Here is a 50,785-nt window from a genome sequence, read left to right on the forward strand (position 1 = left end):
ACGAAGTGAAAGATGTCTACGCTAAAATTGAAGAAGAGTACAAGGAGGTTCAGCAAGCAACTCCAGAGGAACGAACAGGTGAATTAGGGGATTTGCTGTTCGCTGTAATCAATCTAGCTCGCTTCATGAAGATTGATCCTGAACAGGCTTTGGCGCTTACCAATCTGAAATTTAAGCGTAGATTTCACTATATTGAACAAAAGCTGCAAGAAAAGAATAAGCAGTTTGCCGATATGACTTTAGAAGAGCTTGATCATTTTTGGAATGAGGCCAAAGCTCAAGAGTAGCCACAGCTACATAGAGGAGGAATACTATGCGTCTTGATAAATTTCTAAAGGTGTCTCGTTTAATTAAACGACGTACGTTAGCTAAGGATGTATGTGATCAAGGACGTGTCGAAATTAATGAACGTGCTGCAAAAGCTTCCAGCAATGTAAAAGTCGGCGATTCTATCTCCATTCGTTTTGGACAAAAGATCGTTACAGTAAAAGTTGAAGAGATCAAAGAAAATGCGCGTAAGGATGAGGCTGCTTCCCTTTACACAGTAATTGGTGAGGTACCAGTACCGCGCGATGAAAAAGAAGAAGATGAATACCTAAGAGCATAAGCAACAGTTCTAAAAGGACATCCCCCTCCATATCTTGGTACAAAGAGGAACATTTTGTTCCCGGCGTTTTGGATCGTACTCCAGACCACCAAGATAGGGAGGGTTTTTATATGCTCGAACCAAATAAACGACCTCGCCATGAAATTGTCATGATCAATCGGCGTAGTTTGGCTATATCCGGGGTAAAAAAGGTGGAAAGCTTTGATAGTGAAGAATTCCTGTTAGAAACAGAAGGCGGTTTTCTTACTATACGCGGCCAGAATCTTCATATGAAAAACCTGAGTCTTGAAACCGGAGAAGTGGCCATTGAGGGTTTCGTTCATGACATGGGGTATATAGAACAGGGGCAGGCCGGAGATCGATCGAAAGGATTTTTCGGCAAATTATTTAAGTGAGTATCAGTATTCAGTTTCAGACCATGGCTTTCATGTCCCTGTGCGGAATTTTTATGGGGATGGGGTTTGATACGTACCATGTCATAAAAGGCAAGGGCCGCTTCCCACTTTGGGCCGTTTTCATATTAGATTTGTTATTTTGGTTAAGTAGTGTGGGAATTGTTTTTTATGTGCTGGTATGGGTTAACGATGGAATAGTGAGATTTCCAATCTATCTAGGGATTATTATAGGAGCATGGCTCTATTTCCTTATAGGTAGTAAGGTTTATATCAGATTTTTGTTAACTGTGCTAGAATGGAGTATATGGGTATTTCAGATCAGTGTTAAATTTATTGACTTTCTATTGATTAAACCGATAGAGATAATTTTTCATTTTATCTGGATTATTCTCGGGTTCCTTTTTACTGTGCTGGCAAAGATAGGATTGTTCATTTGGCGAATCATTTCTTGGCCATTGTCACCATTTGTTCCATGGGGTCGTAACTTGTGGAAAAGTATTAGGGGCAAAATGGCAGGAGCAAAGGAAAAACTGAAGAAATGGTTTACCAAGGAAAACAAAGAGTAAAAAGGTAGCAAAGGTGGAGAGCAGACATGGCCAAAGAACGTCCCTCTCAATCGAATAATCTAGGTCGTAAGCGCAGACTTCGTTTTATTATGTTCTTCGTATTCTGCTTCCTTATCTGGACGTGCTATACAGCATATCTTCAAAGCTCTGTCATTGCGGAGACGGAAGAACAAGTAGAAGCACTACAGAAAGAGGCAGGGGAAGTGAAAGAGCAACAGGAAGAGCTAACCAATAAGATGAAACGATTAGATGATCCAGAATACATCGCAGAGCTTGCACGCAAAAATAATTTTATGTCCAAGCCGGGTGAGATCATCTTTTTGATCCCCGATAATTAAGCCAATTGGGTCTAGCTAAAATAAATTTACGAAAACGTACAATAGATTTTAAAAAGAGGAAGGTCATTTTAAACAAATGGCGAATATAATATAACAAGCCCGTTTCGCCGAGCGCGAATCACCTGATGGCCGACGTTGAACGCAAGACGTCGGTTTTTTTTATTTCCTTGCTTTAATGTTTTAAAGTGATAAAGAAATAAAGAAATAAAGAAATATCTTCTATTCAATCCTCGACAGGTACTTCAATCAAATCGTATTGCCTTGGGCATAAATCCATGAACCATCAAATAAATAAACGAGATACGTTTGAATTTGTCGGACGATTTTAGGAATATGCCTCTACCGTTTGACAAAATTTACAACTATCCATTCGTATAATTGGGTACACAAAACTCAAATGGGTGGTGCTAGTCCATGTTCAATAAAAGCCAAGTAGTTTCTCCGAATGCTAATCTTTTTACTCAACAACTATCTAATCAAGTATCACAAAGGCTGGGGAGCTTCGGTGATAAAGCTGCTGCTTTTCTAAAAAAATGGCATATTCTTTCACTTACTATGGGTTTTTTATTAGGAAGAGCTCTTATTCTTGATGAATTATCTCCTTTTGTTGTTCCTTACTTCATCGTGATGTACTTTCTCCGCCGAGATACGTTGCTAGTAAGTTCATTGGGCATGCTGGCAGGCTCATTAGCTCACTCAATACCTCTAGGCATGCAGACGTTGCTTAGTATCATACTTGCTGCTGTTGTTTGCCGTATTGCGGAGAAATGGAAACGAAAAGATTTTTCCTATACTCCATTTATGGTTGTAGGGACCGTATTTGCTAGCCATCTGTTAGGTAAGGTTATTCAGAGTCAGGTCAACACATACAGTGTGACTATGATTGCGGTTGAAGCCATTCTCAGCTTTGTCTTAACACTTATTTTTATTCAGTCTTTATCCATTATTCACATAAATAAACCATTTGAGCCATTAAAAACAGAAGAAATTATATGTCTGGTTATTCTATTAGCTTCTTTAATGACGGGAACAGTAGGCTGGGTCATACAAGGAATCTCCATGGAGCATATCCTGTCACGCTACTTTCTACTACTATTCGCTTTTGTTGGAGGAGGGACGGTCGGGGCCGCAGTGGGGGTGGTTACCGGGCTCATTCTCAGTTTAGCTGACGTGAGTGCCTTACAACAAATTAGTTTACTCGCTTTTGCCGGATTATTAGCTGGACTATTAAAAGAGGGAGGGAAAATTGGTGTAGTAGCTGGACTCTTAATTGGAACTTCAATTCTAGGCATCTATGGCGGTGCGCACAGTGGGTTGTATGTCTCTTTAGTAGAGACCTCGATCGCCTCTTTCCTATTTTTATTAACGCCGGCTTCTATTTGGAAAAGAGTAGCCAGCTTCATTCCGGGGACCTCAGAGCATACACAATCTCATCAGGAATACATGCGGCGAATACGTGACATGACAGCAGGTAAAATTCAACAGTTTTCCGATTTATTTACCGAGTTATCCCATTCATTTGCTCAAACAGCCGAAATCAAAAATGGGGTAGAAGAGGAGGAGGTAGACCTTTATTTGAGCAAAGTGGCGGAGAGGACATGTCAGCTTTGCTGGAAAAAGGAGCAGTGCTGGGAACGAGATACTCAAATGACCTACGATGCGATGAGTAGCATGCTGATTACGGTATTTGAGCATGGGACGATGGAAGGCGCAACTATACCAAAGGAGTGGGAAAAGAAATGCGTGAAAACAGAAAAAGTAATTCAAAATATGGAGCAAGAGTACCACCAGATGATTGAACATAATCAATTAAAAAAACAAATTCAGGATAGTCGTAAGCTGGTAGCTGATCAATTATCGGGGGTATCACGAGTCATGAGTGATTTTGCACGGGAAATCCAACGGGAAGGAGTTGCGCTAAGCCTGCAAGAGAAGCAGGTTTCAAAAGCGCTGGAGGGTTTAGGACTATCCGTAAGACGTGTAGATATTCATAGCTTAGAAGAAGGGAAGGTGGATATAGAAATCAGTCAGCCTAGTTGTTATGGGAGGGATGAATGCGCCAAGATTGTGGCTCCGATGCTTACCGAGGTTTTAGGAGAGAACATCATTGTGAAGGAGAGACACTGTGAAGCCTTTAAGGATCAGCATTGCAAAATGTGTCTGGCTTCAGCCAAAACCTATGAAATTGAAATTGGAGTGGCAGGAGCTGCTAAAGGCGGCAAATTACTGTCGGGAGATAGCTTTAAAACAATGGATTTAGGAAATGGAAAGGTGGCTGTGGCGATTAGTGATGGAATGGGAAATGGGGAACGCGCTTTTCTGGAAAGTCAATCAGCATTGGACATGCTGCAACAGCTCTTAAAATCGGGATTGGATGAAAAATTATCTATTAAAACAGTAAATTCGGTTTTGGCATTACGCTCATCTGATGAAATGTTTGCCACAGTCGATTTGGCAGTTATTGATTTACAAACGGCAATGACGCGGTTTATTAAAATTGGTTCCACCCCTTCATTTATTAAGCGAGGAAATGATGTGTTCATGGTATCGGCCAATAATTTGCCGGTTGGTATTTTAGAGGATATTGAAGTAGATATCGTAACAAGAAATCTAAAGGCAGGTGATCTATTAATCATGATGTCAGATGGGATTTTTGAGGCTCCCCGCCATATCGAAAATAGACCGATGTGGATGAAGCGATTAATCTCGCAACTTGAAACAGAAGACCCTCAAGAAATTTCTGACTTGCTGTTAGAAAAAGTGATTAGAGAGCATTGTGGTGAAATTGTAGATGACATGACGGTTCTAGTCGCTCGGATTGATCGATTTGTACCACAATGGTCGGCGATACAGGTCTCAGGAATGGAGAAAATGGAGCGGCCGCGTGTAGTAAGTTAAAGGTATGTTTTTTTCCTCCCTCGCCCATAATGGTAAAAAATGCTAACCAAGAAAGGGGAGGTATCTGTATGGCAAAGCCAGCGACGCTTCGTCAGATTTTGGTTGTGACAGATGGCTGCTCCAATGTAGGAATAAGCCCGATTGCTGCTGCAACCTTAGCCAGAGAACAAGGTATCACAGTAAATGTGATTGGAGTGGTAGATAAGCATGAAATGGGTGAGCAAGGGGAACAGGAAATCCGTGAAATGGCTCAAGCGGGGGGAGGACTAAGCGATATTGTTTATCCTGCCCAGCTAGCCCAAACTGTCCAAATGTTAACGCGAAAAGCGATGACTAGAACCATTCAACATGTGGTGAACAAAGAATTAAAGCATATTCTTGGCGGTGCTGAATTGGAAGGTCTTGCTCCTGAAAAGAGAATGCAGGTGGCAGGCATGGTAGATGAATTAGGCGAACAGAGTGCTTTGGAAGTGGTTATGATCGTTGATACATCTGCATCCATGAAAAATAAAATGTCAGCTGTACAGCAAGCTATCTATGATTTTAGCATTAGCCTACGTTCCCGCAGCGGGAGTAGCAGAATGGCCGTTTGTTCATTTCCTGGGAAAGAAAAGCACCTTGAAGTACGTATTCCCTGGACGGATCAAATCGAAAAGGCATACGAATTAACGGCTGGTTTAACGATGAGCGGAATTACTCCGACGGGTCCGGCCATTACGGAAGCAATTGCCTTGTTTGAACACGTGGAGCTACCTAAACCTTTAGCGGATCGCTACCGTACGAAGAAAAAAGCGAATGAAGAAGATGACGGTTATTTGCAAGACCATGTATTCTAATTCCTTGTTACCCGATGCTCCCCATTATTTTACGGGAAAATGGCACCATCAAACATATTCAGTGGTAAAGGAACTAGGTAGAGGAGCCAATGGTGTCGTCTACCTAGTTCTTCATGAAGGTAAAAAGGTAGCGATTAAACTAGGTGCCGATTCTATTGATTTATTAATGGAAGCAAACGTCCTCAAAAGTTTACAATCTCATAACCAAAAAATTGGGCCAAACATATATGATGTAGATGATATGATTGTAAAAGGCAAGGTGTATGCCTATTATGCTATGGAATACATTGAAGGGGAACGATTGGATCATAGCTTGAAGAGAGTAGGCAAAGAGTGGCTTATTTTGTTGTGCACGCAAATCCTGTCTCATTTACAAATCATTCATGAGCTTGGATATGTATTTGGTGATCTAAAGCCAGAGAATGTCATTGTTGTACAGGCTGGTAAGCAGGTATGTTTAATTGATTTTGGCGGGGTAACCAAGTCGGGTCATGCCGTACGTCAATTTACAGAAGAGTATGATCGGGCTACCTGGCAAGCGGGAGATCGAAAGGCTGATGCTACATATGATCTGTTTTCATTAGCCATCATGATGATTAAGCTTACTATTGAAAAAGAGAAATGGGCAACACTTCCGGTATCAGGGCGACATGTTCAAAAGCTTTATGATATAATACGGGACAACGAATTGTTAGCTCCTTACCGCCCCGTATTAGGTAAGGCATTGGATGGGAAATATCCAACAGCTCTTCACATGAAAGCTGAACTCTTGCAAGCGTTTCGACAAAAGTCAGAAACGAGGGGAGATGTACCCAACACCAAGAAGCCTGGGGAAGGAATAGGAAGCAAAATTATTGGGGGAATCTTTGTAGCCTCTATGCTTTTGCTTGCTGGCTCGTTGTATTATGTATGGATGTGAGGGATCATTCTGCATGACGTCCAATAATTATGTGATGGAGACGTGCCTTTTAGCTGGGGAGATTATGATTCGTAATGGAGCGGAAACGTATCGTGTAGAAGAGACGATGACTCATATTGCACATGCTGCAGGTATGAAAAGCGTCCATAGTTCCGTGACGACGACCAGTATTACTTTTTCCTTTAAAGATAATAATGGTGTGGATCGTACCCGAATGATTCGAATGCGTGACCGAACGATCAATTTGAACAAAGTAACGTTGGTCAATCAGGTATCTCGTCACTTTGTGTCGGGAGAGATTACCTTGGATGAAGCGCATATTCAATTAGAAGAGATTCAGAGAATGCGCTTTCAATTTTCAGATCGAGTGTTAAATCTAGCGGCTGGTATAGGCAGCGGCTCTTTTGCTGTTTTGATTGGTGGGACTTTTCTTGATTTTTTCCCCAGTGCTATTGCAGGGGCAATCGTCTTTGCCAGCGCTAATTATTTGTATCGCTTTCTTAAAATACCCTTTTTTGCCGAATTATCAGCCTCTTTTTTAGGAGGAATGTTTACGTTAATTGCTTCATGGCTTTTTCCCAATCATCTGCATCTTGGTGTTATGATTATAGGAGCGATGATTCCTTTGTTTCCAGGTGTAGCTTTGACGAACTCTGTGCGTGATTTAATGGCAGGCGATTTGGTTGCCGGAATGGCGAGAGGAGTTGAGGCAGGCCTAACCGCTTTAGCCGTAGCTGTTGCGGCCGCAGCTGTCTTGTCATTATAGGAGGGATTAGGCACATGTTGCTGGGAATGCTGTTAAGTTTTATTATTACCATTGCCTATGCTATGTTGTTTAATGCACCAAAACGCACCATTCTTTTTGCAGGTTTAATTGGACTGATGGGTTGGAATATCTATAAAATACTGCCGATGTTTGGAGCTGAGCTTACGCTTTCTTCTTTTGCAGCGGGAACATTTATCTCGCTGAGCAGCCGAATCCTTTCTGTAAAGATGCGTGTTCCTTCTACTAACTTTAGTATTGCGGGAATTATTCCATTAGTTCCAGGTTCGACTGCTTATAAATCGATGTTAGCGTTCATTAATGCTGACTACTTGGAAGGAATTACGCTTGGGGTCAAGACGATGATGCTGGCTGGGGCTATTGCTTCAGGTTTAATTCTTGGTCTCTCCATCTTCTCTCTATGGAAAGGAATCGAGGCACGTTATGTACGAAAAGGTACAAAAGCGAATGGAGCAGGATAGGCTGCTTTTGCCACATGAATCGATTGTGGTAGGCGTTTCTGGCGGAGTAGATTCTACAGCGCTGTTGCATATCTTAAGCAAAATGAATGAACAATATCAGTACGGTTGGAAGTTGTACGCTGTTCACTTGAATCACGGGTTTCGTGGAGACGAGTCTGACCAAGATGCCGCATACGTGGAGGACTTGTGTCATACATTAGGAGTTAAGTGCTACTCCTTCTATGAAAGCGTGCCTGAAATAATGAAGGAAACCGGTCAAGGACCGCAAGTGGCAAGTCGTGAATTACGCTATCAATACTACCGGCAAGTAGCAAAAGAAGTAGGGGCTACTAAAGTAGCGCTTGCCCATCATGCTGATGATCAGGTAGAGACTATTCTGTTTCGCATGATGAGAGGTACTAGTCTACATGGATTTACTGGCATGCCGCAACGCAGATGGCTTCATGCAGAGCAAATCGAGTTGGTTCGTCCGCTTCTGCATGTTTTTCGCGAGGAGCTAGAAGCTTACTGTGAGGCGAATAACCTGCAACCGCGACACGATAGCAGCAATGATTCGCGCAAATATAAACGCAACTTATTACGGCACGAGGTGACACCTCATTTACAACAAGTAAACCTAAGATACAGAGAACACGTGCTTCAGCTAGCAGAGATGGCCAGAGTGGATGACGACTACCTGCAAAAGCTGAGTCAAGAGGCGCTAAATAGGATAATTGTAAAGCAGGAATCTGGCAAAATTATCCTAGATAGGAAGTGCTTAAAAACTTTTGACCTTGCTTTACAAAGGAGAATGATTCCTCTAATATTAAGTTATCTCACAACTGAAACGGAGTGGTCTCTGCAGCATGTGGAGGCCGTTTTACGTATCATTTTCGAGGAAAATCCTTCTGCTGTACTACATCTACCCTCCCATATTTTTGTAGAGAGGGTCTATGAGCAGGTATGTTTTCGTAGGCAAAAAGCCACTGCTCATGATTTTTCCCAGCCGTATTCATACCCTATTACCATACCTGGTACGATATGGATAGAAGAGGCGGGAATGTTCATACATACAAAACGGTATGATTCATTGACTGATTTACCAGATCTGTTATCTTTATCTCCTTATAGTGCTGTATGTGACGCCGATGCCTTGGTAGGCGACTGCATCATTCGCAGTAGAATGCCGGGTGACCGTATTCAACTCGGTACGGCTGGGTATTGCTACAGTAAAAAATTGAAGGAGCTATTTATTGATGAAAAAGTACCAAAAAGCAGGCGTGATCGAATTCCTATCTTAGTAGTCGGGGATCGAATTATTTGGATACCTGGAGTAAAGCGATCGACGCATGCCATGATACATGAGAAATCCCGTGCATTTGTTATCATACAGGCGGATTTCAGAGAAGAGTAGCAGGAGGTTACATATGAATAATGATATAAAAGAAATTATGCTTTCGAAGGAAGAAATTGATCAGAAAGTCAAAGAACTGGGTAAAATCTTAGCAGATGAGTTTCGCGATAAAAATCCGTTGGTTATTTGTATCTTAAAAGGTGCCGTTGTTTTCATGGCTGATCTTTTGCGTGAGATGGATATTAAGTGCGAGATGGATTTTATGGCAGTATCTAGCTATGGCAACAGTACGGAGTCCTCTGGTGTTGTGCGTATTCTGAAAGATTTAGATACAACTGTTCAGAATCGTCATGTTCTAATTGTGGAAGACATCATGGACAGTGGTTTGACGTTAAGCCATTTGGTAGAGCTATTAAAGCAACGTCATGCTGCGTCCGTGAAAGTAGTAACGCTACTAAACAAACCGGAGCGTCGTAAGGTAGATATTTCTCCTGATTACAGTGGCTTTACTATTCCTGATGAGTTTGTTGTTGGTTACGGTCTGGATTATGCTGAGACCTATCGCAATCTTCCTTATATCGGTGTTCTAAAACCTGAAGTTTATTCGAAATAGACAAGAGCTAGCTAGGTTGTGAATGGGTTTTACTCTATGCTAAAATAATGGAAGTGTCTTTTTTCGTGAGAGGAGGTAAGCAATGAATCGTTTTTTTCGGAATACAGGTTTCTATTTACTGATTTTCCTTGTCACGGTAGGGATTGTGAATTTTGTCCTCTCCGGAACCGATAAGATGGCTCCAATTTCTTATCAGGAGCTACGTAATCACCTCAATCAAGACAACATTGCAGAGGCATCTCTTCGTGTTGAGGGAGGTACATATCGGGTAGAGGGTAAGCTCAAACCAACTCCAGCCGGTCAGGAATCATTCTATACCAATGCACCGATTTATGATGAACAACTAGTTAAACTGATCAATGATAAGATTGATGCTAAGAAGATTAATAAGGTGGAGTATAAACCAGCAGAGGGTAACAGCATCTGGCTAACATTCCTAACTTCTATCATTCCATTCGTGATCATCTTTATCTTGTTCTTCTTCCTGTTAAATCAGGCACAGGGCGGCGGAAGCCGAGTTATGAACTTCGGTAAGAGCAAGGCGAAGTTATATAACGACGAAAAGAAAAAAGTTACATTTGAAGATGTAGCTGGTGCTGATGAGGAAAAAGCAGAGCTTGTAGAGGTCGTAGAATTCTTAAAGGACCCACGCAAATTTGCTGCCGTAGGTGCCCGTATACCTAAAGGGGTACTTTTAGTAGGTCCTCCAGGTACAGGTAAAACATTGCTTGCACGTGCCGTTGCTGGTGAAGCAGGCGTGCCATTCTTTAGCATTTCAGGTTCTGACTTCGTAGAGATGTTTGTCGGGGTTGGGGCATCACGTGTACGTGATTTATTTGAAAATGCAAAGAAAAATGCTCCGTGTATCATATTCATTGATGAAATTGATGCCGTTGGTCGCCAACGTGGTGCTGGTCTTGGCGGTGGTCATGATGAACGTGAACAAACGTTAAACCAATTGCTCGTAGAGATGGACGGTTTCGGAGCAAATGAAGGAATTATCATGATTGCAGCAACCAACAGACCTGACATTCTTGACCCAGCTTTATTGCGTCCGGGACGTTTTGACCGTCAAGTTACGGTGGATCGTCCTGATGTACGTGGTCGTGAGGCAGTTCTGAAGGTGCATGCACGTAACAAACCATTAGGCGAGGACTTGAATTTGGATATCATTGCTCGCCGTACGCCGGGCTTCACAGGTGCTGATCTTGAGAACCTGTTGAATGAAGCTGCATTGCTTACAGCGCGTAAAAATAAGAAGCAAATCAACATGCTAGAAGTAGATGAAGCGATTGACCGCGTCATCGCTGGTCCTGCTAAGAAATCTCGTGTCGTAAGCGAAGACGAGCGTCGTCTAGTAGCTTATCACGAAGCAGGTCATACAATTGTTGGATACCATTTAAAACGTGCTGATATGGTACACAAAGTTACGATTATCCCACGTGGGCAAGCAGGCGGATATACCGTTATGCTGCCAAAAGAGGATCGCTTCTTTGCTACCAAAACAGATCTGGAAGATAAAATTGTGGGTCTGCTTGGTGGGCGTGTTGCGGAAGAATTGGTTCTGGGCGATATCTCTACTGGAGCGCATAATGACTTCCAACGTGCTACAGCAATTGCACGTAGCATGATTACCGAATATGGTATGAGTAATTTAGGACCAATGCAATTCGGTCAATCTCAAGGGCAAGTATTCTTGGGACGCGACATTGGACACGAGCGTAACTACTCTGAACAAATCGCTTACGAAATTGACCAAGAAATGCAACGGATCATTAATGAACAATATCAACGTTGTAAGGACTTGTTGATTCAATATGGAGATCAGTTAGAAGCGGTTGCACAAACCTTGCTTCGCGTGGAAACACTTGATGCTGAACAGATCAAACAGATCATTGAAAACGGCAAGCTGGATAAAGAACCTGGGGAGGATGTTGTAGTAAACATTCAATCCAAGCCTGAAGAGCCAGTTAATCAAGTAACCATTGATAAACTGAACCAAGAACCAAAACCAGAAGCTACAAAAACGGATGAAACAGTAGACCATCCTGATAACCAAGAACCGAAATAAGAGCGCCGGATGGTGCTCTTATTTTTTTCTCGATGATATTTTGTCAATGACAACAGTGGGGGGATCAGCATGAGTGTAGCAGATTGTAAAATCGTAGCGTTTGATATGGATGGAACCTTGTTAAATGGCGAAGCAAAAATTTCCCGAGAAACATGGAAGGCATGCGAAGAATTACAACAGCGAGGGGTAAAGCTTTTGCTATCTACAGGCAGACCGTTTGTATCAGCTCGTATTGCATCAGACTACTACCCTTTTGATGGTTATGTGTGCAGTAATGGGGCCGCTTTGTTTGCAGAGGATGGAACATTATTAAAATATGCTGAATTACCGAAAGAAGTTATTATTTCTCTTGTAGAAATAGGCAGACAAAAAGATCTTTATTATGAGGTTCATGACCAGAACAGCAATCGTTGGATGGTTGATGAAGACAAAGAACGTATTGGACAGATGCTCTTCTCAGAACCGTTCATTACAGAGGGGATTACCTTAGAGCACACAAAGCGTGAATATGCCAATCGTCAATTTTCCTATAATGAATTAGCGAAGTTTATGCCTAAAGATGAGCTTTTACATAACATTGCTTCAGGAGAGTTTGTGATTAGCAAAATGTTCTTTTGGCATAAGGATACGAGTGTACTGGAATGGCTGCGTGAACAGACGGCAGAGTTTATTGGAAAAGTGAGTTTAACTAGCTCTGGACCGTTTAATATGGAAGTGATTCCACTTGGGTTAAGTAAATGGATCGGCTTACAAACCTTTATGCAGAAATGGAATGTACCTGCAACGGAAATTGCAGCATTCGGGGATGCAATGAATGACTTTGAAATCCTGTCTCATGTGGGGCACCCAGTTGTAATGGAAAATGCCGAGGATGAGGTTAAAAAGCTAGCGAGATATATGGCAAAGCACCACTGTGAAGATGGGGTGGCATGCTTTATTCGTGAATATATGCTCCGGAATCAGTAATCATTTTACAGTTGGCCCACCCCTTGCTAATTGACAAATAGCTGACGGAGACAGTACAATAGCGCCGAATTCGTCTACATCACCTGGCAGGGGGTAAGGGTATGGAAGCTTTAGCTCTACAGAAGAAGGAGCAACGCAATGCCGAATTAAGAGAACGATTGTTTCAGCTAAAAAAAGAACGCAATGCCATTATTTTAGCTCATTTTTACCAACGTCCAGAGATTCAGGAAGTAGCTGATTTTATCGGAGATTCCTTTGGACTAGCACAAAAGGCAAAAGAAACAGAAGCAGACGTGATTTTATTTTGTGGTGTGCATTTTATGGGTGAAAGTGCAAAAATTCTCAATCCCAACAAAACGGTGATCATTCCTGATGAACGAGCTGGTTGCCCAATGGCTGATATGGTTAACGTGGAAGGATTGCGTAAAGTCAAAGCTCAACACCCCAATGCAAAAGTGGTCGCTTACATCAACACCTCGGCTGATGTGAAGGCAGAAACACACATCTGCTGTACATCCTCCAATGCACAAAGGGTTATCGAGTCGGTAGATAGTGACGAGATTATATGGGTTCCTGATAAAAATTTGGGGCACTATGTGTCACAATTCACAAACAAAAAAATGATTATTTGGGAAGGGTACTGTAACACACACGACCAGTTATCTGTGCAGGATATTATGCTGATGAAGGCAGAGCACCCAGAGGCGCTTGTCGTAGTACATCCTGAATGCCGTCCAGAGATTGTTGCATTGGCAGACTATGTAGGCTCCACTACTGGAATACTGAAGTTCTGTAAGGAATCGAACCAAAAAGAATTTATCATTGGAACGGAAGACGGAACAAGATATATGCTGGAAAAAGAGAGTCCAACGAAACAGTTTTATTTTGCCTCTAAATATTTGGTCTGTCCCAATATGAAGGTTAATACATTGAAAAAGTGTGTAGAAGCGTTAGAGACCTTAAAACCGCAAATTTATGTTCCCGAGCATGTGGCAAATGCGGCGCGAGCTTCGTTGGAACGTATGCTGGAGGTAGCACCTGGCTGATCCCAGAGGTAAGATAAATCATAGATGCTGAAAAAAGAAAAGTCTGCGCTAAAGAAGCGTAGACTTTTTTTGTATGATTGGGAAATATTGTTCAATTTACCTTTGATAGTGAGAATAATCTTGTAGAAAGCATTCATTTAGGATCGTAAACGTTTGATTGCTTATGCAGTCGGCATAGGAGTAGGTGTCGGGTCTGCATAGCCTTTGCTAAAGTTTTCATCAATATATGTACGGATATCCAACTTAGTTTTACCTTCCTGCATCATTTTTGCAGAAGTAATAGCTATGTCCATACATGCTTTGCAACGAGTGCCGTGATCGTCCCATGTGACAGAGCCGTCTTCCTTCACTTCTTTAATAAAGCAGTTTCCATTGTGTTGATGACCGGCAGATTCTCCACATCCGCAGTAACAGGGAATAGATTGAAGCAGGTCATTATGATCCGCTGCGATACGATAAACAGCTTTAATATTTGGGTCAACCGTATCCAAAAAAGTTGGGAGAGTGGAGATAGAATTGGTTACTTCCTGTAGATCGCCATTAGGTGCGTGTGACGTATGGGGTGCGTCAGGAGTCTGTTCTTGGTTTATAGCCTGAGAAGATGAAGAGGTTCCTACCGAACTGCCATTCGCGCATCCTGTGAGCAATACGATACCAAGGAGTGAGATAGACAATAGTTTTGCTATTTTCACGTAAATTCCCCCTTATTTTCCCTTGATTATACCATAATCCATTCTTTAGGCTGTAGATGATACTATTAAATCGTAATGGTTCTTGTTTACAAACTGCTCGCATATAAGTATAATGAGAGAGGCAAATAGGAATGATTACGAATTATAATAATATCGTAAGACATAAACAACAAATACAGACAGAGAAGAGAGCATGGAGGAGGACTATATGTTACGGTTCGTTAAAAAATGGGGAGTTATTTTAGGTGTTGCAAGTATGGCCTTGTTTGCAAGTGGATGTGGCAATACGAATATAGCAGGTTCAGTACAAGAGAGTGGAAAACTTTCTGTGTATACAACTATATATCCATTGTACTATGTAGCAGATCGAATTGGTGGGGAGTATGTTTCCATTAAAAATGTTGTTCCGGCTGGAGTCGAACCACATGATTATGAACCTACTGCTCAGGATATGGTGGCCATTTCTAAGGCTAATGTTCTCATTTATAATGGTGGCGGTTTAGAAGCATGGGTAGAGAAAGCTGTAAAGAGTCTAAATCAAGCTAATTTACTAGCTGTAAATACGACGGAAGGGCTTACTCTTCTAGCTTCAGAGGAACATGATCATCATCATGAAGGTGATAAAGGGCACGAAGGTGAATCGGCAGGACACGAGCATGAGCATGATCACGGGGAATTTGATCCCCATGTATGGCTTGATCCTACAATGCTAGAGAAGCAAGCTGCACAGGTGAAGGACGCATTTGTTAAGGCCGATCAAGCACATAAGGAGCAGTTTGAACAAAATTATAAAGCGCTAGTAAATGACTTGAACAAGCTAGACCAGGATTTTAAAACAATGGTAGAACAATCACCTAAAAAGGAAATTTTAGTTTCGCATAAGGCTTTTACTTATCTAGCTGCTCGTTATGGACTGGAGCAGATTGCGATTTCTGGTATTTCTCCTGATGATGAGCCATCGCCTTCTGAGCTAAAGAATCTAGTGGAGAAGGTAAAACAAAAAAATATTAAATATGTTATGTTCGAAACATTGACCTCTCCAAAAGTAGCGGAAGTAATCGCGCGTGAAACAAAAGCACAAACAGCGATACTAAATCCACTAGAAGGCTTGACTACGGAAGAACAGACAGCGGGCAAAGACTATATTTCCATTATGCGTGAAAACCTGGAAGTGTTACGTCAGGCCCTGCGATAAGCTTAAATAAAGATCGCCGCTCCTAGATTGGGGCGGCGGTTTCTTTTAGCAATACAATTATTTGTGTTCATTCGCATGTTCAACTCCTGCATGTATCAGCATACGAACATGATCATCATCCAAAGAATAGTACACCATTTTCCCTACCTTGCGATATTTAGCCAGGCCCATATTCCGTAATAGTCGAAGATGATGCGAAGCGGTCGCCATGCTAATCCCAATTACGGCTGCAACATCACATACACAGAGTTCATCTTCGAGGGAGAGGGCATAAATAATTTTGGAGCGTGTATCATCAGCTAAGGCCTTAAACAAAGGGGCTACTCCGTCTGCCTCTGTTATTCTCGGTTTTAATTGATTTACTTTCTCGACTTCAACGCATTCTATCTCACATACGTCTTTTTCCGTTTGATCTTCATAAGCCAAAGTGATCACCTCTTCCTTTCATTAATTATAGAAAACGAAAAGCTACTTCACAAGGATAGCAGAAAAGAGGCAAAGAGACTTGTGAAAGCCTTGAGTCCCTGCCCATTTCATAGTACCATGATAATATTAAATAAGAATAATTACGATTATGCCACAAAAGTTAGGAAGTTGATTATATGCACAATGCAAAAAAGCATGCGAGTGTTGTTTCTCTGAAATCCGTGTCTTTTCGTTACGAGGATGGAAAAACGGTTCTGGAAGATATAGACTTTTCAATGGAAAAGGGCGATTTTGTAGGTATTGTTGGCCCAAATGGTTCAGGAAAATCAACATTAATGAAATTAATTTTAGGGTTGATTTTACCTACCAAAGGCGAGATTAAGCTTTTTGGAGAGCCTATCCAAAAATTTAAGGATTGGACGAAGATCGGCTATGTTGCTCAGCAGGCAGCTCATGGGGCCAGTGGATTTCCGGCTACTGTACGTGAAGTAGTGGCTTCCGGACTGGTTGGCAAAGTAGGTTTATTTCGCCGCTTGTCTTCTGAACATCATCAGCAGGTCTCCGATGTAATTAAGCGTGTTGGTTTGTCTGCAAAGGAAAACGAGCGTATTAGCAACTTATCTGGTGGTCAGCTACAGCGGGTGTTTATCGCTCGTGCTTTGGTAGCAGAGCCAGAACTCTTGATACTAGATGAACCAACAGTAGGGGTAGATCAGGAATCTATCGAGCAGTTTTATCAGCTCTTACGTTCGCTTAAAGAGGATACGGGAATGACGATGATGATCGTAAGCCATGATGTTGGCGTCATGATTGAGTGGGTAAATAAAGTAGCCTGTCTACAACGTCGGTTACACTTTCATGGCACCGCAGAGGAGTTCGAGCATAAACAGGAGCAAATTTTTCAATCGATGTACGGTGAGAGCGTCAGGCTTTTAACCCATCATCATTAATCTGCCGCTGGGCGGAAGAAGGAAGGACAAAAAGGAATGCTAGCCGATTGGTGGAATTATGAGTTTTTACGATATACCTTGTTTTCAGGACTGCTGATCGGATTGGTTTGCCCGATCCTGGGGACATTTTTAATTGTTCGCCGTTTATCTATGATGGCGGATGGGCTTTCCCATGTGACGCTTTCAGGAGTAGCAGCAGGAATGCTTTTAGCGAAAAAGGTAGCTTTCTTTAGCGTAGTGAACCCCTTATTTTTTGGAATGCTATTTTCTGTGATTGGGTCACTGTTTATCGAGCGATTGCGTAAGGTATATCGTGCGTATCAGGATTTGGCGATACCGATCATTTTATCTACAGGCCTAGGCTTATTTACAGTTTTAGTGAGTATTGCTGATGGGTTTAACCAGGATTTATACTCATACTTGTTTGGGAAGATTGTAACAGTAACCATTGAGGATTTATTAGCCTTAATTGGGGTAGCTGTTGTAGTGATAGGAACAGTTATCCTGTTATACAAAGAATTATTTGCTGTGTCGTTTGATGAAGAATTCGCACGGGTATCAGGTGTGGCTAGACGCAGTATTAATCTATGGTTCATGGTACTAGTAGCTCTAACAATTGCGGCATCCATGCGAATTGTTGGTGTACTATTGATCTCTGCGTTGATTACGATTCCAGTAGCGGCCAGCTTGCAAATAGCTAAGAGCTTTCGACAAGCTATTTTCTACTCGATTTTGTTTGCCGAAATCTCTGTGTTAACAGGCTTGTACTTTGCTTATATGCTTGATTGGGCTTCTGGCGGTACGATTGTATTAGTAGCTGTCTTTATTTTAATGATTGTGTTGGGCTTCAAACGTTTACGAGCAATCTTACGTTGAAGTAAAGGAGGAGATTGCAGTTGAATTTGGAACAAGCGCTCCAGTTGTTAAAAGATAAAGGATATAAATACACAGGTAAGCGTGAAGAGATGCTGCGTATTTGTGCTGAGGAAAAGCGATATTTGTCCGCACGAGATATCATGGGGCGGATGAAGGATAATTATCCAAGCTTGAGCTTTGATACGGTATACCGGAATATTTCTACCTTCGTTAAATTGGGCATTTTAGAAGAGACCGAACTAGATGGCGAAGGAAAGTTCAGGCTCTCATGCTCTACGCATGGACATCATCATCATGTCATTTGTACAGTATGCGGTAAGACGAAATCATTGCCGAACTGTCCGATGAACGTAATTCCTGAGATTTCCGAGGAATTTGTCGTAACCGGCCATAAGTTCGAAGTGTATGGAACCTGTAAAGACTGTAATGAACATATAGCTATGTAAAAGATATGAGATAAAAAGCACCCGGTAAGGTGCTTTTTTATTTTGTTATTTGCCGAAAGAAGAGATTCAAAAGCTTATCCATGAGTTTATATTACAAAGAAACGCCAATGGCTCGATATGTAACGGAAGTAAACAAAGGCACGTCCCAATAAAAAATACCTGTTCTATTTGAGAAAAATAAAATGTAAACCTTTTGTAACTACTTAGCATTTTTTGGGGTGTATGATTAAAACAACAAGAAGACAACAGCTCAAAAAACAAATCACATTTATTCACTCAATTGATGGAGGTAATGATATATGAAAACATTAGTAAAAGTAGTAACAAGCGTAGCGCTTTGCGGTGGAGTATTTGCAGGAGTTGGAGCAGTAGCTAATGTACCAGTGTTTGCATTGGATACCCAAAAAGCACTGCAAGCCTTTGAAGAAGGAGCGCTTTTCTCACTGAAGGATTTGCAAGTAAAGCCAAACAGCTATGTACTTGATTACACACAAGCTGATCTTACTGGTGATGGTGTAGCGGACGGAGTAACCTTGATCGGTACAAAAGAAAAGAAAGATGATATTTTCGTAAGTAATATCATGGTTGTTATGCAAGATGGAAAAACAATGAAATTCACACAGGTACCAGTTGGAAAACAAAATAGCGGATATGAGCCAAAGCTAACAGTGGGCGATTTTAATAAAGATGGTGCACAGGACGTATTAGTAGAAATGGGAGATGGCGGAAGCGGCGGAACTTCTACATATAGCTTGGTATCCTTTAAAGATGGCAAAGGTGCCGCAATGGTTGACCAAGAGAAGCTGAACGCTGGCGTTGACTTCGACATTCAGTTCACAGAAGGCTTTAAAGCAGAAATTACAAACAAAGCTACAAAAGAAAAAACAACGGTAGATATCAGTGAAAATAAAGACAATTATATCAAAAACGGAATTTATGATGCTAAAGGAAAGCTATTGAAAGCAGTTAAGGGCGCTCAAGACGGATTTGGCTCCTTAGAAGTAGAGGAACAAGCAGACGGTGGACTTGCATTGGTTGGAACACAACACATTTGGGGCAGCTACCACGCTGACAGCATCGCTATTGCAACAAGCACATGGAAAATTGATAACGGCCAATTGAAGCTAGAAAAAACAGAAGTAACAGCATTTGACCATGATAATTTCTCCATTGCTCCGAACTATGCACCGGGCGACAAATTTACAGAAGCAGCTCTTTCTACAAAAGAAAATAACTATGTCATTGATTCTAAATATGCTGATGTAAATGGTGACGGTGTGCGTGACGAAGTGATTTTGATCGGTCATAAGGAAGAAGGGGAAAAGGATTTCTTCGCTAATGAGCTAACAGTGGCTGTAAAAGATGGTAAAACCAAAAAACTCACTATGGGTACAGTAGGAAAAGAAAAAGCTGGCTTTGAAGCTACGCTACATATTGGTGCATTTAAATCCGATAAACAGAAGGATATCCTGGTAAGTGCCCCAACAGGTGGCAGCGGTGGCCTATCTACCTTTAGCGTGTTGACTTTCTCTGATAACAAGATTGTTCCATTAGTTGATCAGGAGCTGTTAAATAAAGGTGTAGAATACGATGTCGTTTTTAAAGATGGCTTTAAAGTAGAGGTTTCTAGCAAAGCTACTGGCAAAAAGGAAACCATTGATGTAAGTAAGAACAAAAAAGAGTATGTAGAAACTAAGGTTTATGATAATAACGGAAAACTTTTGCAGGAGACAACTGGTTGGGCTGATGGGCTTTCTGTGTTGACCCCGGTTGATGTGGACAAAAATGGTGTACTAGAGCTTCAAGCTGTACAAAATATCTCCGGAGCATACCATGCTGACCATTTAGGTGTAGCAAAAACAACATGGACATTGAAAAATGGCAAGCTTGAGCTTACAAATGAAGCACTAGAATTAAATAAATAACATGCTGATTGTAAAGATGGTACTGGTATATAAACTGTAATGAAGAGCCCCCGTTATAAGTAAAGCTGATGATGAGTTTTGGTGTTGAAAAGTAAATAGATTGGACAAAAGAAGCGGCAGGAGCCTTTGGGCTTTTGCCGCTTTTCCGTATGCTCGCACCTGTATAGGCGTAAAGATTTTTCCCCAATGATTATCAGCTTCTGCTCATAAGAGGCATTTGCTATAATGATGAGGAAAAAAGTAGAGAATCACGGAGATGGTGATGTGTGATGTTCCCGAGACATGTACTGAACTACCAGACTGATCATTTACCAAACATGTATACCGATGTGATTGTAGTTGGTTGTGGAATTGCAGGCTTATATACAGCGTTAGAAGCAAGCAAAAAAGCAAAGGTAGTACTAATCAGTAAAAAGGGCTTGCAGGATAGCAATACTCGCTGGGCTCAAGGGGGCATCGCAGCGGTTACCGCCCAAAATGATTCTCCCGCATTACATCGTCAAGATACCATGCTGGCAGGCGCCGGAATTTGTACCTATGAAGCAGTAGATGTATTGGTGCATGAAGGGCCCAAGCGATTACAGGAGTTAATAACCTACGGGACTCAATTTGATAAAGATAGCAATGGTGAATATGAATTAACACGCGAGGGCGCACACAGCCAGCGGCGTATTCTGCATGCACAAGGAGATGCTACTGGTGCCGAGATCGTCCGAGCTTTAGCGAAAAAGGTGGCAGAAACAACGAACATTACCTTACTAGAGGAGCATTTCGCTATCGACATTCTTACGCATCAAGGAGAATGTGTGGGAGTGCTAGCTCTTAAACCATGCGGGGAGCTGTTTGCCATACAATCGCACGCTACTATTCTGGCAACAGGCGGTGCTGGTCAGCTATATCGCTACACCACCAATCCGGACATTGCGACAGCAGACGGCATTGCGATGGCTTATCGGGCTGGTGCAGAGGTAAAAGATATGGAATTCATTCAATTTCATCCTACGGCTCTGTGCTATCCAGATGCCCCGCGTTTTTTAATTTCCGAGGCTGTTCGCGGAGAAGGTGCTTATTTGCGCAATGTGCTGGGTGAGCGTTTTATGTACAAGTATCATCCTCAGCAGGAATTAGCTCCGAGAGACATCGTGGCACGAGCCATTGTATCGGAAATGGAAACAACAAAATCTACCTTTGTGTATCTTGATATTACACATGAGTCTGAAGAGCTGATTAAACATCGCTTTCCGACAATCTATGATTTCTGTTTGAGTTATGGGCTGGATATGGTAGCTGATTGGATACCGGTAGCACCTGCTTGCCATTATATGATGGGCGGCGTAAAGACTGATTTATATGGCGAAACGAATGTACCGAGATTATTTGCGTGTGGAGAAGTCTCTTGCACGGGAGTACATGGGGCTAACCGCTTAGCTAGTAATTCATTATCCGAAGCAATTGTGTTTGGACATCGCATCGTAGAACGTTTACAAACGCTACCGCCTGTGATGTCAACCATCTCGCTTAGTGAATCATCTCTACGCACTACCGGCAGAGTAGGGAATTGGAAAAAGATGCGGCTACAGCTACAAAAGATTATGCTGCGCCAAGTAGGGGTAAAGCGTGAGGAGCAGGGTCTGCGAGCAGCGTTGCAGGAACTTGAGAGCATGCAAACAATTCTATCGACTCATACAGTCAAACCTGAGGCCTTGGAACTGAAAAATCTGCTGACAACAGCCATCCTTACCACTAGAGCGGCCTTAGCTCGAACAGAAAGCCGCGGTGGCCATTATCGCGTTGATTATCCTGAGCAAAATGAAGAGAGATGGCTTAAGCATATTACGCAAGGTATCCATTCAGGGCTACAAGAGGAGAGTGAAATCCGTTATGCTATGGAATAAACGCGAATTACAACGAAAAATAGAGGAATGGCTATTCGAAGATGTTGGTCATGAGGATATCACAACTATGGCCACGATTCCAGCAGATGAGAAAGGTACGGGAATCTTGTATGCGAAAAAATCAGGTCTGATCGCGGGCTTAGATATTGCCGAGCAGGTCTTTCATACCGTGGATCATGAGCTTAGCTTTCAACGCTTTGTAACAGAAGGCAGTCAGGTGCAAAAAGGGAATGTAATAGCTGAAGTTACCGGCTCGGTACAGGCTATTTTAACCGGTGAGCGCTTAGCCCTTAATTTATTGCAGCGTCTCTCAGGGATTGCGACACGTACCCAATTATTTGTGAAGGAAATTTCGCATACACAGGCGAGGATAGTAGATACACGTAAAACAACTCCGGGTTTGCGATTATTAGAAAAATACGCAGTGCGTGTAGGTGGCGGACATAACCACCGGTTTGCTCTTTACGATGCAGTGATGATCAAAGACAATCATAGTAAAGGTGCAGGTGGCATAAAGGAAGCGGTAAGGAAAGCGCGTGAAGCCATTCCCCACACAATGAAAATAGAAGTAGAAGCTGAATCACTCATGCAGGTACAGGAAGCGTTGGAAGCAGGAGCAGATATTATCATGCTGGATAATATGTCCTGCGATCTGATGAGAGAAGCGGTCCAAATCATTTCTGGAAAGGCAATCATTGAAGCATCTGGTGGAGTTACATTGGAGACGGTAAGAGCTATTGCTGAGACTGGTGTCGATGTGATTTCAGTGGGCGGACTTACGCATTCCGTTGCTGCCTTAGATATTAGCTTAGATTTAAATCAACGGAAAAGATAGTCAGTGTTAGCCGACAAGATAGAGAAAAGAGGAACTACCCATGCTACTCGTAATGGATATAGGCAATACGAATATTGTGCTCGGGATGTATCAGGGAGATCGATTAGTGTACCATTGGCGTATTGCAAGTGACCGCAATAAGACTGAGGACGAGTACGGCATGCTCGTGCTCAATTTATTTCAAAACGCAAAGCTTACGCTCGAAGCTGTAACGGGAATTATCATTTCTTCGGTCGTCCCGCCTTTAAATAAAGCGGTAGAGAGTATGTGTGAAAAATATTTTTCCAAGAAGCCGCTATTGATTGGGCCAGGCATCAAAACTGGGCTAAATATAAAAGCAGAATATCCAAGAGAGGTGGGAGCAGATCGAATTGTCAACGCGGTTGCAGCGATTCATGAATATGGCGCTCCTTTATTGATTGTTGACTTCGGTACGGCTACGACCTTTTGCTATGTAGATGAAAAGAACCAATACTTAGGGGGTGCAATCGCGCCGGGTATCGGGATTTCGACCGAGGCGCTCTTTACCCGTGCCGCAAAGCTGCCGCGTATTGAGATTGCCCAGCCTGCGACTGTGATTGGCAGAAATACCATTGCTTCCATGCAGTCCGGTATTTTTTATGGTTTTATTGGTCAAGTTGAGGGTATTGTGAGCAGAATGAAGCAGGAGTGTAACAGCAAGCCAACGGTGGTTGCAACAGGGGGACTTGCCCCACTCATTGCGAAAGAGACTGATTGTATTGATGTGGTTGATCAGCATTTGACGTTGAAGGGCTTACGGTTGATTTATGAGCGAAATGTGTAAGATTGTTCTCGAAAGCCATGGGATTTGCTCCTGTGGCTTTTTTGTTAACACGTCGTTTTACCTAGAGGAATCGATTTAACAGGTAGGGTGTCATAATGATTGTATAGAAAAACTACACCTCCAATGTTAGATGTGTCTAACAATTAAGGTGTAGTTTACAGGAAGACAGAGTGGTTCGGTTTTATGAGTCCAAAGGGCAGAGATAAACCCCTTCAACATTACAAATTTTTTCTAGAAATTCCCTATTAGATTGGTCTGTTAAATAGGTAGGGCAAGCAAAGTCACCAGGCCATATAATGAGATTTAAATCTACAAAGTAAAGGCAAGTTGAAATATAATCACGAAGGTTTAATTTGAGGAGGAATTCAAGATCCTTCAATTCAGATACTTCCATGATTGATTCAAAGAGCTTCTCTTGGAGCTCTTTCAGTTTGTTCTGATCAATATCTTCAGGAAATATATCTTTATATGAAATGCTACTTTCCACGAAAGTGCGAGAGCAAGTCCATAAATTTCTAAAAACATTTAGAAATTTGCGCTCAAGCTCTAAATAGTCTTGTTGCTCTTTGATCTCCTTATCCGTATCATAAAAAATCTCTGCTTGATTATATTTATCCCAATTTTGAATTAAAGTAGGAAATCGGTTGATTCTATACATTTTATTCGTATATTGAATATCAAATTTATCCCACTTATCAACAAATAGAAAATCTTTATCCCAATCATCAGGTCGTTCACAACCCTTTTTTAGATAATCCATGTCGATGGCATAATGTGAAATGTAGTCTTGGAACGTTACAAAACTCTTATTTTCCAACAAATTTCCCCTCTTTCGATAAAGAAGCAATTCGCTTACCTTTTATTTTTTAATTTCCATACATCTTCTTTATGTCCCTCTTGATCGCCTCCAGTTCCTCTTGTTTTTTCAATCGTCCTGCCTGTTTTTTGATCCTTAAAAGTACCTCTTTCTCCTTTTGCTTTCTAAGTAAATTTATCTACATCTACGGAGTAATCGTCATTTTTCTTTTTTAATTTTTGGGGGATGTCATCAGCAGCATCTTCGATTTCTTGCTTTGTACGTAAATAAAAATCCCTATCTTTTTCCTTTGTTTATCCAACTCTTCCTCTACATAAAGACCAGCTTTAACAGTAGCAACACCACCAGCTACGTATGCGGCGATTTCAGTAGCTCCCCAAGCTAATGGAATTAGAAAGACCGCTCTTTTTTGTCGTCCAGTACTCTCTTTTTGTAATTGGGACATTACCTCGTCAGCAGAGCTATCTTTTAAATCAAGAAGTACCTCTTCGGTTTCTTTATCCACGACATTAATAGTATATGTCTGGGTTTGCTTATTGAACGTAATAGTTGTTACAACCTCATCTTTTTCAAATGCAATCGTTTCAAAATCTTCAGTTACTATTACCTGTTTAGCTTCTATAACTTGATTAGGTGATGCAAAGGTTCCCGTAACACCACTGGTTAACATGACAGCAACAATAAGAGAAGAAATAATTTTTTTATAGAAAAACACCCATTTGGAAATATTATGAAACGAACTTTTATTAGAATATAATTATTTAGCAAATATTTCAAGTTAATGCAAGTGAACTTTTTGTGTAAATTTGGAAGAAAATATAATTTTATTAAACATATGGATTAAAAAATGGTTAGATCATCAAAGATTAATTGTAGATGCTCCTTTAAGCATTCTATATTTCTTTAGGAAAAAACCATATGAACTTCCTATATTAGACATAGAAAAGGTAGGAATGAAAGAATGTTTTAACACCATGGGGATTTCTTCATGGCTTTTTTTGTCCCATAAAGCGTTAGTACACTTCTTTTACCGGATAGATATGGAAAAGGAGGGAGGCATTCCATGGGAGGCTATCGGTTTAGCTATATCCGTCTGCTAGTTATTACGCTGTTGGCCATTGCATGTGGTTTTCTAACCTATCAGACAGTACGGCCTGAGCTGTTTTATTACATCAGGGTAAGGGAGCAGAGCGAGCTAGAAATAGGGACCCCTCTGTCCCTTGATCATGTTGAAAAGGGAGTATTAGAAATGGGCAATCGTTTTTTTAGTAGCTCGGTTGAGGTACCCGGTTTTATTCCTTGGGAAGAGGTCAGTCATGTAATTGGAATACCAGTGATCCGTCACGTAAAGGCGGGTGTCCCATTACTAAAGGCTGATATTTCAACAAGCACGGAAGAAAATCAGCTACAAGGTAACCATCCCAATCAAACGGCGATGACAATACCAGTTGATAACATCAGTGGTGTATCAGCACAGCTACAGGAGAGAGATCGTGTTCATATATATGCTTCTTTTAAGGATGAGGAGGGGGCACATACTGGACTTTTGCTTAAGGCAATGCCGGTAGTCGGGGTACAGCGTGGTTTAGACGGGGAGGGGGCAATTCTAAAAGCAGTGACGATTTCCTTAACGCTTCATGAAGGGAGGTTACTCGCCCATGCCCTCCACTATGGCAAGCTACATCTAGGAAAAGCAGGGTATGGCAAAGACTTAACATCAGGAATTGGAGACGCTCATTTTGCTAAAGCATTGATGAAAGGTAATAAAAGCTGGACAGATATAGAAGGAGAAGGAGGAAGCTAGAATGCAGGATTGGCCTAAAAGATTGTTGCTTGTCGATGAGGATGAGAAATGCACAAGTGATTTAGTAGAACAACTAAAAGAGAGTCAGTATGTGAAGGTATGCGGAGTGGTAAGTGACTTTAAAGAGATTTTCCATACCTTACAAGCAATGCAACCAGATATAGTATTGGTTGGTTTTTTTCGTGAAACAGATTTAAGTCTTTTATGTCATCAAATTCGCTTTTACTCCCCAACTATTACCTGTATAGCTGCTTGCGATTTACAAACGATGCAGTGGGAAGCCTTAATAAGGAATCTCGGTGTGTTTGTATTACAAAAACCAATTTCCCCCTCAATGATTGAAATGGTTGTAAAGCAAGATACAACTCAAGGAAAATTACCCTCTACGACTCTACAATCGTTGGATACTATCAACCGCCAATTTGCGCAAGCCCCTGTAGTACCATCTCTTCATCTATCAGATGACGGTCAGTCTGTAGGACATCGCCAGCATTTGATCACTGTTTATGGACCAAAAGGAGGAGTAGGTAAAACATTTATATCGCGGGAATTAGCAATCTATTACTCGCGTCACCCCTTAGAAGGAGAAAAGAATAGAGTGCTTGCTATTGATTTTAATTTAGATTTGGGTACGTTTGCTACGTCATTAAATTTACCGCGTACCCCGAATCTGTTCACATGGGTTCAAGAAATACAAGACAGATTAATTCAAATAGTTCAAAGAGACGGACGAGATCCTGATTTTATTAGCCATGAGGAATGGCAGGAGTATGCCGCTTCGATGGCTCTTTATCCAGAGGAGATTGAGCGTTACATTGCGATACATCCTGAATCAGGGCTGCATGTTCTTACTTCCCCAAGAGATATACGGCAAAGCTTTCATATTAAGGATTACCACTTATACATCATTCTCGAAACCATTAAACGAAGTGCATACAATGTTGTTTTAATTGATACGGCGCCGGATACTACGGATGCAACCATTCAGGCATTATTTTTCGCTGAACGAGTGGTAATGGTAGGGAGTCCTGTGGTGGATGCAATTGAAAATATTCACAGAGTCTTAAAGCTACTGCGTGAAGCTGAGTATCCCGAACAAAAAATTCAAATCTGTATGAATCGGCTGCAAAAGCGAGAGATGTTTACTTTAGAAGAGATGAAAGCATACTTCCAGCTACACCCTAGTCAGACGCTACTAACCATTCCTGATGATGACGAGGTGAAAAGATCAATTAATACAGGAGTCCCACTGATGCTCACCACATCTAGGTCCCAGGCTAAGCTGGCTATCGAAAAATTGGGACAGGTACTCATTCCTCATACCGAAAAAGAAGGACAAATCTATGGTGATTCTACAAACAAAACGAAGAAGGCAAGTTTTTTTAAATGGTTTAGTAAAGGGGGCTGGGGACGATGAGTTTTTCACGCCAAAAGCTATTAGGAACAGAAAGACAGAAGCGGCTAGATATATCTGAATTAAAGAGGCAGGCTCATGATTTTTCAAACCTCCGCAGGAAAGTAGATCATGTTGTTCAGGAAAGTGCCAGTAAATATGTAGAAAGGGAATGGTTTTTATCCCAGGAAGAGGAGGCACATGTAAAGGGACAAATTGTTGAAGCCTTTGGAAAACGATTATGGGAAGAAAAAAGCTCACCTGCCTTGATAGAGGAAGTGAAGGAGGAATTGCGACGATTGGTTGACCGGCAAGCCCCACTGCCAACCCATCAATTGGAACTTGAGGTACACCGGATTTTGCACGAATTAATTGGCTGGGGGCATCTGGATGAATTGCTGGAAGACCAAGATATTACAGAGATCATCGTACAAAAATTTAGTGATGTAGTAGTGGAACGAAAAAGTACCGGTAGGCTGGAGCGTCTGACGGAGAAGTATTTCTTTGATGAGGAGCAGTTGTTACGTTTGATAGAGCAGATTGCGGCAACTATGGGACGAGAGTTTAACGAATCCAAAGCTGATTTGCATACTCAACTTCCCGATGGATCAAGGGTTACCGCGACGCATCGATCAATTTCACCAGATGGTCATATGCTCACAATTCGGAAGCATCGTGACCTTCTATCTCAAACGGATTACTTGCGGTATGGTTCCATCTGTAAACCGATGTTGTCATTTTTGAAATATGCCGTGGGGGTAGCGAGAGCCTCTGGAATTGTGAGTGGAGGTACAGGTTCAGGGAAAACTCACCTATTAAATCTTATCTCTCAATTTATCTCTCCACAAATTAGTATTATTACGATTGAAGATGTCTTGGAATTAAAGCTACAGCATCCGTTTGTTCGTAGATTCTTAACGAAGCCAACTAATCATGAGGGGAGAGGTGGATTTTCCATACGTGATTGCGTCAGGCTTTCTCTACGGAAGCGCCCAGATGTCATCATTGTAGGAGAGACTCGTGGAGGAGAGATTGTCGACATTATTTGGGCTATGAATACAGACCATCCAGGTAGCTGGAGCACGGCCCATGCCAATTCTCCACGTGCTTTGGTTGACTCCACTTTGCCAATTTTGTTTGGAAAGGCAGAAGAATCCTACAGTTCCTTAGAGAGAAACCTGATGATTGGTTCAGCTCTTAACTTAATTGTACAAGTTAAACGGTTTGAAGAGGATGGTAGCAGGAAGGTTGTCTCCATTACAGAGGTGATCGGTACTGGTGAGTCAGACGAGGACAAAATTAGAAGGATGCTGTCCGTCAAGCAGGTGATATCGAATCGAGTATACCTTCAAGATATTTACGTCTATGAGCCACTAGGTGTAAAAAAAGGCAAGGTTGTTGGTCAATATAGGTGGACGGGATATAGACCAGAGGGCCTGATAAAGTGTTGGAAAGCAAAGGGAATAAGTGAAGAGGAAATAGACGCGATGTTTTTTAGGGAGCCTATTAAGCTGTAACAAGGGAGGGTGAGCTAATGTTAGTTGAGTGGATCGCCCGTTGTGTGGCTGTACTTTCAGGTGGACTTATCCTGAGCATTTTGATACCCGCTGATTTTTTGAAACTAAAAGCCGAAAATAGCTCCACGCATATGATAATCTCAGAAATGCATCGAAATCGGAAAAGCTGGAACATGCGAATGGAGGATAAGCTCAAACAGGCCCGTCTAGATATCGGAATTCAAAGATATGTATTCTTCTGTTTTGTTACGGGCTTATTTTTTTATGCGCTCACTTTATATGTTTTAGACTCTTGGTGGCTTGCCTTACCCTTTTGGTTTATTGGAATTTTAGCTGTTCATCGTTGGCTGGCAGCTTGGCGAAATAAAAAAAGAGAGCGCTTTGAAGAGGAGAACCAGAAGGCACTTCGGATTATTTCCAGCTCTATTCGTGCGAATCCCTCTTATATTCATGCTTTTGAACAAGTGGCTACTAGTAAATTTATTGATAAAAGTATTGCACAGGAGTATGGAACGGTTGTTGAAAAATTGCGTGGACAGCTGTTACTAGAGGATGCAATGAAATGGTTGTATGTAAAAACAGGATCACCAGATATTCAATATCTAGCGACAATTATACAGGTTCAGCGGGAATTGGGCGGTGATATGGCTCAAACGTTAGATATTGCTGTTTCTTCTTTGATTCGTAGGAAGCAAGTAAGAAGAAGACAGGTATCCGCTTTGTCCCAAATTTTATCGCAGGTTAATTTACTCAGTGCGATGCCTTTCTTTTTTGTAGGTATTTTATATGTGAACAATCCTAATCATTTTGCTCCATTAACAGAGAGCTTGAGTGGTCGTTATGCCATGCTAGGGAGCTTTTTATTAATTATAGCTGGGGGAGAGATTATTCGTTATTTAGCCCTGTCAGTAGGAAGACATGATGGATAGGGAGGTAAGGCAATGGCTCTTTTAGCAAGTGTATGGATTAGCATTTTGATAATGGTGGTAGCCTTTCCTTTTTTTCATGTAGTTCATAAAGGAGAGAAACTAAGCTTATTTACAAGATTTTTTTCAGAAGAACCAGAAGAAAAGCGAGAGATAAGGCTGTTTTCAAGAGGTCAACGTATCATATTGTGGATGACAACGCCTAAACGCTTCGATGATTTGGCCAGAGGATTAGGATTTGATTTGTTTCGCGTAAAAAAACAGCTTCAGCGTTTGCGTTGGAAAACAAAAGTAGAGGAATGGTTCATTTTAAAAGCCCTAGGCGCATTATTTTTAGGGTGTGCAGTGATTCTTCTAGGCTACCAGTACCTGCGAGATGGAGAGATAGACATTTTTCATAAAATCGGACTAATCCTCTCCCTTCTGTTATATTTTTGCCCTAACCTTATTATCGATTGGTATGACAAACGTGCTCAAAGGGAGATAGAGGTGCAAATCCCTATCTTTTTTAGCATTGTATTGGCACTTGTGGAAGCGGGTATGCCCGTTCATGTGGCAATGAGTAGGGCTGCAAGTAGATATCCTAAACGACTTGGACAAGAAATAGCTCGTTTAGAACTAGAGCAAAAGAGGTATGGTAATTGGCGAAAAGCTTTAGAGGAACTGGCTCTGTGTTGGGAGTTGGCCTCTTTTTTATCAATTGTAACTGATATACAAGAGGCTTTGACTAAAGGAACTAATATTTCCCATTTATTGCGAATGCATATTGAGGAGCAATTACGAAAGGAAGAAGACCAAATGACAGATGAGGTAAATCGAATGAGTGTAAGGCTGTTACCCCTAGTAGTATTGTTTATGGGGGTCCCTCTGATGTTTTTAGTACTTGGGCCATCTCTTATTGGGATAAAAAATCAGCTGTAATAGTAAAAATTTATTTGCGACTGGTCTCTATCTTTTGTGAAAGTAAGATTATAAGAGGGAGGCTGGAAAATATGAATTATATTACGCATTATGCTAGACGATTTTGGAAAGAGGAGGATGCTGTGACGATCGTAGAGATGGTTATTATTGTAGCAGTAATATTAATTTTTTTAATCCCCACATTAGTTGAGCTACGTACAGCCGAAGATCAGAAACTAAAAGAACTGCAGGAAAAAATAAGCAAATGAGCCTTGTACTGATTTCAGTGTTGGCTATAGCGGCATATTACGATGTACGATACCGGAGGGTCCCTAATTGGCTTGTCGGTCTAACGTTATGTATAGCCTGTCTACAAAGAGGAGCGATTGGCGAAATGTGGCACATGGTAATAGGAGTAGGAATGGGTTTTTTGCTAACATTGTTACCTGTACTAGTAAAGGGCATGGGAATGGGTGATCAAAAATTGCTCATGCTGGTAGGCAGTTATACAACTCCAGTTGCTATCTATTGGATTTTTTGTTGTTCGTTAGTAGTGAGTATTTGCATGCTTTTGGTTTTTCCTTCACGTTTTACCTTAATTCATTATCATTTGAAGAGCAGCGCTGGGATGTGGTTTGCTCATCGTAGGATTTGGTTACCTGAGGTAAGAAAATCGGCTTTAGCTCTCCCATATGCGTTAAGTCTTTTAATAGCGTACATGATTTATTATGTGAAGCCTTATGTTGAATAGATATAGAAGCTTTGGGTATGTAAGAAATCAGCGAGGGAGTCAAATTGTCGAGTATGTTTTTGTTTTTCCTCTTCTCTGGTTTTTATTTATTTATGGGTGTGATCAATTTAGTATTATGTATCAAAAACAGAAGGCTTTAGCTGCATCATATGAGGCAGGAAGATTTGCATGTGTACAACCTAACTATGGATTAGCTGTCTATATGGCGAATAAGTTCGCTGAAAAGGAGTTAGAACAGGCTCTTTATTTTGAACATAAACAGATTGAATTGATAGTCAAGGGTGGATGGTCACAAGGAAATCATGTAGAGGCAATAGTAAGCATTACATTTCCGCTTTTAGGATCAGGAAAGTCCTATACTGTGGAAGAATCATATTCAATGATGATTGAAAATGGAAGAAATCGAGGCTGATGTATATGACTAGTATGTCTTTAAGAAGAATCATAGAGGAAGAGCGAGGAAGTATTTTACCTACCTCGCTCTTTTTTCTTATCTGTCTTTGCTTATTGTTATCTATGGTGTTGTTTATGCAACAAGTAGATGTAACACAAATGCGAATGCAACACACGGCGGATATTATCGTTAAAGGAGCAAGAACAGCAGGGCAATGGATCGAAGTGGATTCGGAAACTAAAAGGGAACGAGCTTTATTAATAGCTACAACAGAGGAAGCTAAGAGAAAAAAGGCGAGTATTATTCGAGGGGCTAGAGAAGAAGCGGACATTCTGTATCGCTTAAATAAACCAGGGCTAGATCAAATAGCTGGAGATATTAGCATCACTCATCAAAAAGGTGAGAAAGCCTCATTATATACTCAGGGAATCTATCATTTAGCTATTGAACTGAAAAAGAAGATTTATATGCTATTTGAGGAACGAGAACTCCTTTTTCGAAGGACATCTCAGGCTGGAATAAGAAAAATAGCAAAATAGAATAATTTGATAAAAATAGGATAATTTTGATATTTTTGTCCTAATTTAACGTGCTAATTTTAGGGAAACCGACTGGAAGTAAGGAGTGTATCGGCATGCCCTCAATAATTATCACGAAATATAAGAAAATATTAGCTGGAACACAAAAACGTTTTTCACCTTATGAGTTTGAAGATATCCAGTTTCGAAAGAAAAAGATTCAGCTCATTATTCGGTATGCAGTTGAGCAAGTAATGAAATGGACACCTGAGCAAGCTAAAACTCAGCTTTCTTTACAAGATATTAAAAAGCTAAAGCTACACTTAATTACTGAATTCATTCAACCTCCGATCGAAGCGAAAGCGACAGATGTGTACTATATTATCGACTATGCTTATCCTTACTTACCTAAATTATCAGAAAAAGATAAGGCACTCTGGGTGTACCAAGAAGTTCTTAATGGTAGCCGCAGGCATTTCCCAATGCATTATTTTCAGAGCGTATTAGGCGAGGAACGAGCTAAAATTTGTTTTATCTATATGTGCGAAGAGCTTTTAAAGATTACCAGCATCCTTGAACTTCCGAAGGTTTTTGGAAAAACGGAGCAAGCCTATCAAATTCTACGTACATATAAGCTAAAAATTTTGGTGGATACTTTATATTTTTCTCCTTTTGATCTCATTACTGAGATATATCCTGAATTAGCTGATCCAAATTTCTGGGGAGAGGAGGGTTATTTTCAATAAATTAGAGCAAAGGTCAGAAATATTTGCGAATACCCTCTGTCTTTTTATACCGTAGAGATAGTTTCATAAGCTTATAAGCGTATGAAACGGCCGTTAATCTGTTGGTGAGAAGGAGGGTTGCTATGGCAACGGGAATTGCTCACACGACGCAAGCTTTAACATTGGAAGCGATCATTGGTCTTCAGGTTCGTTATCAGAAACACAGACCAGGTGCATTTCTTTCAGTAGAGGGAATGCCAAAAGGTACCTTTCCAATTGAGTCAGTACACCAGTTTGGAAAGCGCATGGTCATCAATGACGGGTTAATCATGATGGAGAGTGCTCCAACCGTCATAATCCGCAATGGAAGAATCGTATTTCTATTGCCGACGGGGGAAGAACTGTATCTTATGATTCAGTGATTGTCCTACTACCGCCTCTTCTTATAGTAGTAAGAGGCGGTAGCAAATTCTTAGTTTTTATGACGCGTCTCTTATAATCACACAAAATATAGCCGAAATATTTTAACTATTATAGGAGGTTTAATGACTATGTTAGCCAGTGATTCTATGGAGCTAGTGGAACGTTGTTATGAGCAAGTCTGCAGCTTATTGGGGAAGGAGGATTTAAAAAATAAATTTATTGATTATGTATTCGTTGATTATCAGGAAGAGGTGGTAGCCGAGTATGATACAGATTTTTTCTATCAGCACTTGCAAAAGTTACAGTTAGTTCGTTGCCGAAAAGACTTTGATCAGGCTGTAGAGGCCTGGTATGAGAAGAAAAGGCTAGGTAACAACAGAAGTACGGGTTTTCACTCCATTTTATTTTCTATTGTCCGTAGAACGATAGGGATGTATAAGATAAGAAACAGACAGGAATTAATCAAGCATGTAACTCATGTGCTTACCAATTCAAACGGCTATATGAAGCAATGGCGTTCGAAAGGGAAAAGAACTAAAGTGATGTATTTTCATTATTTATATAAAATAGGAATTCGTAATGGTAAAGATATTGAAGCACTAGTTGATTCATGGCTTATTGAAAACCCTCAAGCCTTTGATGAATATCAACAAGCTTATTATCAAAGACCAATTAGACGAGGAAGGCCCAATAACGTTCAACTAAGTAGACTCATCGATCAAATTAAACAAATGAAGCCAGCTCTAAATAGGAAAGAAAGAGAGCGTATTCGTAAGATTTTTTATTACTATCGCAATCACCTAGAGATTAATGGAATGGTATCGAAATTCCTTAATTATATAGAAGCTAAAGATCGGAAAAATCAGTGTGACAAGAAGGAGAATAATCGATTAGAAAATAATTTATCAAGTCAAACTAGATGAAAACCAGACGATTTCTCGAAATATTTAGAGAGTTAGAGTGGGAAATTCCACTACGTCAGCTTGAATCAAAGCCGAGGCTTCTCCATGAAACAGAAAATGAATACATACTCCCTGGTAAAAGCAATTGAAGTAACATTGGAAATAATTGTTATTATTAGTATATCCTTCAGCAGGCTATAGTTTCATTTCGTATCTAACAGGTAGTAAACCTCGAAAAGGAGAGCTACTTTTCTCTAAGAGTGAATCGATAAAAAGAAAATAAAAAATAGAAAGTTGAGATATTATCTACCCTCTATCCTTCTTTTTCAATAACCACACGTATTCCCCACCAGCAGTTTAGAAGCTTTAAGTTGGGTCAAAGTAAGGTGGTGTAATCCTCTAAACTGAAGATAAAAATTAAGATAGCTGAGCTAATAAATAAAGGCTAATGAAAAGGCATTAAGAAAGTAAAAATGACTTTGCCTGATTCCTATCCCAGGCAAAGTCATAACAAACCAAACATTGTTCTAGTTAAAATCCCTATTTACCATGGTTTATTCAAGTGTTTATGTTTCCCAGCTCTCAGATTGCTTGTGTATGACATTTATATGATCTACTAATGGGTCAGTATTTTTATTTGTTACAGGAGATATGACCACTTGAAGTTGGAACTCACTATTTAACGGGTACGTGAAGATCTGTTCTTTGTTTCTATTAAAGTATCCTTTTAATTTTTCACCCAAGGCTGTTTTGACCTCCGATAGATGTATGTCTTGTAAGCGAAGATCAAAGCTTCGGATTTCGATCAGTAGACCTTTAGAATCATATCCGACGACAGTGCCGTGCTTACGATAGATTGCATAGGTAGTTTTATAGGGGGTGTCCGTTTTGTCAGCTTTACCCCAACGTTGCTCTATTTGCTCCTTAGTGGTTCGTCCCACTACAAAGTCTTCTACTAGCAATCCCTTAGAAGCTGATTCATTCATTCTTTGTAAGAAATCAATATTATCTCCCAGCATGAGGTTTTTCCGGCCGTCTGGATAGACGACACTTACATGTTCGATTTGCGGAGATACATCATGATCCCTAGCAGATGGTTCAGTTGTGTTCGAACTATTGTTGAGGCTGATTGGAGTAAAATAAAATACTAATTGATAGTCTCCGCCAGCAGGATAGCTGTATTTCAGTTGATCTGTGAACTGCTGGACAAATTGGGGCTTCCCAAGAACCTGTTCCACTTGTTCTTTATTTAGATCCTTTAACCGAGTGTCTGTTGAAATGATTTCTACTAGTATCTCGCCTTTATTGTAGGAAAATGCCAATGACTTCTCAGGGTAATTAGTAGTAGGTAGACCAAATCGTACCTGATCCGGCCCTTTAGATTCACCCCATACTTTTTTTATGTCATCGGCTAGAGATGTTTTTACAGCAATATCTGCATTTATCACTTTGCCGCTTCTGGCTCGCTCCATTACGTTTACTAAAAGCTTGTTTTGAGCCGGAGTCACTGTTTGGGTATTTTTTTCCACACTTGTCTTGCTATCGTGTAAAGAATTGAGTGGATCAGTATTGTGTAAATCAGTATTACGTGACTCCTTATAATCACTTATAGTTGCGGATACTAGACTTTTGTTTGAATTGATTGGCTGCTCCTTTTGCACCCATGCATTTCCTAACCAGAAGGTAGCTAGAACTAATGAACTGCACACAATTCCTTTACTGATCCAAGTAAAATAAATAGAGAGATCAGTTCTGTGTACCTCTTTTTTCTCTTCTCTTAGTAAATGAGCCAGCATGTGTTGTTTGCTTGTAGCATCCAGCTTATGATCTGGGAGTGTTTGCAGATGCTTTAATGTTTGATTCGATTGCTCATCTAGATTTGAAAATTTATTAGATGACACGATTGATCACCCCATCTACATCAGTTTCCTTGCCTAAGCTTTTTTGTAATGTTTTTAAAGCACGATGCAAGGTTGTATTTACTTTGCTTTCGCTCCACTGTAGAATTTCCGCGGCTTCACTAGGGGATAACCCCTTTATGCCGCGTAAAATCACAACCTCCCGATAGGAAGGCTTTAATCGCTGTACAGCGGCATAGAGCAATTGATTTTCTTCCTGTTTACCTACAATCTCTTCAGGTGTTCCATCAGGTGACTTGATTTGTTTTAACCAGGTATCTGGTAGCCAACTCAAGTAGCGTTTCTTCCGTTCATGATCAATTGCTGTATTGCGTGCAATTGAAAAAAGCCAGGTTTTAGGTTGGGCTCTTCCTTCATATTTTTCATATCCTCTAATAGCTTTCATGAAAACTTCCTGCACCAAATCTTCTACATCGCGGTTACGCGTATAGTAAACTAAAAACTTATATATATCGTCACTATAACGAACAAACCACTCCTCAATGTGTTCGCGCCTAGTCAATTTGTGTGACACCTCTTTTAAAAGAATTACCCTCAGATAGTTCTAGATGTAAAATCAGTTGAATGTTCGACATAACAAACCAAAACAGCCAAAACAGCCAAAAGCCCAAAAGCCCAAAAGCCCAAAAGCCCAAAAGCCTATCCTCAACCTTACTTGCATTACCTGAACCCTCGAAAATACTGGGTATGTAAATAGACGAGAGGATCAAAGCTTGCTTACACTTTTTTCGCTCATTTCATTTATTTTCTTATAAGTAGGCAACAAATGGGCATCCAGATATTACATATAGGAAAAAATGCAACTTTTTTGGGGGTTGAGGAGTCAATATTAGTAGCGAGTTAATTCAAAAAGTTTTTAACTTAGAGGGTTGGTACAAGGTAAAAATGGTGTACACTGATTAATAGAGGATCAGTTGGCATAAAAAATACACTAGTACGATGCCGCTGTACTAATGATTCGCTACAAAACATTTTCCGGTAAGTAGTAATGTGAACGTTATCTCCTACGTACGATAAACATACAGCCAGTGCGTATGTATATCATGAAAGGTATAGCATAATTAAGGAATTAATAACTAGATGTAAAAAGTTCTAGTTCTTTCAAAAATTTTGTTCACCTTTTTCCTGATATTCTGTTAACATAAGGATTATACAATATGTTTTAATGTGTCAACAGGAGATAACTGAATATTTCTATTTCCGATGAAGTGAGGGTTGCACATGACCACTATGAGTCACACCTCTTTCCAAGATTGTGCCCGGCGTTGGCGTGAAGTCGAGAACGAATTATCAATTGTTGTTCCTAAATCTTTACGGTCAGATACTTCCGCGTTATTGTTTTTGGAGGGCGTAGCAGCAACACCTATGTTGGATAAAGATGAAGAAATGCAATATTTGATTCAGTATCAGCGTGATGGTGATTTAGAAGCTCGCGAGATTCTAGTACGTGCTTATCTTCGTTATGTCGTAAACACTGCACTTCGTCATTTAAAAAAGGGAATGCCGTTCCTTGATCTGATTCAAGAAGGAACAATTGGGTTATTTACCGCAATAGAAAAATTTGATATTACAAGAGGCGTCCGTTTATATCACTATTCGCATTGGTGGATTTCACAAGCCATCACACGTGCTATCAGTGACAAAGGCCGTCTTATTCGCATACCTGTACACATGCATGAGCAAATACGCCTCTATCAAAAGAAAGTAATGCAATTGGCTCATTTGCTAAACCGCAATCCTGAACGACATGAGATTGCAACCTATTTAAATATTCCCATGGAAAAAATGGATACCATCGAGTATGCTCTTCGCATTAAAATGGAGTCAATCGATGAGCAACCTGTCGAGCTCTACATGGAAGATGACGAAGAATTGCTAAGCTACGCTGAAATTGTTGATGACAAAGAAAGCTCATTAGATGACTGGATTGAACGAGTTGATCTAAGGGACCAGGTCTTTGATGCTTTATCCGTATTAAGTCCACGTTCGCAAGAAATCATTGCGATGCGCTTTGGACTGTATGATGATCAGGTTTATACGTTAGAGGAAGTAGGCAAGATGTTTGGTCTTACTCGCGAGCGTATACGTCAAATTGAAGCGACTACGATTGAGCGATTGCGCAAACAGAAATGTTCACGCAACTTGATGGAGTACCTTTCCTAAGGTATGTCAAAAAAACATAATTCATTCATTGTCCCCATAATTGGAGGTCAAAGGAGCTACATGCTAAGAAGCATGATCATGCTCCTTTTTATTGTCTATTTTTCTTGTGTCTGTGAAACTTCTTTTCAGCTAAATAAACTGAAAATTCTATCATTAAATAGGGTTAACCCCCAAAGGTTTGTCTTATAGGCAGAAATCATTATACTATTTATATGAAGAAAGTAAATAAGTGAGTAGGCAAGTAGCCCATTTTTTTATTAGAAAGCGGGAAAACTACACTTTGAAAGGTATCTCCACTTCTGAAAACTTATTTTTGTAAAGTAGCTATGGTAAAATAACTATAAGGGAGTGATAAAGATGAGTGACCACCAATTGTGCCCAAAGCTTGAGACTGCTTTCGAATTGTTGGGAAAACGCTGGACGGGGTTAATTATTTGTGTGTTAATGACAGGGCCTAAGCGCTTTAAAGATATATCTGAAGTCATACCCGGTATGAGTGATCGGATGTTGGCGGAAAGATTTAAGGAGTTAGAACTAGCTGGTGTTTTAACGCGGAATGTTTATCCTGAAACCCCTGTGCGTATTGAATACGAGTTGACAGATAAAGGAAGAGGGTTAAAAACCGTCATGGATGCTGTGCAAACTTGGGCCGAATCATGGGTACATTCTAAATAAGACTGGATGGAGGACTCCTGCCTCATACGCGGGAGTTTTGTTGTTCATGAAATAGCTAATTGATTGGATCAAAGTTACAAAAAACAAGAGAAATACTTTGGTGCAATCAATTACCTACAGTCAGACGACGGTAACCAGAGAGTGCTAAGACTAGCGAATGCGTAATGAGCACACGAGGCACACTGAACTAAGAGAAGTAGAGGATATGCAAGGAGGACGCTTATGAGTGACTATTTAGTAAGAGCAACGGGTTTTAATGGGAATGTTCGAGCATTTGCTGCCCGCACGACAGGAATTGTAGAAGACATTAGAAAAAGACACGGTATGCTGAACACTGCTAGTGCAGCTTTAGGGCGAACGCTTACAGTAACAGCGATGATGGGTGCTATGCTTAAAGGGGACGAACGTATTTCAGTCAAGATTAATGGTGGCGGTCCGATCGGCAGCATTTTTGCAGAGGCCAATGCCCACGGTGAATTGCGGGCGTATGCAACCAATCCACAAGTTCATTTCGAGTTGAATGAACTTGGTAAGCTAGACGTTCGACGTGCAGTAGGTACAGATGGGTTTTTATACGTAACAAAGGATTTAGGTCTTCGAGAACCGTATCAAGGTAGTGTGCCGATTGTTTCCGGTGAGATTGGTGAGGATTTTAGTTATTATTTTGTGGTATCAGAGCAGACTCCGTCGGCTGTAGCTGTAGGTGTGCTGGTAAACCCTGAAGATCATTCCATTTTTGGATCAGGTGGATTCATTCTGCAATTACTTCCTGGTACTCCTGAAGAGGATATCGCGAAAATTGAAGAGAAAATTAGTAAATTGCCGCAGGTATCACGCTTAATTGCAGAAGGTATTACACCGGAGGAATTAATTGCAAAGGTATTGGATAACCCTACTATTCATAGTAAGCTAGATCTTACCTTTAATTGCGGGTGCTCTGCTGAAAAAGTGGGCAACACATTAGCTAGCTTAGGTAAGGCAGAATTAATGAGTATGCAAAGAGAAGAGGGCGGAGCTGAGGTTCACTGCCATTTTTGCAATGAACTTTACCAGTTCAACTATGATGATTTGCAGGAAATCATTAATGATTTGGATAAATAAAGAATAAGAGACAAAACGGTGGAGACTAGAGCATGAGACATGTGCGATTGCTAACGACACGTCAACTACCGTTTTTTTCTTGCCCTAATATTATAGAATTTTAATGAAATGGAGAGAAATGGATGCGTAACGTTCGGTTTTTGTGGAGCTTGATTGGTGCGCTCATCTTGTTGTTAGCTGTTGTATCGGGTGCTTGGTATAAAGGCGCAGGTCTGGCGACGGTAGCTAAGGTAGGAGATGAAAATGTTACAGAGCAAGCGCTAAATTCACAATTAAAAGAGCGCTATGGAAAGCAGATGTTGGATCGAATAATTGATCACCAGCTCGTCTTCCAAGAAGCAAATCGTCTACAACTTACTGTTTCTGATCAACGAGTTCAGGAAGAGATTCAAAGGATAAGAAGTCATTTCCCGCATGAGGGTGATATTCCTAGTGAGGTGCAGGATCGATTGGGACAGACTCCGGCCCAAATGGAGCAGGAGGTTCGCTATCAATTATTGTTGAAAAAGCTCGCTACTAAGAATGTAACCATTAGTGATGATGAACTACGAGCTTATTTCCAGCAACACCAATCCGATTATATTCAACCGACCACCGTACATCTCTATCGCTTGTTAGTAAAAACGGAAGCCGAGGCTCAAAATTTATTCCAGGAGCTATCAAAGGGAGCAGATTTTATTACATTGGCTAAAGAGCGCTCCATAGACGCCCATACAGCTCCCAATGGTGGAGATATGGGGATCGTTGTTTTAAAGGACGACTCTTTAACGGAAAATGAACAGTTCGCTCTTCAGGATATGAAAGTCAAGGAAGTATCTGCTCCCATTCCTGTTGAAGATGGTTATGCATTATTGCATATAACAGAACGGAAGGAAGAAGTGGTTCCAACCTTTGAACAGTCGAAGGAAAAGGTTTTTGAGGACATGGCGATTGCTAAAGCGGAGTCGTTTGATGAAATTTTAAATCGTTTACGTAAAACGACCAAAGTAGAAGTGAAGGATTTAACATATCGTTGACGCTAATGAATATGATTTGTTATAATACCTACAAATCCTAGCAAATTACTCGGTGATGATTACTTGAGGGGGACAAAAACATGCGGGTTGCACAATCTATTACAGAACTGATTGGAAATACGCCATTAGTCAAACTCAATCGTGTCGTAACGGAAGACATGGCTGATATCTATTTAAAGCTGGAGTTCTTTAACCCCGGTAGCAGTGTGAAAGATCGTATCGCACTTTCTATGATTGAAACAGCCGAAGCGGAAGGTAAATTGAAGCTTGGCGATACCATAATTGAGCCAACTAGCGGTAACACCGGGATCGGATTAGCGATGGTGGCTGCAGCGAAGGGATATCGTGCTATCTTGGTTATGCCAGATACCATGAGTATGGAAAGACGTAATTTGCTACGTGCGTATGGAGCGGAATTAATCTTGACCCCAGGAGCGGAAGGAATGGGAGGAGCGATTCGTAAAGCAGAAGAACTTGCTCGCGAGAACTCCGACTATTTTATCCCTCAGCAATTTAATAATAAAGCCAATCCTAAGGTACATCGAGATACTACAGCAAAAGAGTTGCTTGAACAGGGAAAAGAGATCGGGGGTATTGACGCTTTTATTGCTGGTATCGGTACAGGTGGTACTATTACAGGCGTGGGTCAAGTGCTGAAAGAGGAATACCCAGAGGTAAAAATTTATGGGGTAGAACCTCAGGCCTCCCCGGTTTTGTCTGGAGGCAAACCAGGGCCGCATAAGATTCAAGGAATTGGTGCTGGATTCGTGCCGGAGATTTTGGATACGTCTATCTATGATGAAATTCTTCCTATTGAAAATGAAGCTGCTTTTGAGACAGCTCGTCGTGTGGCTAGGGAAGAAGGAATTCTAGGTGGAATTTCCTCAGGTGCGGCTATTTCAGCGGCTCTCGATGTAGCGAGTCATTTAGGAAAAGGAAAAAAAGTTGTAGTTATTATTCCTAGCAATGGTGAACGCTATTTATCTACGCCACTTTATCATTTTGAGGATTAATATTGCTTCAGGCTTTTAAGCAGGAATAATGCTATGGAAGTGGTTCGCACGCGTTGAGGGCCACTTCTTTTTGTCGTTATAGAGCAACTAGTGCAGGAGCTGCTATCTTTATTGAAGGCCCATGAATCGTTGCTATGAAATGAGTGAATTCGAAAAACAATCTTACAAAAGCTTCCAAATGATGACTTACAGCCACCAAGTCTGTATGTTATGATATATCAAGACCTATTGCTTTTGACCAATTGACTTGAGAATGAAACACTTCTGTCTATACAAGAATTAGTAAAGCTCAAAGCAGGCTGTACCCAAGCTGTTATAGGTATCAGGTATGATTATTCTTGAGCGGAAAGAGTGCGATGAGTAGTGGAAAGAGAGCAGAGGTCTTGTGGAAAGTAGTTGAGCTGAGTGAAGAGTTTGAGAATGAGAGGCTGAAAAGCCGAGAGGAGAGCTGAGTATGATTATTATGATTGATAACTATGATTCCTTTACGTACAACCTAGTACAATTTGTTGGGGAGCTGGGTGAGGAGTTACGGGTATTTCGTAACGACAAAATCACGCTAGAGGAAATCGAAAATATGAATCCAGATTACCTGATGATTTCGCCAGGTCCTTGCACACCGAATGAAGCTGGGATTAGTATGGATGTCGTTCGTCATTTTGCAGGGAAGATTCCGATTTTTGGCGTATGCCTTGGTCATCAATCAATAGGGCAAGTATTTGGCGGGAAAATAGTGCGAGCAGATCGGCTTATGCATGGAAAAACCTCGGAGGTATTGCATGATGGTAAGACCATTTTTGCATCCATACCTTCCCCATTCCAAGCTGCGCGCTATCATTCGCTGGTGATCCAGGAAGAATCCATTCCAGAAGAATTAGAAATTACAGCTCGTACACCTGAAGGGGAGATAATGGCGATTCGTCATAGAGAGCTACCTATCGAAGGTGTTCAATTTCACCCTGAATCCATTATTACTCAATATGGAAAGCAAATGTTGAAAAACTTTTTGACGGCTTATGCAAAAGAGACTCAACCTATCAAATAATGAACCATTACTTCAAAGCCACTTGCAAAAATGATTGCAGGTGGTTTTTTCAGGAAAGAAATAAACCAAAATCACAGCGAGAGTGGTTCGAGGAAAGTTTTAGTTATGATACTATGATTTTATGTGCGACAGAAGAGAGATAAACGTCTTATAGCTAGGAGATTAAGCGGATGTGGGTGTTTGTTAATGATAAAATTGTACCCGCCCAACAAGCGGTAGTTTCAGCCATGGATCATGGCTTTTTATATGGTATCGGTCTATTTGAGACCATTCGAATTTATCAAGGAAAACCATGCTTTTGGAATGAGCATATGCTGCGTTTGGAAAATGGAATGACTGATTTACGCATTCGTCACAAGTGGGAGCGTAGTGACATATATCGTGCTGTGCAGGCTACTCTGGAGAAGAATAAGCTAGAGGATGCTTATGTACGGATTAGTGTTACTGGAGGAGCGGAAGGTGTTGGCTTGCATAGTGGTGTATATGAGCAGCCATCGCTTTATATTTTTGTCAAATCTGTAACGCCGATCGCAGAGCCTCCTATTGCCAAAAGGTTGAAAGTAATCTCCTTTCCAAGGCAGACGCAGGAAGGAAACCTACGTTTTAAATCTCATAATTATTTAAACTGTGCCCTTGGTAAACAAGAAATAGGAGGCGCACCGGATATAGAAGGTCTATTTTTGACAAAAGAAGGTTATATCTGTGAAGGGGTTGTCAGCAACGTGTTCTGGGTCAGGGACAATATCGTATATACGCCTTCCGTTGATACTAATCTGTTAGCAGGAATTACCCGAAATGCTGTCCTAACCATCGCACGTACAGGTGGTTTTAATCTGGAGGAAGGTCTTTATCCTCTTGAGGAACTATTTAAAGCTGATGAGGTGTTCGTAACCAACTCGATTCAGGAGATCGTACCGGTATCGACTGTTGAGAATGTAGAAGTTCCATACGTCTATGGAAAGCTGACCCAAAAGCTGCATGAAGCCTACAGACGATTGGTAGAATTGTCCAACTGATTATGTTATGCTTTCCACAATATAAAAAGGAGTTCGAAAAAGATGAACCATGATCATGAGCGCTCTCAGACCAAATTTACATCACTATCATGTGGTACATATAATCTGCCGTTACACGAAAGAACATTAATTATGGGAATCCTTAACGTTACTCCTGACTCTTTTTCAGATGGAGGACGTTACAATCAGCTAGATGACGCTATGCGGCATGCTGAAAGGCTTGTAAAGGATGGAGCGGATATCATCGATGTAGGGGGAGAGTCGACACGGCCGGGTTCTCAGCTTGTTAGTGCGGAACAAGAATTAGAGCGAATTATTCCGATTATCGAGCGCCTCTCCCGCGATATAGATGTACCGATCTCTGTTGATACCTATAAAGCTCGCGTTGCCGACGAAGCATTGCGGGCAGGAGCCCATATTATTAATGACGTGTGGGGGGCAAAAAAAGACTCTGAAATGGCCGCTGTAGCTGCTAGATGGAATGTGCCGATTATCCTAATGCACAACCGAGAGCAGATGGAATACCAGGATTTCTTTCCTGACTACATAAAGGATTTACAGGAATCTATTCAGCTAGCTTTAGCAGCAGGCGTGTCAGAAGAGATGATCGTGCTTGACCCAGGTATTGGTTTTGCAAAAACATTGCAGCAAAATTTAGAAGCTATGCGTCGGTTGGATGATTTAGTGGCTCTTGGCTACCCTGTCTTACTGGGAACCTCACGAAAATCTATGATTGGTAAGGTTCTTGATTTACCCGTGGATGAACGTCTAGAGGGTACAATAGCAACGGTAGCGTTAGGCATTGAGAAAGGTTGTCATATCATGCGCGTGCACGATGTTAAGGCCATAAAACGAACAGCAATGATGATGGACGCTATAAAAAAAGGGGCGCGTTACAATGGATAAAATCTATTTTAATGGTATGGCTTTTTATGGTTACCATGGTGTTTTTCAAGAAGAGGCTAGGCTAGGTCAAAGGTTCTATGTTGATTTGGAGCTCTCACTTGATTTGCAAAAGGCTGCTGATACCGATCAGCTAGAATACACCGTTAATTATGCAGATATTTACGAAAGAGTGAAGGCTATCGTTGAAGGAGAGCGTTATCAGTTAGTGGAAAAATTGACGGCGCAGATTTGCGATGGCTTGTTGAGCGATTTTCCTTTAGATGAAGTCAAAGTAAAAGTAACAAAACCAGACCCTCCTATAGCAGGGCATTACCAGTCAGTTGCAATTGAGATGATTAGGAAGAAAGGAAGTAACTAGCATGGGCAATCTTACAAAAGCATATATTGCCCTTGGATCTAATCAGGGAGAGCGAGAAGCTATGCTTAAAGGTGCCATCGCCTGGTTACACGCACATGATTTCATTCAAGTGTCTCGCCTTTCTTCTGTTTATGAGACTGATCCAGTGGGCTATCTTAATCAGCCTGCCTTTTTAAATATGGTGATTGAAATTGAAACAAGCTTAACGCCCCTTGAGTTATTGCAGACAGCCTTATCGATTGAGCAAAAATTAGGGAGAGTTCGTCTTGAGCGCTGGGGGCCGCGCAATATTGATATTGATCTGTTGCTTTTTGGAGAGGAAGAAGTGGCGTTGCCGAATTTGGTCATTCCTCATCCAGAAATGATTCATCGTGCTTTTGTACTAATTCCGCTTCAAGAGGTATGGCATGGAGTTATTCCGGGAACAGATTTATCCATAGAAGAAGCAATCCATCAATGTATAGAAACGCAGGGGGTACAGGTATGGGGGACATTAGATTGGGGAGCCGAATCAGAGCGTTCCGCAAATTAAAAGGCTTTACACAACAGCAATTAGCCAGTGAGATGGGTGTATCATTATCGTTTGTAGGTACCTTGGAGCGAGGAACCAAACCACCGACTGAACTGGTATTACGGAAGATAGCCAACACTTTACAAGTTGAATATGAGGAATTATGTGCTATAAATAAAGGGAATGAAAAGTAGGCAGCGTTCCTTCGCTTAAGGAGGTTTTATATATGAAAATCGGAAACATCGAATTAAAAAACAATGTTGTCCTAGCACCAATGGCAGGAGTATGTAATCCTGCTTTTCGCTTGATTGCTAAAGAATTTGGCACAGGTCTGGTCTGTGCTGAGATGGTTAGTGACAAGGCGATTATGCATGGCAACAAAAAAACGTTAGATATGCTATACGTAGATGAACGTGAAAAACCGTTGAGTCTGCAAATTTTCGGCGGAGATAAGGAAACATTGGTGGGAGCGGCTCGTTACGTTGACCAAAACACCAATGCCGATATTATCGACATTAACATGGGGTGTCCTGTCCCTAAGATTGTTAGCTGTGATGCAGGGGCTCGTTTGTTATTAGATCCGGAAAAAATTTATGAAGTGGTTTCAGCGGTAGTAGATGCTGTGGACAAACCGGTAACAGTCAAAATGCGCTTGGGCTGGGACGAGGATCATCTATATGTTTTAGATAATGCACAGGCGGTAGAGCGCGCTGGTGGTAAGGCGGTTTCTGTGCATGCTCGTACTCGTGTTCAGATGTACAAGGGTCACGCTGATTGGGAATGGATTCGCCGAGTTAAAGAGGTGGTTACTATTCCGGTTATCGGTAACGGTGACGTAGCATCACCAGAGGATGCCAAACGTATGTTAGATACAACAGGCTGCGACGGGGTTATGATTGGTCGTGCGGCTCTAGGGAATCCTTGGATGCTTTATCGGACGATCCAATATCTAACCACAGGTGAATTACTGGGTGAACCTACTGCTCGTGATAAGGTAAATATCTGTTTGCTGCATGCTAAACGTTTAGTTGCATTAAAAGGACCAAGAGTTGGCATACTTGAGATGCGCAAACACGCTGCGTGGTACCTAAAAGGCTTAAAAGGTGCCACTCAAACGAAACACCTGATAAATTCTGTTGAAACAGAAGAAGAATTGTATCGCTTATTGCATGAGTACGTAGATTGGGTAGAAAGCGGCGCGTTTGATGATACAGAGATGGAGAAAGAAGGGTCTGTAAAAATCTCTGCCTTATAATGGAAATCAAACATTGACAACGTATTTCTCATATCCTATAATTCATCGTATTATGTACTTGAAGCTGCCAGATCATGATCTGGCAGCTTTCCCTATGACCCACTGTATTACAAAAAGAAAACGATTACCCCTAGTATATTAAGTGGGTGATCTACATATAATCCTGTGTACTTTTTGATAACGGGATTAAAAATTGATAAACGGGGGAATACGAAGATGTCTGAAAAAGAAGTCATCCTTACACCTGAAGGCCTTGCCAAGCTTGAGCAAGAATTAGAAGATTTAAAAACTGTTAAGCGTAAAGAAGTTGCTGCGCGTATTAAAGAGGCCATTAGCTTTGGAGATATTAGTGAAAACTCTGAGTATGAAGAAGCTAAAAATGAGCAAGCGTTCATCGAAGGGCGCATTCTAACCCTAGAAAAAATGTTACGTAATGCTCGCATTATTACGAACGAAGATGTTGATACCAATGTGGTAAGTGTTGGTTCAACTGTTCGTCTAAAAGATCTTGAATTTGGAGACATAGTAGACTACACTATCGTTGGTTCTGCTGAATCTGATCCATTAAACAATAAAATTTCAAACGAATCTCCTGTTGGTCAAGCCTTGCTTGGAAAAGCAAAAGGATCTACAGTAGATGTAAACGTTCCAGCGGGCGTTATTCAATACGAAGTACTTGAAATTAATCGATAAGCTCACGTTAAATGGCGTACCAATCTTTTGATGGTACGCCCTAGTCCTATTCAATGGGCTTTAACAGAGCGTTCTGTTAGGAGTGAAGAAGGAATGGCAAGAGAAGAAGACCTACAACAAGAGCAAGGAACTGAGCAAGAACTACACGAATTGCTACAAGTTCGCCATGACAAAATGGATCAATTACGTGAATGGGGCATTGATCCGTTTGGAAAGAAATTTGAACAGAAGGATTTTGCTTCGGATATTACAGCTAGCTTCACGGACAAAACGAAAGAAGAACTTGAAGAAGCGAATCACGAAGTTACTATCGCCGGTCGTTTAATGGCAAAGCGCAAAATGGGTAAGGCAAGCTTTGCGCAACTATTGGATCGCTCTGGTCAAATTCAGATTTATGTGCGTAAAGATACAGTCGGCGACGACCTATATAACGTTTTTGATTTAAGTGATATCGGGGACATTATCGGTCTTACTGGTACTTTATTTAAAACAAAAACAGGCGAGTTAAGTGTCAAAGCGAAAAGCTTAGTTTTCCTAAGCAAATCTCTTCGTCCATTACCGGAGAAATTCCATGGCCTAAAAGATATCGAGACACGCTATCGGAAGCGTTACGTGGATTTGATTGTTAATCCAGAAGTACGTAAAACATTTATCGCACGTAGCCGTATTCTAACTGAAATGAGACGTTATTTGGATAACCTAGGATATTTAGAAGTAGAAACACCTACTTTGCACTCCATTGCTGGGGGAGCATCTGCTCGTCCTTTTATCACTCATCACAATGCATTAGACATGCAATTGTTTATGCGTATTGCGATTGAGTTACATTTAAAACGTCTGATTGTTGGCGGTATGGAAAAAGTGTATGAGATCGGTCGCGTATATCGTAATGAAGGTATCTCTACACGACACAATCCTGAATTTACAATGATTGAACTGTATGAAGCTTATGCTGATTACAAGGATATTATGAAGTTAACAGAAGAAATGATTGCGCATATTGCACAAACCGTGCTGGGTACCACGAAGATCCAGTACCAAGGCCATGAGGTAGATCTGACTCCGCAATGGAGACGAGTACACATGGTGGATTTGGTAAAAGAGCATACAGGAGTAGATTTCTGGAAGCACATGAGCGATGAGGAAGCACGTGCTTTGGCTAAAGAGCATGGAATTACTGTAGAAGCTCATCATACCTTTGGACATGTTGTTAATGAATTCTTTGAACAAAAAATCGAAGAAACATTAATTCAACCTACATTTGTATACGGACATCCTGTAGAAATTTCTCCGTTGGCTAAGAAAAACGAGGAAGATCCACGTTTTACAGATCGTTTCGAGCTGTTTATTGTTGCTCGTGAGCACGCGAATGCATTTACGGAGCTTAATGATCCAATTGACCAGCGTCAGCGTTTTGAAGCGCAACTGCTAGAGAAAGCTGCTGGTAATGATGAAGCTCATGAAATGGACGACGATTTCATCGAAGCGCTTGAGTACGGCATGCCGCCAACTGGTGGACTAGGGATTGGTATCGATCGTCTAGTTATGCTCTTGACAGATGCACCGTCTATTCGTGATGTGCTCTTATTCCCTCATATGAGAGATAAGGGTAAAGCGTAAACGGGATCTAATTTGACTTTTGGTGAATAAAAAAGCAACTAAGGCTAAGTGGTTCCCTTAGTTGCTTTTTCTTTCTATTAAATTGTTGTTTATTGTTGCATTAATGGTAAGGTGTGATAGACTAATAAAGCTGTAAATACGATAGAGATAGAATCTATTTTCATTTAAACTAAACTTTTTAAAATAAATTTAAAAAAAGTGTTGATTTATGTGAGAGAGATATGCTATATTAATTTATGTCCTCACCGAGCGAATGAAACAAAAGATGAGGATGAGAAAAAAGTATTGCTTTTCAAAACTGAATGTGTTATGATGATTGAGTCGCTGTTAAAAAAACAGTTGACAAATCAAGAAGGTTTTGATAAGATTAAAAAGTTGTTGTTCTTTGAAAACTGAACAGTAAAATGTTTGATAGAAATACTAGCCAAGCAAGTTTTGAAGCTTTGATCAAGAACTACTTTAATGGAGAGTTTGATCCTGGCTCAGGACGAACGCTGGCGGCGTGCCTAATACATGCAAGTCGAGCGAGGGTCTTCGGACCCTAGC

The 50,785-nt window shown here is 41.0% G+C and carries 55 protein-coding genes and 1 rRNA gene (1 of these 56 running past the window's edge); 50 read left to right on the forward strand and 6 right to left on the reverse strand.

Annotated elements, in window-relative coordinates; genetic code table 11:
- The 15 genes from yabN to nadA form a co-directional block, all read left to right on the forward strand.
- A protein-coding gene (yabN, locus tag O0550_RS18830) for a bifunctional methyltransferase/pyrophosphohydrolase YabN (protein ID WP_258427052.1) crosses the window boundary here: on the forward strand, nt 1-287 show its end. The gene continues 1,180 nt to the left of window position 1, outside the view; only the last 287 of its 1,467 coding nucleotides appear in the window; the start codon falls outside the window, past its left edge; the stop codon is at nt 285-287.
- A 26-nt stretch (nt 288-313) separates the two neighbouring features.
- Complete coding sequence (locus O0550_RS18835; RefSeq protein WP_003333896.1) at nt 314-607, forward strand: RNA-binding S4 domain-containing protein; 294 nt, start codon at nt 314-316, stop codon at nt 605-607.
- Between the two features lie 110 nt (nt 608-717).
- Complete coding sequence (yabP, locus tag O0550_RS18840) at nt 718-1,002, forward strand: sporulation protein YabP (protein WP_003343452.1); 285 nt, start codon at nt 718-720, stop codon at nt 1,000-1,002.
- The gene (yabQ, locus tag O0550_RS18845; protein ID WP_035318804.1) at nt 999-1,568 is read left to right on the forward strand and encodes a spore cortex biosynthesis protein YabQ; all 570 of its coding nucleotides are present in this window, start codon (nt 999-1,001) and stop codon (nt 1,566-1,568) included. The genes yabP and yabQ overlap by 4 nt, the downstream gene beginning before the upstream one ends.
- Before the next feature lie 26 nt (nt 1,569-1,594).
- Nucleotides 1,595-1,906 carry an FtsB family cell division protein gene (locus tag O0550_RS18850; protein ID WP_003333893.1) on the forward strand — a complete coding sequence of 104 codons (312 nt, stop codon included), beginning with the start codon at nt 1,595-1,597 and terminating at the stop codon, nt 1,904-1,906.
- A gap of 414 nt (nt 1,907-2,320) precedes the next feature.
- Nucleotides 2,321-4,804 carry a stage II sporulation protein E gene (gene spoIIE, locus O0550_RS18855; protein ID WP_258427053.1) on the forward strand — a complete coding sequence of 828 codons (2,484 nt, stop codon included), beginning with the start codon at nt 2,321-2,323 and terminating at the stop codon, nt 4,802-4,804.
- Nucleotides 4,805-4,833: 29 nt separating this feature from the next.
- Nucleotides 4,834-5,640, forward strand: a complete 807-nt coding sequence (locus O0550_RS18860; RefSeq protein WP_258427054.1) for a VWA domain-containing protein — start codon at nt 4,834-4,836, stop codon at nt 5,638-5,640.
- Complete coding sequence (locus tag O0550_RS18865; protein WP_003333890.1) at nt 5,600-6,559, forward strand: serine/threonine protein kinase; 960 nt, start codon at nt 5,600-5,602, stop codon at nt 6,557-6,559. Before O0550_RS18860 ends, O0550_RS18865 begins: the two co-directional genes overlap by 41 nt.
- A 13-nt stretch (nt 6,560-6,572) precedes the next feature.
- A complete protein-coding gene (locus tag O0550_RS18870; protein WP_003333889.1) occupies nt 6,573-7,325 on the forward strand; it encodes a threonine/serine exporter family protein in 753 nt (250 codons plus the stop codon).
- A gap of 14 nt (nt 7,326-7,339) precedes the next feature.
- Nucleotides 7,340-7,804, forward strand: a complete 465-nt coding sequence (locus tag O0550_RS18875; protein ID WP_003333887.1) for a threonine/serine exporter family protein — start codon at nt 7,340-7,342, stop codon at nt 7,802-7,804.
- The gene (gene tilS / locus O0550_RS18880) at nt 7,767-9,197 is read left to right on the forward strand and encodes a tRNA lysidine(34) synthetase TilS (RefSeq protein WP_258427055.1); all 1,431 of its coding nucleotides are present in this window, start codon (nt 7,767-7,769) and stop codon (nt 9,195-9,197) included. The genes O0550_RS18875 and tilS overlap by 38 nt, the downstream gene beginning before the upstream one ends.
- A 13-nt stretch (nt 9,198-9,210) precedes the next feature.
- Nucleotides 9,211-9,750 (forward strand): hypoxanthine phosphoribosyltransferase, encoded by a 540-nt coding sequence (gene hpt / locus O0550_RS18885; RefSeq protein WP_003333885.1) that lies wholly within the window; start codon nt 9,211-9,213, stop codon nt 9,748-9,750.
- Nucleotides 9,751-9,832: 82 nt separating this feature from the next.
- A complete protein-coding gene (gene ftsH / locus O0550_RS18890) occupies nt 9,833-11,821 on the forward strand; it encodes an ATP-dependent zinc metalloprotease FtsH (protein WP_003333884.1) in 1,989 nt (662 codons plus the stop codon).
- Between the two features lie 69 nt (nt 11,822-11,890).
- Entirely contained in the window at nt 11,891-12,787 is an 897-nt protein-coding gene (locus tag O0550_RS18895) for a Cof-type HAD-IIB family hydrolase (RefSeq protein WP_068793686.1), read from the forward strand.
- Between the two features lie 101 nt (nt 12,788-12,888).
- Nucleotides 12,889-13,833 (forward strand): quinolinate synthase NadA, encoded by a 945-nt coding sequence (nadA, locus tag O0550_RS18900; protein WP_003333882.1) that lies wholly within the window; start codon nt 12,889-12,891, stop codon nt 13,831-13,833.
- Nucleotides 13,834-13,994: 161 nt separating this feature from the next.
- On the opposite strand, the gene O0550_RS18905 is transcribed toward nadA, so the two are convergent.
- Nucleotides 13,995-14,525, reverse strand: coding sequence for a PCYCGC motif-containing (lipo)protein (locus O0550_RS18905; RefSeq protein ID WP_163246078.1), 531 nt, complete (start codon nt 14,523-14,525; stop codon nt 13,995-13,997).
- A 208-nt stretch (nt 14,526-14,733) separates the two neighbouring features.
- Between O0550_RS18905 and O0550_RS18910 the strand changes: the two genes are divergently transcribed.
- Nucleotides 14,734-15,720, forward strand: a complete 987-nt coding sequence (locus O0550_RS18910; protein ID WP_258427056.1) for a metal ABC transporter substrate-binding protein — start codon at nt 14,734-14,736, stop codon at nt 15,718-15,720.
- Nucleotides 15,721-15,777: 57 nt separating this feature from the next.
- Here the strand turns inward: O0550_RS18910 and O0550_RS18915 are convergent, their stop codons facing one another.
- Nucleotides 15,778-16,146 carry an ArsR/SmtB family transcription factor gene (locus O0550_RS18915; protein WP_003333879.1) on the reverse strand — a complete coding sequence of 123 codons (369 nt, stop codon included), beginning with the start codon at nt 16,144-16,146 and terminating at the stop codon, nt 15,778-15,780.
- A gap of 176 nt (nt 16,147-16,322) precedes the next feature.
- Here O0550_RS18915 and O0550_RS18920 point away from each other — a divergent pair, with 176 nt between their 5' ends.
- The 7 genes from O0550_RS18920 (at nt 16,323) to O0550_RS18950 (ending at nt 23,878) form a co-directional block, all read left to right on the forward strand.
- Nucleotides 16,323-17,096, forward strand: coding sequence for a metal ABC transporter ATP-binding protein (locus O0550_RS18920; RefSeq protein ID WP_003333878.1), 774 nt, complete (start codon nt 16,323-16,325; stop codon nt 17,094-17,096).
- 36 nt (nt 17,097-17,132) lie between these two features.
- Nucleotides 17,133-17,972 carry a metal ABC transporter permease gene (locus tag O0550_RS18925; RefSeq protein ID WP_003333877.1) on the forward strand — a complete coding sequence of 280 codons (840 nt, stop codon included), beginning with the start codon at nt 17,133-17,135 and terminating at the stop codon, nt 17,970-17,972.
- A gap of 20 nt (nt 17,973-17,992) precedes the next feature.
- The gene (locus O0550_RS18930; protein ID WP_003333876.1) at nt 17,993-18,418 is read left to right on the forward strand and encodes a Fur family transcriptional regulator; all 426 of its coding nucleotides are present in this window, start codon (nt 17,993-17,995) and stop codon (nt 18,416-18,418) included.
- Nucleotides 18,419-18,717: 299 nt separating this feature from the next.
- The gene (locus O0550_RS18935; protein ID WP_101667164.1) at nt 18,718-20,343 is read left to right on the forward strand and encodes a hypothetical protein; all 1,626 of its coding nucleotides are present in this window, start codon (nt 18,718-18,720) and stop codon (nt 20,341-20,343) included.
- Between the two features lie 269 nt (nt 20,344-20,612).
- A complete protein-coding gene (gene nadB / locus O0550_RS18940; RefSeq protein ID WP_258427057.1) occupies nt 20,613-22,238 on the forward strand; it encodes an L-aspartate oxidase in 1,626 nt (541 codons plus the stop codon).
- Nucleotides 22,225-23,073 (forward strand): carboxylating nicotinate-nucleotide diphosphorylase, encoded by an 849-nt coding sequence (gene nadC, locus O0550_RS18945; RefSeq protein WP_258427058.1) that lies wholly within the window; start codon nt 22,225-22,227, stop codon nt 23,071-23,073. The genes nadB and nadC overlap by 14 nt, the downstream gene beginning before the upstream one ends.
- Nucleotides 23,074-23,113: 40 nt before the next feature.
- A complete protein-coding gene (locus O0550_RS18950; protein ID WP_003343479.1) occupies nt 23,114-23,878 on the forward strand; it encodes a type III pantothenate kinase in 765 nt (254 codons plus the stop codon).
- A gap of 181 nt (nt 23,879-24,059) precedes the next feature.
- Here the strand turns inward: O0550_RS18950 and O0550_RS18955 are convergent, their stop codons facing one another.
- Entirely contained in the window at nt 24,060-24,695 is a 636-nt protein-coding gene (locus tag O0550_RS18955) for a hypothetical protein (RefSeq protein ID WP_003343480.1), read from the reverse strand.
- A 211-nt stretch (nt 24,696-24,906) separates the two neighbouring features.
- Nucleotides 24,907-25,365, reverse strand: coding sequence for a hypothetical protein (locus tag O0550_RS18960; RefSeq protein WP_138976974.1), 459 nt, complete (start codon nt 25,363-25,365; stop codon nt 24,907-24,909).
- A gap of 393 nt (nt 25,366-25,758) precedes the next feature.
- Between O0550_RS18960 and O0550_RS18965 the strand changes: the two genes are divergently transcribed.
- The 12 genes from O0550_RS18965 (at nt 25,759) to O0550_RS19020 (ending at nt 34,969) form a co-directional block, all read left to right on the forward strand.
- Complete coding sequence (locus O0550_RS18965; protein WP_003343482.1) at nt 25,759-26,499, forward strand: CpaB family protein; 741 nt, start codon at nt 25,759-25,761, stop codon at nt 26,497-26,499.
- A gap of 1 nt (nt 26,500) precedes the next feature.
- Nucleotides 26,501-27,916, forward strand: a complete 1,416-nt coding sequence (locus O0550_RS18970) for a CpaE/TadZ family protein (protein ID WP_258427059.1) — start codon at nt 26,501-26,503, stop codon at nt 27,914-27,916.
- On the forward strand, nt 27,913-29,409 hold the full coding sequence (locus tag O0550_RS18975) for a TadA family conjugal transfer-associated ATPase (RefSeq protein ID WP_258427060.1): 1,497 nt from the start codon (nt 27,913-27,915) through the stop codon (nt 29,407-29,409). Before O0550_RS18970 ends, O0550_RS18975 begins: the two co-directional genes overlap by 4 nt.
- Before the next feature lie 17 nt (nt 29,410-29,426).
- Nucleotides 29,427-30,338, forward strand: coding sequence for a type II secretion system F family protein (locus O0550_RS18980; RefSeq protein WP_003343485.1), 912 nt, complete (start codon nt 29,427-29,429; stop codon nt 30,336-30,338).
- 12 nt (nt 30,339-30,350) lie between these two features.
- Nucleotides 30,351-31,256, forward strand: coding sequence for a type II secretion system F family protein (locus tag O0550_RS18985; protein ID WP_258427061.1), 906 nt, complete (start codon nt 30,351-30,353; stop codon nt 31,254-31,256).
- A 71-nt stretch (nt 31,257-31,327) separates the two neighbouring features.
- Complete coding sequence (locus tag O0550_RS18990; RefSeq protein WP_003333862.1) at nt 31,328-31,504, forward strand: Flp family type IVb pilin; 177 nt, start codon at nt 31,328-31,330, stop codon at nt 31,502-31,504.
- On the forward strand, nt 31,501-31,986 hold the full coding sequence (locus O0550_RS18995) for an A24 family peptidase (RefSeq protein ID WP_258427062.1): 486 nt from the start codon (nt 31,501-31,503) through the stop codon (nt 31,984-31,986). The genes O0550_RS18990 and O0550_RS18995 overlap by 4 nt, the downstream gene beginning before the upstream one ends.
- On the forward strand, nt 31,976-32,398 hold the full coding sequence (locus tag O0550_RS19000; protein ID WP_258427063.1) for a TadE/TadG family type IV pilus assembly protein: 423 nt from the start codon (nt 31,976-31,978) through the stop codon (nt 32,396-32,398). Before O0550_RS18995 ends, O0550_RS19000 begins: the two co-directional genes overlap by 11 nt.
- A gap of 5 nt (nt 32,399-32,403) precedes the next feature.
- Nucleotides 32,404-32,919, forward strand: a complete 516-nt coding sequence (locus tag O0550_RS19005) for a hypothetical protein (RefSeq protein ID WP_163246087.1) — start codon at nt 32,404-32,406, stop codon at nt 32,917-32,919.
- Nucleotides 32,920-33,014: 95 nt separating this feature from the next.
- Entirely contained in the window at nt 33,015-33,644 is a 630-nt protein-coding gene (locus O0550_RS19010; RefSeq protein WP_258427064.1) for a DUF4046 domain-containing protein, read from the forward strand.
- Nucleotides 33,645-33,766: 122 nt separating this feature from the next.
- Nucleotides 33,767-34,045 (forward strand): hypothetical protein, encoded by a 279-nt coding sequence (locus O0550_RS19015; protein WP_003343494.1) that lies wholly within the window; start codon nt 33,767-33,769, stop codon nt 34,043-34,045.
- A gap of 129 nt (nt 34,046-34,174) precedes the next feature.
- Nucleotides 34,175-34,969: a hypothetical protein gene (locus O0550_RS19020; RefSeq protein WP_101667174.1), complete on the forward strand. Its 795-nt coding sequence runs from the start codon at nt 34,175-34,177 to the stop codon at nt 34,967-34,969.
- A 545-nt stretch (nt 34,970-35,514) separates the two neighbouring features.
- Here O0550_RS19020 and O0550_RS19025 read toward each other — a convergent pair.
- The gene (locus O0550_RS19025; protein WP_101667175.1) at nt 35,515-36,849 is read right to left on the reverse strand and encodes a YjgB family protein; all 1,335 of its coding nucleotides are present in this window, start codon (nt 36,847-36,849) and stop codon (nt 35,515-35,517) included.
- Nucleotides 36,839-37,369 carry an RNA polymerase sigma factor gene (locus O0550_RS19030; RefSeq protein WP_101667176.1) on the reverse strand — a complete coding sequence of 177 codons (531 nt, stop codon included), beginning with the start codon at nt 37,367-37,369 and terminating at the stop codon, nt 36,839-36,841. The genes O0550_RS19025 and O0550_RS19030 overlap by 11 nt, the downstream gene beginning before the upstream one ends.
- A 719-nt stretch (nt 37,370-38,088) precedes the next feature.
- Here O0550_RS19030 and O0550_RS19035 point away from each other — a divergent pair.
- From O0550_RS19035 to O0550_RS19105, 15 genes are all read left to right on the forward strand, one after another.
- Nucleotides 38,089-39,030: a sigma-70 family RNA polymerase sigma factor gene (locus tag O0550_RS19035; RefSeq protein ID WP_003333852.1), complete on the forward strand. Its 942-nt coding sequence runs from the start codon at nt 38,089-38,091 to the stop codon at nt 39,028-39,030.
- A gap of 357 nt (nt 39,031-39,387) precedes the next feature.
- Complete coding sequence (locus tag O0550_RS19040; protein ID WP_003333851.1) at nt 39,388-39,705, forward strand: winged helix-turn-helix transcriptional regulator; 318 nt, start codon at nt 39,388-39,390, stop codon at nt 39,703-39,705.
- Between the two features lie 222 nt (nt 39,706-39,927).
- Nucleotides 39,928-40,806 (forward strand): Hsp33 family molecular chaperone HslO, encoded by an 879-nt coding sequence (gene hslO / locus O0550_RS19045; protein WP_003333850.1) that lies wholly within the window; start codon nt 39,928-39,930, stop codon nt 40,804-40,806.
- 122 nt (nt 40,807-40,928) lie between these two features.
- Entirely contained in the window at nt 40,929-41,822 is an 894-nt protein-coding gene (locus O0550_RS19050) for a peptidyl-prolyl cis-trans isomerase (protein ID WP_096887892.1), read from the forward strand.
- Nucleotides 41,823-41,902: 80 nt separating this feature from the next.
- On the forward strand, nt 41,903-42,835 hold the full coding sequence (gene cysK, locus O0550_RS19055) for a cysteine synthase A (RefSeq protein ID WP_258427065.1): 933 nt from the start codon (nt 41,903-41,905) through the stop codon (nt 42,833-42,835).
- Nucleotides 42,836-43,289: 454 nt separating this feature from the next.
- Nucleotides 43,290-43,880 (forward strand): aminodeoxychorismate/anthranilate synthase component II, encoded by a 591-nt coding sequence (pabA, locus tag O0550_RS19060; protein WP_003343507.1) that lies wholly within the window; start codon nt 43,290-43,292, stop codon nt 43,878-43,880.
- Nucleotides 43,881-44,050: 170 nt separating this feature from the next.
- Entirely contained in the window at nt 44,051-44,896 is an 846-nt protein-coding gene (gene pabC / locus O0550_RS19065) for an aminodeoxychorismate lyase (protein ID WP_258427067.1), read from the forward strand.
- A gap of 42 nt (nt 44,897-44,938) precedes the next feature.
- Nucleotides 44,939-45,802 carry a dihydropteroate synthase gene (folP, locus tag O0550_RS19070; protein WP_258420190.1) on the forward strand — a complete coding sequence of 288 codons (864 nt, stop codon included), beginning with the start codon at nt 44,939-44,941 and terminating at the stop codon, nt 45,800-45,802.
- Complete coding sequence (gene folB, locus O0550_RS19075) at nt 45,795-46,160, forward strand: dihydroneopterin aldolase (protein ID WP_003333843.1); 366 nt, start codon at nt 45,795-45,797, stop codon at nt 46,158-46,160. The genes folP and folB overlap by 8 nt, the downstream gene beginning before the upstream one ends.
- Nucleotide 46,161: 1 nt before the next feature.
- On the forward strand, nt 46,162-46,692 hold the full coding sequence (folK, locus tag O0550_RS19080) for a 2-amino-4-hydroxy-6-hydroxymethyldihydropteridine diphosphokinase (RefSeq protein WP_003333842.1): 531 nt from the start codon (nt 46,162-46,164) through the stop codon (nt 46,690-46,692).
- A complete protein-coding gene (locus O0550_RS19085; RefSeq protein WP_003343511.1) occupies nt 46,644-46,865 on the forward strand; it encodes a helix-turn-helix domain-containing protein in 222 nt (73 codons plus the stop codon). Before folK ends, O0550_RS19085 begins: the two co-directional genes overlap by 49 nt.
- A 32-nt stretch (nt 46,866-46,897) precedes the next feature.
- Nucleotides 46,898-47,926, forward strand: a complete 1,029-nt coding sequence (gene dusB, locus O0550_RS19090) for a tRNA dihydrouridine synthase DusB (protein ID WP_003333841.1) — start codon at nt 46,898-46,900, stop codon at nt 47,924-47,926.
- Nucleotides 47,927-48,142: 216 nt separating this feature from the next.
- A complete protein-coding gene (gene greA / locus O0550_RS19095; RefSeq protein ID WP_003333840.1) occupies nt 48,143-48,619 on the forward strand; it encodes a transcription elongation factor GreA in 477 nt (158 codons plus the stop codon).
- 93 nt (nt 48,620-48,712) lie between these two features.
- Nucleotides 48,713-50,239: a lysine--tRNA ligase gene (lysS, locus tag O0550_RS19100; RefSeq protein WP_003343514.1), complete on the forward strand. Its 1,527-nt coding sequence runs from the start codon at nt 48,713-48,715 to the stop codon at nt 50,237-50,239.
- A 459-nt stretch (nt 50,240-50,698) separates the two neighbouring features.
- Nucleotides 50,699-50,785, forward strand: a 16S ribosomal RNA gene (locus O0550_RS19105); the annotation flags it as partial.

Origin of the sequence: Brevibacillus halotolerans (assembly GCF_026891775.1) — a bacterium.
GTDB classification, from domain to species: domain Bacteria; phylum Bacillota; class Bacilli; order Brevibacillales; family Brevibacillaceae; genus Brevibacillus_B; species Brevibacillus_B halotolerans.

Coding starts and splice junctions, on each gene's coding strand:
- O0550_RS18835 (WP_003333896.1), top strand. CDS start 314: ATGCGTCTTGATAAATTTCTAAAGGTGTCTCGTTTAATTAAACGACGT.
- yabP (WP_003343452.1), top strand. CDS start 718: ATGCTCGAACCAAATAAACGACCTCGCCATGAAATTGTCATGATCAAT.
- O0550_RS18850 (WP_003333893.1), top strand. CDS start 1,595: ATGGCCAAAGAACGTCCCTCTCAATCGAATAATCTAGGTCGTAAGCGC.
- spoIIE (WP_258427053.1), top strand. CDS start 2,321: ATGTTCAATAAAAGCCAAGTAGTTTCTCCGAATGCTAATCTTTTTACT.
- O0550_RS18860 (WP_258427054.1), top strand. CDS start 4,834: ATGGTAAAAAATGCTAACCAAGAAAGGGGAGGTATCTGTATGGCAAAG.
- O0550_RS18865 (WP_003333890.1), top strand. CDS start 5,600: ATGAAGAAGATGACGGTTATTTGCAAGACCATGTATTCTAATTCCTTG.
- O0550_RS18870 (WP_003333889.1), top strand. CDS start 6,573: ATGACGTCCAATAATTATGTGATGGAGACGTGCCTTTTAGCTGGGGAG.
- O0550_RS18875 (WP_003333887.1), top strand. CDS start 7,340: ATGTTGCTGGGAATGCTGTTAAGTTTTATTATTACCATTGCCTATGCT.
- tilS (WP_258427055.1), top strand. CDS start 7,767: ATGTACGAAAAGGTACAAAAGCGAATGGAGCAGGATAGGCTGCTTTTG.
- hpt (WP_003333885.1), top strand. CDS start 9,211: ATGAATAATGATATAAAAGAAATTATGCTTTCGAAGGAAGAAATTGAT.
- ftsH (WP_003333884.1), top strand. CDS start 9,833: ATGAATCGTTTTTTTCGGAATACAGGTTTCTATTTACTGATTTTCCTT.
- O0550_RS18895 (WP_068793686.1), top strand. CDS start 11,891: ATGAGTGTAGCAGATTGTAAAATCGTAGCGTTTGATATGGATGGAACC.
- nadA (WP_003333882.1), top strand. CDS start 12,889: ATGGAAGCTTTAGCTCTACAGAAGAAGGAGCAACGCAATGCCGAATTA.
- O0550_RS18910 (WP_258427056.1), top strand. CDS start 14,734: ATGTTACGGTTCGTTAAAAAATGGGGAGTTATTTTAGGTGTTGCAAGT.
- O0550_RS18920 (WP_003333878.1), top strand. CDS start 16,323: ATGCACAATGCAAAAAAGCATGCGAGTGTTGTTTCTCTGAAATCCGTG.
- O0550_RS18925 (WP_003333877.1), top strand. CDS start 17,133: ATGCTAGCCGATTGGTGGAATTATGAGTTTTTACGATATACCTTGTTT.
- O0550_RS18935 (WP_101667164.1), top strand. CDS start 18,718: ATGAAAACATTAGTAAAAGTAGTAACAAGCGTAGCGCTTTGCGGTGGA.
- nadB (WP_258427057.1), top strand. CDS start 20,613: ATGTTCCCGAGACATGTACTGAACTACCAGACTGATCATTTACCAAAC.
- nadC (WP_258427058.1), top strand. CDS start 22,225: ATGCTATGGAATAAACGCGAATTACAACGAAAAATAGAGGAATGGCTA.
- O0550_RS18950 (WP_003343479.1), top strand. CDS start 23,114: ATGCTACTCGTAATGGATATAGGCAATACGAATATTGTGCTCGGGATG.
- O0550_RS18960 (WP_138976974.1), bottom strand. CDS start 25,365: ATGTTAACCAGTGGTGTTACGGGAACCTTTGCATCACCTAATCAAGTT.
- O0550_RS18965 (WP_003343482.1), top strand. CDS start 25,759: ATGGGAGGCTATCGGTTTAGCTATATCCGTCTGCTAGTTATTACGCTG.
- O0550_RS18970 (WP_258427059.1), top strand. CDS start 26,501: ATGCAGGATTGGCCTAAAAGATTGTTGCTTGTCGATGAGGATGAGAAA.
- O0550_RS18975 (WP_258427060.1), top strand. CDS start 27,913: ATGAGTTTTTCACGCCAAAAGCTATTAGGAACAGAAAGACAGAAGCGG.
- O0550_RS18980 (WP_003343485.1), top strand. CDS start 29,427: ATGTTAGTTGAGTGGATCGCCCGTTGTGTGGCTGTACTTTCAGGTGGA.
- O0550_RS18985 (WP_258427061.1), top strand. CDS start 30,351: ATGGCTCTTTTAGCAAGTGTATGGATTAGCATTTTGATAATGGTGGTA.
- O0550_RS18990 (WP_003333862.1), top strand. CDS start 31,328: ATGAATTATATTACGCATTATGCTAGACGATTTTGGAAAGAGGAGGAT.
- O0550_RS18995 (WP_258427062.1), top strand. CDS start 31,501: ATGAGCCTTGTACTGATTTCAGTGTTGGCTATAGCGGCATATTACGAT.
- O0550_RS19000 (WP_258427063.1), top strand. CDS start 31,976: ATGTTGAATAGATATAGAAGCTTTGGGTATGTAAGAAATCAGCGAGGG.
- O0550_RS19005 (WP_163246087.1), top strand. CDS start 32,404: ATGACTAGTATGTCTTTAAGAAGAATCATAGAGGAAGAGCGAGGAAGT.
- O0550_RS19010 (WP_258427064.1), top strand. CDS start 33,015: ATGCCCTCAATAATTATCACGAAATATAAGAAAATATTAGCTGGAACA.
- O0550_RS19015 (WP_003343494.1), top strand. CDS start 33,767: ATGGCAACGGGAATTGCTCACACGACGCAAGCTTTAACATTGGAAGCG.
- O0550_RS19020 (WP_101667174.1), top strand. CDS start 34,175: ATGTTAGCCAGTGATTCTATGGAGCTAGTGGAACGTTGTTATGAGCAA.
- O0550_RS19035 (WP_003333852.1), top strand. CDS start 38,089: ATGACCACTATGAGTCACACCTCTTTCCAAGATTGTGCCCGGCGTTGG.
- O0550_RS19040 (WP_003333851.1), top strand. CDS start 39,388: ATGAGTGACCACCAATTGTGCCCAAAGCTTGAGACTGCTTTCGAATTG.
- hslO (WP_003333850.1), top strand. CDS start 39,928: ATGAGTGACTATTTAGTAAGAGCAACGGGTTTTAATGGGAATGTTCGA.
- O0550_RS19050 (WP_096887892.1), top strand. CDS start 40,929: ATGCGTAACGTTCGGTTTTTGTGGAGCTTGATTGGTGCGCTCATCTTG.
- cysK (WP_258427065.1), top strand. CDS start 41,903: ATGCGGGTTGCACAATCTATTACAGAACTGATTGGAAATACGCCATTA.
- pabA (WP_003343507.1), top strand. CDS start 43,290: ATGATTATTATGATTGATAACTATGATTCCTTTACGTACAACCTAGTA.
- pabC (WP_258427067.1), top strand. CDS start 44,051: ATGTGGGTGTTTGTTAATGATAAAATTGTACCCGCCCAACAAGCGGTA.
- folP (WP_258420190.1), top strand. CDS start 44,939: ATGAACCATGATCATGAGCGCTCTCAGACCAAATTTACATCACTATCA.
- folB (WP_003333843.1), top strand. CDS start 45,795: ATGGATAAAATCTATTTTAATGGTATGGCTTTTTATGGTTACCATGGT.
- folK (WP_003333842.1), top strand. CDS start 46,162: ATGGGCAATCTTACAAAAGCATATATTGCCCTTGGATCTAATCAGGGA.
- O0550_RS19085 (WP_003343511.1), top strand. CDS start 46,644: ATGGGGGACATTAGATTGGGGAGCCGAATCAGAGCGTTCCGCAAATTA.
- dusB (WP_003333841.1), top strand. CDS start 46,898: ATGAAAATCGGAAACATCGAATTAAAAAACAATGTTGTCCTAGCACCA.
- greA (WP_003333840.1), top strand. CDS start 48,143: ATGTCTGAAAAAGAAGTCATCCTTACACCTGAAGGCCTTGCCAAGCTT.
- lysS (WP_003343514.1), top strand. CDS start 48,713: ATGGCAAGAGAAGAAGACCTACAACAAGAGCAAGGAACTGAGCAAGAA.